This is a genomic window from Bacillus sp. FSL R5-0397 (genome assembly GCF_038593395.1).
Lineage (GTDB): Bacteria > Bacillota > Bacilli > Bacillales > Bacillaceae > Bacillus > Bacillus altitudinis.
Map to the genome: position 1 here is coordinate 911,717 of NZ_CP151992.1, position 57,671 is coordinate 969,387.

A 57,671-nucleotide genomic window follows, 5' to 3' on the forward strand; every position below is an offset into this window, starting at 1 on the left:
GCAAAGTGGATGAATTAATTGAAATTGTTCGGTTAAAAGGTTTTGAACACGCCTATCCACATGAGCTTTCAGGCGGGATGTCACAACGTGTTGCTATTGCAAGAGCACTCCTGCGTGATCCGGAGATTTTATTGCTTGATGAACCTTTTGGTGCGCTAGATGCATTTACACGGAAACACTTACAGGATGTACTGCTGGATATTTGGCAGGAGAAAAGAACAACGATGGTGCTTGTCACTCATGATATTGACGAATCCATTTATTTAGCCAATGAAATTGTGCTGTTACAAGCAAGACCCGGTCGAATTCATAAAATCCTTCCCGTGAACTTACCATTCCCGCGGAATAGAACGTCAACAGCTTTTCAGAGCTTAAGACAAAAGGTGCTTTCAGAATTTGAGAAAACAGATGAGCTGTTACTGACGAATGGCTCAGGAATTTAAGGAGGTCAAATTGAATGAAAAGGCAAAAAAGGATCGTTCTCTTTCTGGGTATCCTCCTTGTATTAGCTGGGTGTGGTCAAGCAGCGAATGGATCAGAAGACAAGCCGAAAGAGATTCGGATTGGGATTCAGCAAAGTCTAAGCCCACTTCTTTTAGCAAAGGAAAAAGGGTGGTTTGAGCAATCATTTGAAAAAGAAGGTGTGAAAGTCAAGTGGGTGGAGTTCCAAAGTGGTCCTCCCCAATTCGAAGGACTCGCCGCCAATCAATTAGATTTTTCACAGGTTGGTAATTCACCTGTTATAGCTGGTCAGGCAGCAGGTATTGATTTTAAGGAAATTGGTTTATCTCAGGATGGGTTAAAGGCGAATGGAATTTTAGTGAATAAGAACAGTGAGATTCAAAAAGTAGAAGATTTAAAAGGAAAAAAAATCGCCGTTGCCAAAGGAAGCAGTGGTTTTGACTTTTTATACAAAGTATTAGATCAGGCTGGTTTATCTGCAAAGGATGTTCAGATCATTCAGCTTCAGCCGGATGAGGCAATATCTGCGTTTGAAAATGGATCAGTTGATGCTTGGTCGATCTGGGAGCCGTTCTTATCACTTGAAACGATAGAAAAGGGAGCAAAGCTACTGGTTAATGGAGAAGCGACCGATTTATATTCACCTGGATTCACACTTGTCAGATCCAAGTTTGCCGATGAGTACCCTGAACTAGTGGTGCAATTTTTAAAAGTATATGACAAAGCGGTGAAATGGCAGAAAGACCATCAACAGGAAGCCATTACACTTTATGCTCGTTTGAAACAATTAGATCAGAAGGTGGTGACACAAGTATTAAACAATACAGAGCCGCTCAATGAGCCCATTTCTAAGAAGATCATAAACGCTCAGCAGCATACAGCTGATTTTCAATATCAAACAAAGGCGATTCAGCGGAAGATTGATGTCAATCAGGTGGTAGATAATTCGTTTATTGAAAAAATGCTGAAAGAGGAGAAGAGTTGATGAAAGCTGCATCTAACCCAGCCCTTGTGACTAAAACTGAGCGAATGAAGAAAAAAAGGAGAAAAGCTTCATCCTTCATCATGTTAAAAGGATTTGTATTACCTGCTTTACTCATTGCGATTTGGCAGGGAGCTGCTGCTTCCCAAATCGTTTCTTCTACTGTACTACCTGCACCCACTGTCATTGCGGAATCTTTTCGTGAGTTGATTCGTTCCGGTGAGCTGTTTGGCCATCTTTACATCAGTCTCTACAGAGCAATATGCGGGTTTTTACTTGGGGGAGGTTTAGGACTTGCGATGGGTCTGTGTGTCGGTTTTTCTAGGAAAACCGAGCAGTATGTAGATCCGACCTTGCAAATGCTGAGAACAGTTCCTCATTTAGCGGTGACTCCTTTATTTATTCTTTGGTTTGGTTTTGATGAATCAGCGAAAATTTTATTGATTGCACTTGGGGCTTTTTTTCCGATCTATATCAATACTTTTCTAGGAATTCGCAGTGTAGATAACAAGCTTTTCGATGTGGCTCGCGCTTTAGAGTTTAATCTGTATCAAAATATCACAAAGCTCATTTTACCTGCTGCCCTTCCTCATATTCTTCTGGGCGTGAGGCTTTCATTAGGCATTGCCTGGCTTGGTTTAGTGGTGGCTGAATTGATGGGGTCGAGTAGTGGAGTCGGCTACATGATTATGGATGCAAGACAATTCTCGCAAACGGATAAAGTGTTTGTAGGGATTATCATCTTTGCGGTAGTTGGTAAGATGACTGATTCATTTGTACGGCTGTTAGAAAAGCGATTGCTCAAATGGCGCATAAGTTATCAAGGTGAAAAATAATAGGAGGCGATATGATGAATATTCTATGGTTTATTCCAACGCATGGGGATGGGCGTTATTTAGGATCTTCGAAAGGGGCAAGACAGGCAGACTATCCGTATTTTAAACAAATTGCTCAAGCTGCCGATCAGCTTGGGTACACAGGGGTCTTGCTGCCTACTGGTAGATCTTGTGAAGATCCATGGCTGACAGCGGCCGCTTTAGCTGCAGAAACAACCCATTTAAAGTTTCTTGTGGCTCTTCGGCCAGGGTTGATGCAGCCATCTGTTGCTGCTAGAATGACCTCCACATTTGATCGGCTTTCAGGCGGGAGACTGCTGATCAATGTTGTAGCGGGAGGAAGTAAAGAAGAACTTGAAGGAGACGGGCTATTCATTTCTCATGATGAACGTTATGAGGCAGCAGAAGAATTTTTGACCATATGGAAGAGGTTATTGAAAGGAGAGAATGTTCAGTTTCAAGGGAAGCATCTGCAAACACAAAATGGACGGCTGTTATTTCCACCAGCTCAAACACCACATCCACCCGTTTTTTTTGGAGGATCATCAGAAGCAGGCATTCAAGCCGCTGCAAAACATACAGATGTTTATTTAACTTGGGGCGAGCCGCCTGCACAAGTAAAAGAGAAAATCGCACAAGTGAAAAAGCAGGCTGAAAAGGAGGGAAGAACGGTGAGGTTTGGTATTCGACTTCATGTGATCGTGAGGGAAACGGAAGATGAAGCTTGGCAGGCAGCGGAACATCTGATTCGTCATTTAGATCAAGAGACTATTGATGATGCGCAAAAGACTTTACAAGGGATGGACTCAGTAGGGCAAAAACGAATGGTTGAATTACATCAAGGGAATAAAGAGAAGCTTGAAATTAGCCCTAATCTTTGGGCGGGCATTGGCTTAGTTAGAGGCGGGGCAGGAACAGCGCTCGTCGGGGACCCGCATACAGTAGCAGAACGTATAATAGAATATCAGTCTCTAGGTATTGATACATTTATCTTTTCTGGTTATCCGCACTTAGAAGAATCTTATTATTTAGCAGAACTTGTTTTCCCGCTTCTCCCATTTAAAAGAAATGGTGATGCAGGACCACACGTTCCTGCTGGTGAAATTATTGGGAACAATTACTTTCCTGATACAGCCTCTGCTGCAAGTTCCTCATAAATGAAAGCAAAGCAGTCATACTTGTCGGGCTGCTTTGCTTTTTTTATAGAAAGAGAAGCAAGTAAAATGATATGTGCTGTGGAAGAAGGCAAGGGCTTTTTTCCCAACAGGTTTTCTTGTATATACATATTTTAAGAGACAAGAGAAGAAGGAAAATATGCTCACTCTTTTGTCGGAATTATCAGTTAATATGTCGTATTTGATGTGTTAACGACATATAATTAGGACTTTTATATCTGATATATCGGGGGAATTCTTTCTATCTCAAAAAAATGAAAGATTAAATAGAAGAGATGATGAAAATGAACTATTTGAAAAAAGGCAGAAAAAAGATGGATTTATTGACAATATATGGGTTTTGTGGTTCTTATGTTGTGGTGAAAAATAGTAAAAAAGGGAGAATTTATACAGTTGAACATGAATAATTGAATAAAAAGTCACATTTTACACGAAAATATGTTCGGTCAAAAATGGGATCTTCTGTTGATGTTTGGAGTGTGACGCCTATGATACGATCATCATAAGCTGGGAGGTGAAAAGTATGACTTATGCAGCGCCGCAAGTTGACTATTCCACTATGGAACCTGCTATTATGGACCAAGCTTGGTTCTTAGTATTTGTTGCTGTCCTTCTTGGATTGGGAGCAACAGTTGTTCTAGGAGCAGCAGTTTGGTGTTTAGCAAACGGCAAGGGTAGCTTTACAGGAGCCGTTCAGTGGGAAAGTGGCTTAAAAGTCCAAATTGAATGTAAGTAGCTATACTTAGGATTCATCTTTTTACTTCTTAGATAAGACACCAGGGCTAAACCGTCTGTGGCGGGCGGTTTAGCCTGATCTGTTTTTAAAGAATATGCAGACACTTGGAGGTTATATGTTTACGATCGAGAATTTAACCAAGACGTATAAAAATAACGTGACTGCTGTCAATGATTTTCATTTGAAAATTGCCCCTCATCAAATCGTTGCTGTGGCTGGACCAAATGGATCCGGTAAAACAACGATGATTAACTGTGTACTCGGCATCATTAAGCATACAGAAGGAACCATTCATATCAAGGATGTCACAAATGATGATCCATCCTTTAAAAAACAAGTCGCCTATGTTCCAGATGATCTGCTGCTCCCTGAAGCATTGACTGGTGCTGAATATTTAGATTTTGTTTCTTCTATGTATGAATGTAAAACAATTCAAAGAAGAAATCAACTAATTGAATTGTTTGATATGGAATCAGCTTTATCAAGACCGATTGAAACCTATTCCCATGGAATGAAAAAAAAGACACAGCTGATTGCTGCCTTTATGCTTGAGAGTCAATTAGTGATCATGGATGAGCCCTTTAGAGGACTTGATATTGAAGCGGTTATAAACACAAAGAAACTGATGAAACGTTATGCCGAGCACCATGGTGCAATCTTGCTTTCAACGCATGATATGCTTTCAGCGGAAGAGCTGTGCCACAAGATCGCCATTATTTCTAAAGGAAATAAAATGGATGAAGGGACGGTTTCAGCCTTAAAAGAAAAGTATCAATCAAGCACATTGGAACAGGTGTTTCTGAAAGCTTCAATGTTAAGTGATAGGGGTGCACATTTTGATGAAATCATTAATCATTTCTAAAATGATGCTTAAAATGTGGCAGCAGGAGATGTATAAGCTCTTTGATACTCAAACGAAGCGAATCATTGTGGTCTTATTCTTTTTGTTTGCAGTCACAATGGGAGCCATCATCGGATACAGTTTTACGGGTGTCTTTATGAAGGCTTTCTTAAATGGAGATGAACGTTCACTTGGGTTGTTGGCTGTGTCGATGGCAATCAATGCATCCATTTTTACAAGCTTGTTATTTGTGCTGATCAAAGTCAGAACACCTGAACAAGATCGTTTTTCTATGCAGCTCAGCTGGTTTCCGCTGTCTACCTTTCAAAAAAGTCTTGGTTACTTCATTCCGATGGTGACAGTCGTGACAGGGCTTGTTTTATTTTTCATCGGGATCTTGCTTTTACCTAATTTTATTGCACAAGGGATCGGTATTTTCTTTATTCTTACATTCTTTTTGATGGTGCTTTTGCAATCGCTCTTTGTCTTAACACTGCTTCAGCTCATTTACAACGTGACTTATTTACTCGTACTAAAATTAAAATTACCGTTGCAAAAATTTGCAGCGATATTTGTTTTATTAGCGCTAGTTGTAGCGTATGGAATGACACATTTCGACATCAATCAAATACAGCAATCATATGTACAGTTTGATTATCATTTGATGTATTTTACAGCGCCGTTTTTCTTAGCGGCACAAGGGATGTCTCCTGACGGGGTGAATTATGCGATTTTGATCCTCTTCATCTCATTATCTGCGGGAGGCGCATTTATTTCTCTTGCTTTAATGCCAATTATGGCTGAGAAAAAAGCGTTAACCTTTCTGCACAAACTACCATTTTCATCTTCGAAAAAGTGGTCACTCATTGTAAAGGAAATAAAGTCACAAGTGAGAAATGAAGAAAATATTTTAAACTTTCTCATCCTCCTTATTGTCATTTTATTTGTCCGTTATCAGTTTGCCTTCCGCTTTGAAGGAGAAGCTTTTTTTGTCTTATGTGCGCTAGCTGGGTTAACAGCTTTTAATTCATTTGGCAATGACAAACGTATGCTTGGGATGTATAAAACGTTTGGTCTAAGGCCATGGGAAGTGGCTCTTTATAAGTTTCTCGGACTTTTGCTCGTTGGTGTGATCCAAATTGTTTTATTTATGATCACAACACTGACGCTCCCGGATCAGATCTGGATCGTGTTGATTGGCGCTGCTGTCTTGTGTAATGCAACGGCTCTCTTTTATGTGGTAGGTATTTTATTACCCCTTGATCGAAATAATCCTTACACAGGTATTTTCTCGTTTGGAGCGCTTATTTTAATCATGATTCCGATTGTATTTATTGGAAACTATGTGATAGGGGAATCGAGTCAAATGCTTCAGTGGCTGCTTGTGGCAGGATTTGAATGTCTGCTCATCTTTGCCATATATAAAGGTTTTTCATGGAGGTATTCACATGATTCAACTTCTTAACAATAAGCTAAAGATTGAGCGGGTGCCGGCACTTGCGCCATATGTGACTTTACAAAAAAGGCATTTGACTGATACGCAGTACGGAAGCTCACTTCCAATTAACGAAAGTGCATATCATATGTTAACGAAAGTGGATGGTCAAAGGACAGAGGCGAGTATTACGGCAGAACTCGCCGATTTGTTTCAGGTCGATGAGTCTGTGATTGCCCGCGATTTTTATCAATTGATGATGGGGCTGAATCAGCATCACTTGCTGTCGATTCATTATCAATCGCCATATCGGACTGTCACAGCCTTCTGTCAATTTTTTAAGCAGTATCAAGTAAAGATGAAAGAGCGATTTGACTGCACGGGTCATTCATTTCTTCACATATTGGGTACGGCTCTGCTGATGGTGACGCGCAAAATCATCTTTTTCTGGGTGCTCTTTATGATCATGGCGGGAATCGCCTTTTTATTTATTCCTGATCCATCGATTGCAGCCATTGCGATTTATTTTACGATTATTTATTTCGGATTAATTACTGGAACCGCCTTGCATGAGGCGGCACATGGGTATGCACATCGGAAGTTCGCCGGCCGGGATGGTCCTCAAGGCTTTTTTGCGAGCGATATGATGTCTGTGAAATTTGTGAGGCCTGTTTTAGATCCGTTTCAGAAAAAACAGGTGTGGATTACACTGCTTGGTCCGCTTTTGCCGGGGCTCATTGGCGCAGCCGGAATCATTGTGACTGTTTTATTTCTAAAAGAAAATCCAATTTCGACAGGATTTTTCATTTTTTCAATCACGTATTTTATTCAATTGCTCTACCTTCTTCCGTTTATGGGGGATGGTAAGTCTATTATGAAGCAGTTATTGCTTGGTGGAATGGGAGGACAACGATCATGAACGTTCAGGCAATGAAACAAGGTGCAATTGTTGGTAGTTTCCTAGGTTTCTTAGGTTTTCCGATGCTGACCATTGGTGTTCTGTTCTATCACTTATTTCAATCAAAAACAAATAATGAATTATTATTTAACAGTCTTGCTTTTGAGATGGAAGGTTCGTCTGCATTTACGTTCCAAATCAAACCAAACTTTTTTATTTATATGGTTGTCATTTTTGCTGTCAGTTTTCTCATTGTGGCATTCCTATCAGCCATGAAACAGAAAAAAGCGAAAGATTAGGAGAATTTTCCTAATCTTTTTTTGTATAATCAACCAAATTTTAGTATAATAAAAAATAAAAGTATAAAAGGGGATATCAATGATTAAGAAATGGAGCATTCTTTTATTGACTGTTTTTCTATTAGCAGGATGCGGCGAGAAGGCTGCAGGAACAACAACGACAGAGAAAACGGTCTCTAAAATAGAAACAGAGTCTGACTCTAAAAACCAAGTAACGATTGAAAAAATGAAATTGACAAAGAAAGAAAAAAACTTACTAGAGGCATCAACGACGAATGAAATAGTAGCTCTTACACTTAAAGGATTAACGAAGAATGATAAGAGTATTACGTTTATCGGGAGCCACTACAAAAATGGCCGGCTAGTTGATAAGGAAGTATCTTCTTCGACTTTTACGTTACATCAGGATGGAACTGACCAAACGATGAATATACTTTTACAATTAAGAGATGAGAAAGATACATATGAATCACAATTTAGTATGTGGTCAGACAACAAGAATGAGGGAATGACAAAAGCAACAGCAAGTTTTCCGTTCAAAATAAGTGATTATGTTTTTTCTGCACAATCTGATACTGTCAAAGTCTCTTCTGGAGAAAAGGCACTGATTGCATATACAGCGGCAATGGGAAAAGACGGGAATTCACCGATGCTTGAAAGGATTGAGAAAAATCCTAAGCAAGCGCTGAAGAATAAGTCACATGCCTACTTATTTTATATCCAGCTCGATTAATAACTATCGTAATATATATGGAGAATATGAATTTTTTTGACGAAAAATCTTCATATTCTCTTGACGAATTGTTAAGAAAGTTGTAACATAATAAAAGTCAACGCAATGATGTTGTCTTTAAAAGATTGATGCGGGTGTAGTTTAGTGGTAAAACCTCAGCCTTCCAAGCTGATGTCGTGAGTTCGATTCTCATCACCCGCTCCAATACATAATTTTGTTTATAACGCAGTATTTCGTTTCATAGATAAACGAAGTGTTGCGTTTTTTATTATGTCAGTATAATGTAAAGAGCACTGTGACCTACAGTGCTTTTTCAATGAGTTCATATTTACTTTCTCCACCATGTATTTGTATAAACATCTTCGTCAAGGATTGTATAAGTGCCTCACTCTTTTCCCGGGAAATAGATGGTGGGAAGAGAATGATTTGAAGAATGCTTTTTGTGTCTTGAGAAATTTGAGCTTTACTTGGTTGAGAAAATAACCCTTTAAGCTCTGCGCCATCCTGCCATTCAATATGACCAGTTTCATTTTTGGATAATGAAAGAGGCCCTTTCAATTGATCGGCATCTAATGTAAGGATAGGCAAGAAATATTTTAATGAAAAAAATATCGACAAATCCTGTACGGAATTGGTCGAGTCAATAAATTGTTCTTTTTGAATATCAGCAAGAAGCGGAAGAAAGGGGACACCTTCTAGAAGATTCGTCCATTCTTTGATCGCTGGTACTTCTTCCAAAGTTTGATCTTCATATTCAAAAAACAAAGATTCTTGAAACAGGCGCAATCGGCCTTTTAACATTTGAGGGGATTTTCCTATCTCAATATGTGAATATTCAATCTGTCCAACATGGATAGACGGGTTTTGAGGTTGGGAGATTTCCATTTGTATCTTCACAGTGACTCACTCCAATCGGTCATGATACACTCGTATTATACTGAAAACAACTGAAGAAACAAAGAAAGGAGGTTTGCAAGGTGATTCATGTTGGACAATTAAAAGAAGAGTTAATTCAATATGCGAACGAAATTGGTGTCGATAAAATTCGATTTGCAAGTGCTGATACATTTGATTCATTAAAGGACCGCCTCATCTTACATGAATCGTTAGGGTATTTGTCCGGTTTTGAAGAGCCTGATATCGAAAAACGAACAAATCCTGCTTTGTTGCTTCCAAAAGCAAAATCAATTGTCGCCATTGCGCTCGCATACCCTTCCAAAATGAAAGATGCTCCCCGAAGTACAAAGGATGCAAGAAGAGGGATTTTTTGCAGGGCTTCATGGGGAACTGATTATCATGTTGTGCTGAAAAAAAAGCTCGACATGCTTGAAGAGTTTTTGCGCAGTAAACACGAAGATATACGGACAAAATCAATGGTGGACACAGGTGAATTGTCTGACCGTGCTGTAGCTGAACGTGCTGGCATTGGCTTTAGTGCAAAGAACTGTATGATTATCACACCAGAGTTCGGATCTTATGTCTATTTGGCTGAGATGATTACAAATGTTCCATTTGAACCGGATGAGAAAATAGAAGACCAGTGCGGAACTTGTAATAAATGTGTGGATTCATGCCCAACGGGTGCTCTTGTGAATCCAGGCCAGCTCAATTCTCAAAGGTGTATTTCGTTTTTAACACAGACAAAAGGGTTTTTACCTGACGAATTTCGCTCGAAAATAGGGAATCGGTTGTATGGATGTGATACGTGCCAAACGGTCTGCCCAATTAATAAAGGGAAAGACTTTCATCTACATCCTGAAATGGAGCCAGATCCTGAAATTGCAAAGCCGCTCTTAAAGCCACTGCTGACAATCAGCAATCGTGAGTTTAAAGAGAAGTATGGTCATGTTTCTGGATCATGGCGAGGGAAAAAGCCTATTCAGCGGAATGCCATTTTGGCACTTGCTCACTTTAAAGATGCATCTGCTTTGCCAGATTTGGTTGACCTGATGCATAAAGATCCAAGACCGGTCATTCGAGGCACGGCTGCTTGGGCAATCGGTAAAATTGGCGATGGTCAGCAGCTTTCAGAACTCGAAAAAGCCCTTGAGCGGGAAAGTGATGAAGAAGCAAAACAAGAGATCATCAAAGGGATTGAATTGTTACAAACACCTTTAAATACTAAATAACCTCCCATTGAACATAGAATGAACCAAACAGAGATGTTAAAAAAAGTTTGGTGGTGTCTGTGTGAAACAATTATTAGAACAAACGTTAGAAGACAGACTGGCATATTTATTAAATGGCAGTACGATCAAACAGCCCCAGCTGATGTCTGATGTGGACGCTGTGGAGCGAAAGAAAGAGCTGTTTGCAAGAAGACAAGTTGAGATTGTCAAGGCGAAAGCAAAAGCAAAACTTCTCGATTCAGCTATTCAAGATGATGGAGCTCAGCAAGTACAATATCTCGCGCACCTCACTTATGTCTGTAAGGATATAGACGATTCTTTTTATTTAGAGGAACAGGTTGAGAAAAGAGAAGCGTTTCTTTATAACGACATGCTTGTGAAAGATCGGATGATGTTAGAAGAACGACAAAAGGAAGGTCAGGTGGATGAGCGCTTCCAAAATGAAGACCAATTTGGAAGAGCTTTTCACTATGACCGGCGTGCAGCTGTTCAATATGCTGAGACGTATTGGAATAAACGGAATCCAGCCTATAAAAATTTTGAAGATAACTGTACGAATTTTATTTCACAGTGTCTAAAAGCAGGGAATGCACCAACGAGAGGATATCCGAACCGTGGATCTGGCTGGTGGGTTCGTCCACATACATGGAGCTACAGCTGGACGGTGGCACATTCGATGAAAAATTATTTAACGAATTCCAAAGCGGGGTTGAGAGCGAAGAAGCTCAAGGAGCCGCAGGAGCTTCAAATAGGTGATGTTATTTGCTACGATTTTGAGGGTGACGGTAGGTATAATCATACAACCATTGTCGTTGATCATGATAAAGGCGGAATGCCTCTTGTGAATGCACAAACGTATGACAGCCGTATGCGTTACTGGTCGTATGAAGATTCAACGGCTTATACACCTAGTATTCGTTATACGTTTTTTCACATTTTGGACGATGCTCCGAAGGATAGTTAATGGTATAATGTTGAGCGGAAAAGAAAATTAGAGGTGAACTTTTTTGGGACTTCATGTCGTTTTATATCAACCAGAAATTCCAGCTAATACTGGAAATATTGCGCGTACATGTGCAGCAACAAATACAACACTTCATCTGATTCGTCCGCTTGGTTTTTCGACAGATGATAAAATGCTGAAGCGTGCAGGACTCGATTATTGGAAATATGCCAATGTCGTCTATCATGATTCATTAGATGAATTGTTTGAGGCTCATCCGAAGGGGCAATTTTTCTATATCACAAAGTTTGGGCAAAAGCCGCATACAACGTTCGATTACTCGCAGCTAGATGAAGACTACTTCTTCGTATTTGGCAGAGAAACGAGTGGCTTGCCAAAAGATTTGATTGAACGGAATATGGATCGCTGTCTACGTTTACCAATGACAGAGCATGTTCGTTCACTGAATCTATCGAATACGGCAGCGATTCTTGTGTATGAGGCGCTTCGTCAGCAACAATACCGAGATTTAATATAAGAACATGATAAAAAGCCGAGATCCCATCTCGCTTTCAGTGAATATGTAAGTGCTGAAAATATGAACGAAATGAAAAAGGATGTTCCGCTGATGGAACATCCTTTTTTTCATTTACCAGGCTTGCCTTCGTAGCCAGCTGTGAAAATGGATACTAAAAACGTAATGATGACGCCCATCATAATGACCGTTCTCATATAAGCTCCCCCTTATCCCTTTGTTCCTTTGCTGCCGGTTTCATATGTTGTGAAGTTCGCCTTGAAAAGCAGGAGATGAAGATCATTTTTCTCCTGTTTTTCCTTTATTATGAAGGGTCTTGCGGATGGTTGTCAATTCAGTTTGCCAATTCGTCATTTTGAAGAACGAAAGCATGTAATAGGACGCCTCCGCATAGATTGTAAAACAGTATCTGATTTCTAGCTTCAATCTTGAAAGAGGAGGTTCATATGGATATTTTAAAGAAAATTGAACAGCACAGAGAAGAAGAGCAGCGACTGAAATGGGAAGGCACCTTCAGCGAATATTTAGATATTATTAAAGAAAATCCACTTGTCGCTCAATCTGCTCATTCTCGCGTTTATCATATGATTAAGGACAGCGGGATTGAAGAGGAGAATGGGGTCAGAACCTACAAATTTTTTGATCAGGAGCTTTTTGGTTTAGAGGAATCATTGGAAAGGCTAGTGGAAGAGTATTTTCACCCTGCGGCTAAACGTTTAGATGTCAGAAAGCGTATTTTATTGTTAATGGGGCCAGTCAGCGGCGGGAAATCGACGCTTGTCACAAGGCTGAAAAGAGGGCTGGAAGAGTATTCACTAACAGATCATGGCGCAGTCTATGCGATTAAAGGCTGCCCAATGCATGAAGATCCGCTTCATCTCATTCCGCAAAATCTGCGGGAGGATTTTTATAGAGAATATGGCATACGTGTGCAGGGGAATTTATCACCTTTGAACTTGATGAGGCTGGAAGAGGAATATGGTGGCCGCATTGAGGATGTGAGAGTGGAACGAATCTTTTTCTCAGAGGACAAACGGACCGGCATTGGTACTTTCAGTCCGTCGGATCCGAAATCTCAGGACATTGCTGACTTAACAGGAAGTATTGATTTTTCAACGATTGCTGAATTTGGTTCAGAGTCAGACCCGCGTGCGTACCGGTTTGATGGAGAGCTCAATAAAGCGAACCGTGGAATGATGGAATTTCAGGAGATGTTAAAGTGTGATGAGAAATTTCTATGGCATCTTCTTTCATTAACGCAGGAGGGAAATTTTAAGGCGGGGCGTTTTGCGTTGATTAGTGCGGATGAATTGATTGTTGCACATACGAATGAAACGGAGTATCGGTCATTTATTTCAAATAAAAAGAACGAGGCTTTACACTCAAGAATTATTGTGATGCCGATCCCTTATAATTTAAAGGTGACAGAGGAAGAACGCATTTATCATAAGATGATTTCAGAAAGTGATGTCTCAGATGTTCATATTGCACCGCACACGCTAAAGGTAGCTGCGATGTTCTCTATTTTGACAAGGCTGAAAGAGCCGAAGCGGTCTGATATCGATTTGGTGAAAAAAATGCGACTGTATGATGGGGAAAGTGTCGAAGGTTTCCAATCTGTTGATATTGATGAGATGAAAAAGGAATTTCATGACGAAGGAATGAGCGGAATTGACCCGAGATATGTCATTAACCGCATTTCATCCACTATTATTCGAAAGAACATGGAATCCATCAATGCACTGGATGTCCTCCGTTCCTTAAAAGAAGGACTCGATCAGCATCCATCGATCTCAAGTGAAGATCGGGAGCGTTATTTGAATTTTATTTCTGTCGCACGAAAAGAGTATGACGATATGGCGAAGAAGGAAGTTCAAAAGGCATTTGTGTATTCCTATGAGGAGTCTGCGAAAACTCTCATGGATAATTACTTAGATAATGTCGAGGCGTACTGCAATAAAAACAAACTGCGTGATCCGTTAACAGGTGAAGAAATGAATCCTGATGAAAAGCTCATGCGTTCAATTGAGGAACAGATCGGCATTTCTGAAAACGCCAAGAAGGCATTCAGAGAAGAAATCCTTATTCGGATTTCTGCTTATGCGAGAAAGGGCAAACGCTTTGATTATAATTCTCATGAGAGATTACGAGAAGCTATTCAGAAGAAGCTCTTTGCCGATTTGAAAGATGTCGTGAAAATTACGACATCGACAAAAACGCCGGATGAGCAACAGTTGAAAAAGGTCAATGAAGTAGTGGCGCGATTGATTGATGAGCATGGCTATAATTCCACAAGTGCAAACGAACTCTTAAAATATGTAGGTAGTCTTCTGAATCGTTAATAAATGAAGGAGGCATTATTGGCGCAAACCAGCACCGGTAATGTCTTTTTTAAAAATCGTCGTCATTTCGACGACGGCCAGCATACGATAATGGAATCGATGGGTACAAGAATTGTCCAAAAAGGTGAGGAGGGGGATGGATGTCCCGGCAAGAAAAAAGTCAGTTTATTGTGTCTCAGGAAGACTGGTCCCTCCATCGAAAAGGCTTTGATGACCAGCAGCGTCATCAGAAAAAAGTCAAAGAGGCGATTAAAAACAATTTGCCGGATCTTGTCACAGAGGAAAGCATCATTATGTCTAATGGCAAAGATGTGGTCAAAATTCCGATCCGTTCTTTAGATGAATATAAAATTCGGTACAACTATGATAAGAATAAGCATGTAGGTCAAGGGGATGGAGACAGCCAAGTTGGCGATGTGGTCGCTCGGGATGGATCTGACAGTAAGCAAGGGCAGGGAAAAGGTCAAGGTGCTGGAGATCAAGCCGGCGATGATTATTACGAAGCAGAAGTCTCATTAATGGATTTAGAGGAAGCGCTATTTCGTGAGCTGGAGCTACCAAATCTTAAACAAAAGGAACTTGATGATATCGTTGTCGAGGAAATTGAGTTTAATGATATTCGCAAAACGGGGTTAACCGGTAATATCCATAAAAAACGAACCATGCTGTCAGCATTTAAACGAAATGCCATGACAGGAAGCCCTTCCTTTTATCCCATTTATCCAGAGGATATTAAGTATAAGACGTGGAATGAAGTCACCAAACCAGAATCAAAAGCGGTTGTCCTAGCGATGATGGATACGAGCGGAAGTATGGGGCTTTGGGAAAAATATATGGCGAGAAGCTTTTTCTTTTGGATGACACGTTTCTTGCGGACAAAGTATGAGACAGTCGAGATCGAATTCATTGCCCACCATACAGAGGCGAAGGTCGTAGACGAGGAGCACTTCTTTTCTCGGGGAGAGAGCGGGGGAACCATTTGTTCTTCGGTCTATCGAAAGGCACTAGAGCTCATAGACGAACGATATCCTCCGTCACGATATAATATTTATCCTTTCCATTTTTCTGATGGTGACAATTTGACCTCAGATAATGCACGGTGCGTGAAGCTCGTTTCTGAAATTATGAAAAAAGCCAATTTATTTTGTTATGGTGAAGTGAATCAATATAATCGGCATTCTACGTTAATGTCAGCATATAAACATATTCAGGATGAGAAATTTAAGCATTATATTTTGAAGCAAAAATCAGACGTTTTTCTCGCATTAAAAAAATTTTTTCAGCAGGAAGAAGTTCTTTCTTAAAGAGAACATTCAAAAAAACCTTTCAGCATAAGGGCTGAAAGGTTTTTTGTGTGGAGAAGGAAGGGATCACCAGAAAAAAAGTAAAACTTTCTCTTTGACATTTCAATTTTCATTTATTAATATTTAATCTTGTTAAATATAAGTTTTTCAAAAAAGATGCCGATTGTCTTTTCTTCTTTTTCTGCTTTTTGCTCATAAGTGAACAATAAGTATAAATGGGCTGCACACCATTTTCAGCGGAGTAGAAAAAGGGGAAACAGGCAGCTCTATGAGCTTGTTTCATAATCTGTCAGATGATGGGCATTCTAAGTTTGCTAAAGCAGATGACACTATATTTTTATACATGAAAGGAGAAACAAAACATGAACAGAGGGCGTTTATTGCTAACAAATATTATTGGCCTTATTGTGATTCTTGCCATTATTGCCGGAGGTGCTTATTACTACTACGAAAGCACAAACTTCGTAAAAACAGATGAAGCAAAAGTGACAGGTGACATGTACCAAATTACAGCGCCAGCAGCTGGACAAATCAAAGGCTGGGACATCAATGAAGGTGACGAAGTGCAAAAAGACAGCACAGTTGCAAAAGTTGAAGGAGAAGCAAAAACAAACATTAAAGCAGTGGCTGATGGCACATTAGTCAAAAAAGAAGTACAAAACAACCAACAAGTGCAGCCTGGGACAGTTCTTGGTGAAACGATTGACCTAAGCAAGCTTTACATTACAGCGAATATTAAAGAAACAGACATTAAGAACATTGAAAAAGGTGACAAAGTGGACATCGTTGTAGACGGCGATCCTGATACAACATTTGAAGGAACAGTTGAACAAATTGGTTATGCAACAAACTCAACATTCAATATGCTGCCAGCAACAAACTCAAGTGGTAACTACACGAAAGTGACACAAAAAGTAGCAGTGAAAATTTCAATTAAAAATCCATCTGACAAAGTACTTCCAGGTATGAATGCTTCTGTCAAAATTTCTTCTTAATGATGACTGATATCAAAAAATGAAAGGAGGTTGTCTGAGATGGCAAATCAACCTGCAGCGACAAAACAGGGAGCAGGCTCCTTGTCTTTACTGATCATTTTAATGGCCGGTTTGTTCGTAGCGATTTTAAACCAAACGCTTTTGAACGTAGCCATGCCCCATTTAATGACTGAATTTAATGTGAGTGCGACGACAATTCAGTGGCTTACAACAGGTTACATGCTTGTCAACGGTGTGCTCATTCCGTTATCTGCGTTTTTAATCACACGTTTTGGCCAGCGCAGCTTATTCCTCGTGGCGATGATTTCATTTACACTAGGGACTTTTATTTGCGGTATTGCGCCAAACTTTTCTACGATGCTGATTGGTCGTTTGATTCAGGCAGTCGGTGGCGGTATCTTACAGCCGCTCGTCATGACAACAATCCTTTTTATTTTCCCTCCAGAAAACAGAGGGAAAGGAATGGGGATTTTTGGTCTTGCGATGATGTTTGCGCCAGCTGTCGGACCAACGTTATCTGGTTATATTATTGAACACTATTCATGGCGTATTATGTTTTATGGACTTGTACCAATCGGTGCGATTGTCATCATCGCGGCTTTCTTTATGTTTAAAAATATTGTAGAGCCTAAAAAAATCAAGCTGGACACTCTCGGTGCGATTCTGTCGATCGTTGGTTTTGCTTCGCTTCTATACGGAGTGAGTGAAGCGGGAAGTGATGGTTGGACAGATCCAATCGTTTTATCTACGATTATCATTGGTGCGATTGCGATCATTCTCTTTATTTTCCAACAGCTAAAAGCGGATAATCCGATGCTTGATTTCCGCGTGTTTAAATACAGCATTTTCTCATTATCAAGTGTTATCAACATTATTATTACCGTTGCCTTATACACTGGGATGTTCTTACTTCCGATCTACTTGCAGAACCTCGTTGGGTTTACTGCACTGCAATCGGGGTTATTAATGCTTCCAGGGGCACTTGCGATGCTCATTATGTCCCCAATTTCAGGGATCTTGTTTGATAAATTTGGACCTCGTCCGCTTGCCATTGTGGGGATGCTGATTACGGTTGTCACCACATACGAGTTTACACAGCTGACGATTGATACATCTTATAGTCACATTGTGCTCATGTATGCAGTACGTGCCTTTGGTATGTCACTCTTGATGATGCCAGTCATGACTGCTGGGATGAACCAATTACCGCAGCATTTAAACAGTCATGGTACAGCGATGTCAAACACACTGAGACAAATCAGTGGTTCGATCGGTACGAGTTTGATCACGACGATTTATACAAATCGCACGACATTCCATTATTCCAATATGGCAGATCAAACGAATACAGCTGATCCGTTCTTTATGAATTCATTCCAGGCGGCTGTCTCTAATGTGATGCACCATATGGGCATGACAGCAGAAGCTGCTCAAAAATATGTGTCGACCCAGCTCTTTACGAAAGCACAAGTCGATTCCAATGTGATGGGCATCAATGATGCTTACATGTGGGTGACATTATTCTGTGCAGCGGGTGTGATTCTCAGCTTGTTCCTGCGAGATGTACGTAAGGATAAAAAGCGAAAAGAAAAGCAGGATAAGAAACAAGAAATGACATTGCTTCCAGCACCTAAGGAAGCAAACTAAGATGCAAGATAAGTGTGGAGGGACCGTACATGAAAATTTATGTCGTATACGATAGTGAAGGTGACCATACAAAAGCACTTGCAGAAGCGATTGCAGCTGGCGCAGGTGAAACAGAGCAAGCTGAAGTGTTCATTGATCATGTGAAAGATGCGGATATCCGCAAGCTTGATCAAATGGATGCAATCATTTGGGGCTGCCCTGGTCACTTTGGTACCATTAGTTCTGGATTAAAGACATGGATTGACCGTCTTGGGTATTTATGGGCAGAAGGAAAACTCATCGATAAAGTCGGTGCCGTTTTCTGTACCACTGCCACAACACACGGCGGTTTAGAAATGACGATGCATAATTTGATTACGCCGATGTTCCATCAAGGGATGCTTGTGGTCGGCCTTCCTGGAAATGTTCCAGAAAATGCGTTATACGGCTCTTATTATGGAGCAGGTGTGACGTGCCCGATTGATTCTGATGAAGTGATTTCTACAGAAGGCATTGAGCTAGGGAAAGCATTAGGAAGACGTGTAGCATCAGTCACTGCGTCATTTAAGCGATAAGGAGAGGGTTCTTTTGGCGACGATTATTGTAGCGTTAGTAGCTGCTGTTCTAGTCATTATCGGATTAGTAGCGTTCAATGTCAGACACGCTTCGGCCGAGAAGGAAGAGATCAAAGAAGATGTATCGAACCATCCTGACGTGCCGCATAGCGAGCCAGAAGTTGCGGCGAGACCTGTAGAGCCTGAAGTGGAAGAAAAAGCGTCAGAGCCTTCTCAGACAGATGATGCTCCGTCAGGTGATGATTTCTATAGACAGGCGCTTCAAAAGTTTAAGCAGCCAGAACCACCTGTCAAAGAAGAAGAACCAGAGACGAAAATGAATGATGATATGTATCGTTCTGCTTTAAAGAAACTAAAGCAGAAGGACAAATAAAAAGAGAACCTCTCGTCAGGTTCTCTTTTTTTTTATTGCACAAAAAAACCGCCGGCATAAAAGCCAAGCGGTTTTCCTTCACTCTATAAAGTGCTAAAAGAGCAGATGCTCTTAAATTACGCTTTGTTAACGTTAGCAGCTTGTGGTCCACGGTTACCTTCAACGATTTCGAAAGAAACTGATTGACCTTCTTCTAAAGTTTTGAAGCCTTCGCCTTGGATAGCAGAGAAGTGAACGAATACATCGTCTTGACCTTCTACTTCGATGAATCCGAAACCTTTTTCAGAGTTGAACCATTTTACTTTACCTTCTAACATGAAATTTCCTCCTAAAGCGATCTTAACGCTTAAATTCACTATTCTTGCTCTTACACAAACTTCAAAGACGAAAACTCTTTCAAAACTTTCTTCTTAAAGATGATACGAACAAAAATAATTACCTTTACTTTACCAGTGTTTGCGGGAAAAAACAACTGTTATACGAAAACTTTTTTAAAAATAATTAGCGCTAACAAATTGAGGAAAAAGCCTATGTTAAGTGTTCTCTTTTTCGTCCAGAAAAGCTCACTTGGTTTCTGCCTGACTGCTTCGCTTTATAGAGCTCCTGGTCTGCAATAATCGGTAATTGTTTCATGTTTTCACTTGTTCCTGCATCACAAGCACATCCAATTGACACCGTAATGTGAATCGATGTTCCGTTTTGTAAATAAATTGGCTGATCCGCCATTTTTTTTCGTAAACGTTCCGCAATTTGCCATGTTTTTTCAACGGAACAATTCGGTAAAAGCACAGCAAATTCTTCACCGCCGATTCGCCCAATATAATCAGAGCTTCTTGTGTTCTTAATTAGCCTTGTTCCGATTTCTTTTAAAACGATATCTCCCTCATGATGTCCATACTGATCATTGATGGTTTTGAAATAATCGATGTCTAGATAAATCAAGGACATTTGATGGATAGGTTGCTTTAAGTTCAGAGAAAAAGCATCACTTAATATCTCATCGAATTTCCGTTTATTTAAAACACCAGTTAAAAAGTCATAATGAGCTTGGAATTTATACAAATTTAACATCTGATACGCTTTTGTTTGATGCTCAATGACATAAAAGTTAAATAAACCGGCAATATACGAGAACATCCAATAGGCAGCATGCAGTTCAAATGATCTTTCATTGACGATGATGATAAATAAAATCGTCGCTATGACGTTGCTCATGGTAATAGATAACAGCATTTTTACGACGTGATTGATATGACGCTCAGCAATTAAAAAAGAAGCTGTGGCGATAAATATCATGGAAAAAATATTAATGAAAGAAGCGACATTGGCTTCGATTAATAATCGGCCAATAATGATCACACAGGCTGCAATGAACGTTTGTGCAATGCCTCCATAAAATGCCGTTAAAATAAGGGGGATATGTCTTAAATCGATGATGGCTGGTCCTGCTTTAATAGAGAAAAACATTAAGAGGACACCGAGTAACCCAGAAATCATTCCTTTATAAATTTGTCTGAGCAGGGTGTCTTCCTTTTTTAAAAAATTCTCTTTAAACACAAGCATCAATAAATAATGGAAAGTGACAAGAATTGTTAAATTAATAAAGAGGTCTCTTAGCAAAATAAAATCACCTTTTTAAAATTACTAAAATTTGTTGCAAAAGAAAAGGGGAAACAAGATAATTAATAAAAATTTCACTTATGAGGGGTTTACAATGAGGAGAAAACAATTTCCAGATCGAACGGACTGGCTTTCTTTTTTTGAGACGTGGCCTGATGAAGGTTTTGAACGGGATATGCCCATTGAATATCAAGATCTAACGTTTCGGTTTGAGAATGAGGAAGAGCGATTTGTGGTGACGATGTCTCTTGGAGTACAAGAATTTTCTTTGAAGGCTGTTCGAAAAAAGGACGCATCCGTTTTAGGAGTATATGCCTTTAAAACTGTGCGACATGTAGAAATAAAAAAGGATCGGCAACATGAAAAAGAGCTGTTGATACTATTAGATGGTGTGGAACGGTTTGTTACCACGATCGAAATCACCTTCTTGCCTTCCTTCTGCATCATGGTGAAAGAGCATTTTTCAGGAGAATAAACAGGAGCCTTCTGAAAAAAGGCTCCTGTTTTAGTTATTTGTGCTCGATGTCATTGAGCACTTGCTGAATAGATTCATCATCCATTACATTCATGACACTTTCATCAATGTGAAGAGACTGGGCGTAAGACTCTCTCGGCGGCTGATGAGTTTGGTATGTTTTTGATGATGTCTGATGCTGGCTTGTTTCATTAGGCTGGACAGCGGTGAATGCTTGCTTGATCATTTGTCCTACTTCAGCTGTGCCTTTTGAGTCTTTACGTGAATGTGAATGGGACTCATGACGAGATGACTCATGCTGGTGTTGATCTTTGCCTTTCATCATTGAGGACAAATTCATTTGAGTCATGCTGCTTAGTCTTCTCCGTAATAGTGGTGAAAATAATGCAATGATGGCTGTTGATGCTGCGATCATTGCACCAGTACTCATACCTTTTCTCTTTTTAAACAAACGAATCCCTCCATTTGATCGTGATGATACTTCTTCATCATGTTTAGGATGACCAATCAAGGCTGATTTATGAATTCATTGCTGAAATAGAGGATGTGTGCATAAAAAGTCTGCTGGATGAAAAACCTATGAGCAAAAGGAGGGAATAAATTGATGAATAAGAAATGGATGCTATCTTTATTACTCGTTCCAACATTGATCACTGCTGGGTGTGGAATGAACAACCAAGGCGATGAACGAAGAGGAACAATGAAACGACAGTACGAAAATGTCACATATAAGAACGACAACATGAGACAGGATCAACCAAATGTACAAACACCTCAGAAGGTGAAAGTGGCAGATAAGGCATCAGAGCTTGTTGCCAACATGTCTGAAGTGAAAACAGCGAACGTACTTGTCACAGGGAAAAATGCATTTGTTGCTGTCGTGCTTGAAGGCAATAAAAGCGGAGATGTAACAGACGATTTGAAAAAGAAAATTTCTGACAAAGTCAAATCGACGGATCAACAAATTGATAATGTGTATGTATCTGCTAATCCAGACTTTGTCGATCGTATGGCAGGGTACGGAAAACGTATTAGAAGTGGAGAGCCAATTTCAGGATTCTTCGACGAGTTTACTGAAACGGTTCGACGTGTCTTCCCTGAATCAAAATAGCTACGACAAAAGCCGTATGTCATATGCGGCTTTTTTGTTTGGAACCGCACCTTGCGCACCTGACTGCATAAAGTAAAAAATATATCACCTTTTGTTGATCTTTGTTTTTTCATAGAAAGAGAAAGAGGTTGCAGGATGAATTCAGGTGGGGAGTAAATGAAAGCAAAACCGTCATTAATTCATAAAAAACTTGTAAGCGGAATGATTGCAGCAGGTTTGATTTTTTATGCGTTCACTGCGTACTTGATTTATGTTGCGTTCCAGCTGGCAGAGCAATATCTAGAGCAGCATTCTTCGCCTAAAACGGTCTTAACGGAAGGACTCAATAAGCAAGTCTATGAACATATTCGAATCTACTATGCAAAGGATGAGGGCGCCTTTGTCGATTTGACCATAGAAGCGCTGGAACAGGCAAAGAAGAGAACGATGTCAGTGTTTCAGTATGAAGCTGACAAACCGTTAGATATCATTTATTTTGATGATAAAGAGACGATTGAGCAATTTGCCGGTATCAAGCATATTACAGGTTTTTATTCTGATGTTGATCATATGATTGGATTATACCCAGATAAACGGGAAGAATTGTTGAAGAAAGAGACACTGCCTTTATACTTTTTCAACACGTTATTCATTCATGAGTATGCCCATTTTGTTTTCTATGAAAAGGTGCATGCATACAATGTATCTCCAGTCGTCTTTCCCCTTTGGTTCCATGAAGGAACAGCAGAATGGACGGCCTATGATGTGCTGAACGCCACGTCTGAACGGTTTGACGTCATTCCTTTTAAATCTCTTTATTCTGATCAAGACTGGCAAGAATCTCGCACGACGTATGAGACAGATGTTTATTTACAAAGCTACTATATGATCTATGAGCTTGTGCAGCTTTATGGACGAGATGTCATACATGAGATCATGGAGGAAACGGCGAAAACTAGTCGTTTTGATAGAGGATTTGAACAAGCGACAGGACAACGTCTCACAGATTTTGAAGAGCAATTTAAACTGAATTATCAAAGAAACAACGGCTGACCTGTAAATAGGTCGGCCGTTGTTTTTGGTTAATGAAGCGGTTTTTGCTGATTGGCTTTGCTTGGCGGCATCTGCACTTGTCCCTGCATAGGGGCAAATGTAGACGTCATCGCCTGCATATCTTGAGCTGTAAGCTGCGGAACTTGATAATAGCTATGTTTGTTTTGATATAAGAAAATTTCATACGCCATTTCAATAAAGTTCGGGATTTGCGCTGCAAGCACACGTCGCACCACAGGGTTTGTGACCTCTAATGCAGTCATTGAGAGTAATCCAGCATGAGATTTCATGAGACCAAGCATATGCCCTGTAATTCCCGCATCTTTTACATCCTGTATTGATTGATTAGGCTTCTTAGGCTGAGATGGTTTTATTCCGTATGTCACCTGTGTCTGTTCTTTCATCATATAAGTAGATGTTTCTTCACTAGGCTTTTGACCAGTAGAAAAGCAATCTACCGTGACGTTGTACTGGGACAATACAAATTGATATTGTCGATCTAACATGTCGGATAATGCGGGATCTTGGATAAATTGCCGAAAGATCATGTATTGATCCAAAATATTAATGGTCCCTGCTAATACCTCATGTAAATCAAATAACTCATGCCCGCCATGATTGAATTGGGGCTGCTGGACATGTCCTTGAACGTTTGGTTGCTGATCGTTTTGCATAAAGAATCCTCCTTCTGTTTATACAGTCTGTTTTAATGTGAGGAAGTTTTCCTCCTTTCATGCAAAAAACATTATTTACAATTAGAGGGTTTTCTTCCTTTTTGTCGAAAAAATGTATCAGACGAATGAACATGGGGGTACCAGATGCAGGACAAAATCATTAATCGTTTGATAGAAGACGAACATGTGCAGGCACCAGTGATTGGCATCGGTGTTTCGCCGTTTGAACAGCATCATCTTGAGGCTTTTTTTCAATCATTTCCGCATGAATTAAATGCCTCTTTTATTGTTGTGCAAAATCATGTGACAGGCGATTGTGTAACTGATTTGGAAGCACTTGTTTTACCGATTGGCTACCGGGCAAAGCCGATTAAGCATGGTGAGAAAGTCATGAAAAATACGATTTATGTTTGTCCGCAGCATGCAGCTGTGACATTGACAGAAGACAAACGGCTACACATAACAGAGCAGCATCCTACGAACAAGGCGTGTGCTGTAAATTCATTGTTTCAGTCACTTGCCAATGTGCAAAAGGAAGAGGCATATGCGATCTTTTTTCAAAAAGGCTATTGTGTAGGAAGTGGTTTGCTTCAAATCGTTGAGCAAGGCGGTACAGCCATATCGTGCAGTGAGACAAATAGTGGGTTTGATCGTATGTATCATCAAACATTTCAAGACCCTTCTGCACTTGCGTCATATATAGCCAACATCATCAACGTTCCGCATACAGATGTTGCAGACCCTGTTTTGATCAGAATCATTGAACGTCTTGAAATGCATAAAGGAATTGCATTTTCAACCTATGAGAAGCGCAGACTGCTCTCTGTCATTCAAAAAAGAATGAGGAGTGCGAACCAATCGATCTCCTTATTGTCCGAGTATGATCGTTTATTAGAGAGAGAACCAGATGAGCTTGATCGCCTGCATGTACAGCTTTTAAGCGGCACGACTTCCTTTTTTAGAGATATGGAAGCCTTTCGAGTATGTGAACATCACATCATTCCGTCGATCATTGATAATACATTGAAAAATGGGAAATCTCGATGCCGCATTTGGATTGCAGGATGTTCTACAGGTGAAGAAGCCTATTCTTTTGCGATGTTATTTTTAGAAGAAGTGAAACGAAGACAAGTGTCCATTGAACTTCAAGTGTTTGCAACAGACATCAACCGGAAAGCCATCCAAAGTGCAAGCAAAGGTGTTTATTCGCTTGAGTCTATGGCACGAATGCCAGAAAAATGGAGGGCACGATATTTCGAAAAAAAAGGTGACGCTTTTATTGTGAAGCAGTCGCTTAGAAAACATATAGTCTTTGCTCCTCACAATTTATTGATCGATTCACCTTTTATCCACCTCGATTTTATCAGTTGCCGAAATGTTCTGATGTACTTCCAGCCAGAAGTACAAAAACGAGTCTTATCTCGATTCCAATATGCACTAAAGGATCAAGGGATGTTGATATTAGGACCGAATGAAAAGGTACCCAATATCCCTCGTTTATTTCATTTGTTCAATGAAAAGTGGAACATTTACACCCACTCAAACGTTCCTAAATACAATGCAGGTCATACGGAGTTAAAAGAACGAGCTGTCCAATATATGAAAGAAGTAGAGCAGGAGTATGATGCATGTTTCATCATAGACGATTGCGAGAAAATCCTTGCGATATCAAACGGTGCCTATTCTTACTTAGCGCATGCAGAAGTCTCAGATGAATTATGTGAATATGTAACCCCTGATTATATGAAAGAGATACTAAGTCAAAGCTTTCAAAAGGTATGGACTGAAGAGACTGAGGTTGTTTTTCAACATGTTCTCATTTCGGAAAATGGAAGAAAGCAGTATGCAGATTTTACAGTGAAACATTTTGATCGCCGTTTTAAAGGAGTATACGTCATTCTCATTCGGAAGAGTGAGAGAGGAAAAAATCAAAAGAACGGCAGGGACAAAGGGATGTTAGATCAGAATTCGGTTTATCAACAGCGAATTGTCGATTTAGAAAACGAGCTCAATGAGGTCAAACAAAAGGAGCAAGAAGCAAGGGCTCAATTAAAAGAAAAAAACAAGCAAATAGAAGTGCGCGAGAAAACAAACGAGCATTTTATAAATATCATAAACAATTTAAAGGTGACAAGAGAAGAACTGTACCGGCCGTCTGTGAAGCCAGAACTTGCCACGTTGTTTGTGGACCGGAAAATGAATATTCGCTATCACACTCCTACAGCTACCTCTTTATTCACTTCAGCTCAAACCCGGCACCAGCAAACGTTTCAGTCGATGGTGAAAAAGTTATCGAAGGAAATGCTCTATCATGATATTCAATCTGTCATTTCAGATAGGCGCGTGATCGAACGTGAAATTGAAACGAACGAAGGAGAACAATTCACGGTTCATATGACGCCTTTCTATGATCAAGATCGCGAGGGAGCAGTGATGACCTGGATCAAAATGACCGAAATGACAAAATTGAAGCAGGCTCTTCATCTTGCGGTGACAGCACTTGATAACAGCCATATTCATATTGTGGTTGCAACAGGAGAAGGTGTCATTCAGTGTGTCAACCAGCGCTTTTGTCAGTTTGTACAGCAGCATGAATATGACTTGATCGGAAAAGATATTTTTTCTGTCTATTATGCGTTGTGTCAATGTGATGATCTAGCGAAACAATGGGACGTGTGTTTAAGAGAGGGCAGCTGGACAGGTGAGCTGTATTTTCAGGACTTATCAGGGCGTGAGCGATGGGAAAGAGTCTCTTTACACCGAATCGATGACCCTGACAAAATGCAGTCTACTGTCATGCGGATTTCAGAGGATATTACAAGTCAAAAACAGTCTGAGAAAATGCTGATGAAGTCTGAAATGCTGTCAGCAGTTGGACAGCTTGCAGCTGGTATTGCCCATGAGATACGGAACCCACTGACGTCGTTAAAAGGCTTTTTACAGCTAATGATTCAAAGTAAAAAGTATCAGAAGGATTATGCCGATGTGATGATGTCAGAGTTTAATCGGCTTGAGTCTATTATTAACGAATTTCTTGTGCTCTCTAGAAGTAAATCTGTTAAATTTGAACCGGTGAATGTGAATCTTCTGCTCGAAGAAGTCATTATGGTCGTTGAATCTCAGGCGGTCTTAAAAGGAGTGTCGATTCAAAAGAATCTGGCGCCCTCACTGCCACATATTCAAGGCATTCCAAATGAATTGAAACAAGTGTTCCTTAACATTCTTAAAAATGGAATTGAAGCGATGGATGGAGTAACAGGTGTGATCCAAGTGACTTCATTATTGAAAAACGACCAAATGATGCTGATATTTGAAGACCAAGGAAAGGGCATACCAGAAGAGGAGATTGGGAAATTAGGTGAACCTTTTTACACAACGAAAGAAAAAGGCACGGGTCTTGGATTAATGATGACCATTAAGATTATTGAAAGCCATGGCGGTACCATTCTTTTTAAGAGCAAAAGCTTTGAAGGGACACGTGTGATTATTACGTTTCCAAGTAATTGAGATCAGTTTTACATGAAATCCATCCAGTCTTAATAATTGCTTTGTACACTAGAAGAGATGAAGTTCAAAGGGGAGAAATCTAATGAAACGTATACAATCTATTCGAATGGTCTGTTGTTTGATTTTGGTGATATTTAGTCTGCAATCTTTACTGCCTAGTATCATGACAGCTGAGGCGTTTTCTTCTTCTGAGAAAAAGGAGACTTTATGGAAACAAACAAAGCCGATGAACATAAAAAAAGCCCGAAAACTGATAGGAGAAACGGTAACGGTGAGCGGAATCGTAACAGCAGATCAATCCGCTATAGGGAATGGGAAACTATCAACATATATTCAAGACAAAACAGCTGGTCTCAATATTTATTCTGCGCAGCCTAAGAATTTTCCAGAACTGAAAGCAGGCATGAAGGTCACGGTGACTGGCAAGGTGACGACTTATAAAGGGCTCGTTGAAATTGTGCCAGATCAAGATCGTCTGAAGATAGAGGCTGTGAATCAGCCATTGCCTTCGCCAAAGAAAGTTTCCATTAAACAATTGGAATCGGATCAGGCAAGCAAATATGAAGGAAGATTAGTGAAGGTAAAAGGCTATGTAGAACAAGTGCCAGATCAGCCAGCTGGCGGTGGATACAATGTGGTTATCATCGATAAAAAATATCATAGCACAGTCCTTAGAGTCATGGTTGATACGGGTGCCATTGATCAAGTGAAGACCGGAAAATGGTATGAGTTTACTGGCGTTTTAAGCAGATATGATACGCTGCAAGTACTTCCAAGACACAAAACCGATGTCAAATTGCTGAAGCACCAGCCAAAGCCGCCAAAAATCAAAAAAGAATATGAGGCAACGGTAGATCGTGTTGTGGATGGAGATACCATTCATTTGAAGAAGCCTGTGCTCGGCACAACAAAGGTACGCTTCGTGAATATGGACACACCAGAAACCTACCACAAGCCAAAGAATGAATTAGATCAAAACCAGCTGCGCTTTGGACAAAAAGCGACGGATTATTTAAAAACACTTCTTTCAAGTGGTGATCGAGTCACATTAAAGATTGGCCCGGAAGCAAAGGATGGATATGGACGTCTTTTAGCTCAAGTCAAAACCAAAAAAGGGCTGAATACGAACCTAGAGCTTGTGAAAAAAGGATATGCCCCTACTTATTTCATCTGGCCTGTTGGAGATGAAAAAGAGTATCAGATGTTCCAACAAGCAGTGAAAGATGCCAAGGAAAAAGGGCTTGGTATTTGGAATGAAGAAGATCCTCTGCTAGAACAGCCGTTTGAATTTAGAGCACGCGAGCAGAAAAAAGGGCTCACACGTTATGTTGGTGATTCATCTGCAAAAACCTACGTATCACCTGACAGCTGGAATGAGATCGATGTAGATAAACGTGTCTTTTTTGCTTCTAAAGAAGAAGCAGAGCAGGCTGGATATCAGGCGTCAGCATCATCCAGTGAAGTCCCATTAACCATTTTAAGCATGAATGATCTGCATGGGAAAATTGATCAGCAATATGAGCTGGATGTAAAAGGTGATGGCAGGAAAGGAACATATGGACGGATGGATTTTGTGGCGGCTTATATAAAACAAAAGCAAGCTGCGCAAAAAAATACACTGACAGTTCATGCAGGAGATATGATAGGCGGAAGCTCGCCGGTTTCTTCTCTTTTACAAGATGAACCAACCGTTGAACTAATGGAGAACATCGGCTTTGATGTTGGGACAGTTGGCAACCATGAGTTTGATGAAGGTGTAGACGAACTATTACGAATCTTAAAAGGTGGAGATCACCCGAAAGGCACAAAAGGATACGATGGGCAGAACTTCCCGCTTGTTTGTGCAAACTGTGAATACAAGGATACTGGCAAACCACTTTTACCGGCCTATGAAATTATGGATGTCGAAGGAATTCCTGTGGCTTTTATCGGAGTTGTGACAACATCAGCGGCAGGTATGGTCATGCCAGAAGGAATTAAAGACATTCAATTTACTGATGAAGTCCAAGCTGTCAATGAAGCAGCGAAGGGTTTAAAGCAAAAAGGGATTAAAGCGATCGCAGTTCTGGCTCATATGACCGCCTCTCAAAATGGCGATACCATTACTGGAGAAAGCGCAAGGCTTGCCAAAGAAGGCGATGACGAAATTGATGTCATTTTCGCTGGCCATAATCACGAAGTGGTCAATGGAGAAGTGAATGGAAAATTAATTGTCCAAGCCTTTGAATACGGAAAGGCAATTGGAGAAGTCAATGTCACACTTGACAGGAAAACAAAAGATATTGTCAAAAAGAGTGCAAAGATCCAGTATGTAGACCAGGCTGGTATTGAAAAGGATCAGGAGGCAGCGGACATTTTAGCTCGTTACGGAAAAGAAGTGGAGCCGATTATTAGTGAGGTGGTTGGAGAAGCAGGGGTCAAGATGGAGGGCGGCTATTCAAATGATGGTGATACACCACTTGGCAATCTCATTGCGGATGGCATGAGATATTCAATGAAAAGTGACTTTGCCATGATGAATGGTGGCGGCATCAGACAAAATCTCGAAAAAGGACCCATTACTTGGGGAGACCTCTTTAATATTCAGCCATTTGGAAATGTGTTAGTGAAGCTGGACATTAAGGGGAAAGATTTAGTTGATATCATTGAAGCTCAAATATCTCCTCAATTTGGACCGGATTATAGCATTTCAGGCTTTTCTTATTCGTACAATCCGTTAACATATAAAGTAGTCGACTTAAAACTGCCTGATGGTTCTTCCGTTGATTTCGATAAAACGTATACACTCACAGTGAACAACTTCATGGCGACTGCCACTGGAAGTAAGTATGCACCGATTGGGCGGCTAGGGAAAAATCCGGAAACAGGCCCAGAAGATTTAGAAGCAACGGTCGCTTTTGTAAAGAGCTTCGAGGGAGCTTCTATTGTGTATCAAAAAGAGGGCCGAATTCAACAAGCGAAACAAGAAGAAAAGGCAGCAGCAAGCTAAAGAATCATCAGCAAAGACAAAGGAGTTAACGCATGAAAAAATGGCTTGCAGTGATTGTCATGTCAGTGGGGATTGTGGTGCTTGGCTGGGGAATCTGGCAAATGGCTTCTACTCACTTACAAACAGCACATTCTTTAGAGGAAGCAAAGAAGGTCGTAGAAACTGATCAAGGGATGACAAAGGAAAAATTTTCACCTGAAATGGGGAAAGCCTCTGGCATCCTGACCATTCCGAAATTAAAAGCCGATTTGCCGATTGTTGAAGGGACAGATGCGGACGACCTTGCCAAAGGCGTCGGTCATTATAAAGGCAGTTATTACCCTGATCAAAATGGACAAATCGTTTTGTCGGGACACAGGGATACGGTCTTCCGCCGGACTGGTGAACTGGATATTGGGGATCAGCTGAAAATCACTGTACCGTATGGCGAGTTTGTTTATGAAATTACGCATACGAAAATTGTGGATCAGCACGATACATCCATTATTACCTTACAAAATAAAAAGGAAGAGCTTGTGTTAACCACATGCTATCCATTTCATTTTGTCGGCAACGCACCAGAGCGGTACATTATTTATGCGAAAAGAGCATCTGTCTAACGTCAAAAGAGCCTGTATGATCAGGCTCTTTTTTCTACATATTGTCCATTAATTCAGCCATATCAGGTGGAAGCGGTGCTTCTATCGTCAGCTTTTCACCTGTGAATGGATGGTTCATGTCTACTTGTTTGGCATGAAGGGCGCATCTGTTTATCAGGTCACGCTTCCCGCCATATAATGTATCGCCAGCTAAAGGATGCCCGAGACTGCTAAGATGGACCCGAATTTGATGCGTTCTGCCTGTTTCTAATCGCAGCTTAACGGCCGTCATCTGTAAACGTTTATTGAGATGGAAGACCTCATAATGAGTCTTGGCGCTTTGACCAGTAGGAGAAACCCTCCTTCTGACGGCATGGTGTTTATCACGTCCAATGGCTGCTTGGATCGTTCCTTTCTTTTTCTTAAACAGTCCTTGTGCGATGGCAAGATACGTTCTGTTAATCGCTTTTTTTGAAAGCATTTGATCGAGTACAGCATGTGCCAACCTGTGTTTGGCAAAAATGACGGTGCCGCTTGTATCTTGATCAAGCCTATGTATATGTCTGACCCGCTTTTCTTCTCCATTTGCTTGAAAATGGAAAGCGACTAGGTTCGCCAGCGTACCTGTTTGTCCTTTTTCATTTGGATGCGTCGGCCTTCCAGCAGGCTTTTGGACAACTAATAAATGCTCGTCTTCAAAGAGTACCTCTAATTCACCATATTCTGGCGTCACATCACTTTCTTCCGTCTCAAATAAATCAATGAGAATCTGATCACCTGTACTCACTTTTGCAGCATGGTGGGCAGGTTTTTGATTGAGACGGACTTTTTGGTGCTCCATCCAAAAATGGATAATCGGTTTAGAGGCAGACACTTCGTCTTTTAAAAATTGACTTAAGGAAATGCCATTTTGCTGCTCACCTACTTTTAGGGAGAGCGTGTGTCCTTTTATGATCATGATATTCGTCCTCTCTTTGGGTATATATAGGAAACACTTACCTTAGCGAATGACTTTTTTTCTGTGCTATTCTGAATGGAGTAATAACGACAGAGAGGTAGATGCCACGTGAGATTAATGAAAGCTGCGACAGACCTTCAAGAGCAGGCAATTGAAGAAGTATCAAAGGAAATTGAAGATCTCTTATCCCATTCTGGCAATGGAGAAGCGCAGGAAAAACAACCCCCGCTTACATTCATTGATGGTGTGTATAACGGGACAATGGATGATGCTTTTCGTATCTTATCAGGTCTTCAGCTATTACATACCATTATTTTAAAGCCGAAGCGACATATCACAAAACGAGATCGTGAGTTATTTGAACTCAACCGTGAACAAGTTAATGCGTGCGGCTTTTCTTTCCCGTTTGATTTAGATGATTTTGCAGGCCGTCACCTTCAAAATGCGTAAAAGTTGGTGTGAACTTCCTTGTTAACTTACAAGGTCGTCGCACATACTATTTTTAAGGGAACGGAGAAACCTTCAAGATCTGTAATACCAATTCCGCTCTTTTTCAACAATGTCTATTCTCCACGAATCGGAGCGCTTGGATCTCTTGCAGAAAGAATCGAACATGACAGGAGCCTGACAAAACGATGCAGGCTCCTTTTATACATAATCATTTTAGCAGACATTCATCTTTGAAAGTCAATTTTATTCACGATATGATAGCAGTATGGAAGATATTTCAGACTTTCGGAAAAAAGGAGTGGCCTCTTTGGTAAAGGCGATTATATTTGATTTTGATGGATTAATTTTAGATACAGAAACACATGAATATGAGGTTCTGCAGGAAATGTTTGCGGAGCATGAATCGGAGCTGCCTCTGTCTGTATGGGGAAATGTGATTGGAACGCAGGCAGGTTTTAAGCCTTTTGAATATTTGGAAGAGCAGTTAGGAAAGACATTAGATCATGAGGCACTCACAGAAGACCGGCGTTCACGTTTTCAAAAGAGAATGAAGGACGAAGCAGCAAGACCTGGTGTAGAAGCTTATTTAGAAGCGGCAAAGGAGCTTGGAATTAAGATTGGACTTGCTTCCAGCTCAGATTATAAATGGGTGTCTGATCACCTGAAACAAATTGGACTTTTCGATTACTTTGAATGTATCCGCACGTCAGACGATGTGGAAGAAGTGAAACCTCACCCAGAACTTTATTTGCAAACCGCACAATGCTTAGGCGTTGAGCCAAAAGATTGCGTGGCATTTGAGGACTCTGTGAATGGGTCAATCGCTGCCAAACGAGCGGGCATGAAATGTGTCATCGTGCCAAATAAAGTGACGAGCACACTGCAGTTTGAAGAATATGATGTTAGATTAGAATCCATGGCTGAAATCGAATTGCTCCAGCTATTCCATCAGCTTGAAAAAGAGGATCAGTAAGGGGGCAATACATCATGGCAGAAAAACTAGATTTAACGCGATTTGAAAAAAGAATGGTGATTCGAAATATTAGAGAAGAAGATATCGACCGAATCATTGCATTGCAAGAGGTATGCTTTCCAGGCATGGACCCTTGGAAAAAAGAGCACCTTGAAAGCCACCTTGAACATTTCCCAGAAGGCCAGTTCTGTGCGGAATTCGAGGGGGAAATCATTGGCTCATGTTCAAGTTTATTAATTAACTTTGATGAATACGATGATCGTCACACATGGCAGGACATCACAGATGATGGATATATCACAAACCATAATCCAGATGGGATGAATATGTACGGAATTGAAGTAATGGTCAGTCCTGAGTACCGCCGGATGAAAATCGGTCATCGTTTATACGAAGCAAGAAAAGATTTAGCGAGAAGATTAAATTTAAAAAGCATCATCATTGGCGGACGTATCCCGAATTATCATAAATATCAAGAAGAAATGACGCCTCGCCAATATGTAGAGCAAGTCATGCTGCACCAAATTTATGATCCTGTGCTATCTTTTCAGCTGTTAAATGAATTTAGCCTGATGCGTATCAATCCGAATTACTTGCCGGATGATAAAGCTTCCAGTACGTACGCAACGCTAATGGAATGGAACAATGTCGATTATCGTCCGCAATCGAAAAGATATTATAAATCGGCGTTCCCAGTACGAATTTGTGTCATTCAATATGCAATGAAGCAAATTCATTCCTTTGAGGAATTTATGAATCAAGTGGAGTATTACGTGGATGTGGCATCAGATGCGTCAGCTGACTTTGCCGTTTTCCCGGAAATCTTTACAACGCAGCTTATGTCATATTTAGAAGAGAGATCACCAAGTCTAGCAGTGCAGCGGATCACAGAATATACCGAGGACTACATCAATTTGTTTACAGATCTCTCGGTCAAGTACAACATTAATATCATCGGTGGTTCTCATTTCGTTGAAGAGGAAGGGAAAATCTATAATATCGCCTATTTATTTAGACGTGATGGAACAATTGAAAAGCAATATAAGTTGCATATCACGCCGAATGAAAGAAAATGGTGGGGGATTTCAGCTGGTGACCAAGTACGGGTATTTGATACGGACTGCGGGAAAATTGCGATCCAAATTTGCTACGATATTGAATTCCCTGAGCTTGCTCGAATTGCAGCTGACAAAGGAGCGAAAATTATTTTCACTCCATTCTGTACAGAAGACCGTCAAGGCTATTTACGAGTACGTTACTGTGCGCAGGCGAGAGCGGTTGAAAATCAGATATATACGGTCATTTCTGGAACGGTCGGAAACCTTCCGCAAACAGAAAACATGGATGTCCAATATGCACAATCAGCAATCTTTGCACCATCTGATTTTGAATTCGCAAGAGATGGCATTGTAGGGGAATGCAACCCGAATATTGAAATGGTGGTTGTCGGTGATGTCGACTTAGAAATATTAAGAAGACAGCGTCAAGATGGGACGGTTCGTCAGCTGAAAGACCGAAGAAGAGACGTGTACCATATTGAATATAAGAAATAAACAAAACAAGCGCCCCGCAATTATGCGAGGCGTTTTTCTTTATGTTTACATTTTCTTTAATGCGAGTGTAGCAAAGTGGGCAATGCTTTTGGCAGCTAAAAATGGAACGTCTGATTTGACAAGAGATTGATAAATCGTTTTTTCTACTTGTTTCCATGTAAGAGCAGGCTCTTCTAAAAGATTTTTTAAATCAGGTCCTACATGCTGGTTGAAAAACTGTTCAAATTGTTCACGTTTTTCTTGTCCGGCAATCACTTCTAACTTTTGTAGCCACTTTTCTTGTTTTTGGAAAGATTGTTCGATGTTTTGTTTAATGGTGTCTGTTGTTGAAGGAAGCTGAAAATCACTTTCTGCTGTCACCTGCTTCGTTTGAATAGATGCAGCATCAGCTGTTTGTGTAATAGGTGAAGCGAATAAAAGGACAGAGGTGGAGAGCATCAAAGATTTTGCGATTGTTTTCATTAAGAAAACCTCCTAGTTCATTTAGTATTGTGCATGAGATTTATTATACATTTTTGTTAAAATAAGGTAATGGGGCTTACCGCTTATTTTTTCATGCGACAAAGGGATGCCAAATGAAAAGACGAATATACTGAATGGAAATGATGTTTTACAAAGGGAGAGGGATATGGGGCGACAATCTAAACATCTGTATATCAATTTGCCGGTTAAGCATGTAAATGAGTCAAAGGATTTCTTTGAACAGCTAGGTTTTGACTTTCAACAAGAACTGACGAATGAACATGCTGCTTGTTTTGTGATGAATGAGACGATCACAGTCATGCTGTTATCACTTAAGCATTTCCAATCCATTTCAGAGAAGGAATTGGTAGATGCCAGAAATGGGGCAGAGGTCATTATTTCTTTACAGGTCGAGACGAGGGAAGAGGTTGATGAGCTTGTAGAGCGTGCGATCGCAGCTGGTGGTTCACCGTTTAAGGAAAAACAAGACCATGATTTCATGTATGGCTGGAGCTTTCAGGATCGTGATGGTCATTTATGGGAAGTGTTTTATATGGATGAGGAGAGAAGCGACCTTTCATAAGGGTGCTTCTTTTTTATTGATGATCAGTGGTATGATAAGAGGGTAAAAAATAAGGAATTCATCTAGAGAAAAGTAGGTGCTGCATGGAGTTTTTACTTGTCTTAATGCCAGTGTTCGGCATATTCCTTATAGGGTATATTGGGCAGAAGACAATTGGTTTTGATATACATACGCTCTCATCAATGTCTTTATATTTAATGTCACCATTTCTTGCGTTTGAAACCTTTTATCAAAATAAAGTATCGATGGACTATGTGTACTTATCTATATTTGTCGTAGGGCTTTGTCTTTCACTTGTTTTATGTGTCTTCATTTTATCTCGAATTTACGGGTATTCGAATGAAACGTATTGTGCCATGATTTTGTCATCAGCATTTATGAATAATGGAAATTACGGCACGCCTGTTGTCCTTCTTGTTTTTGGAGCAGCTGGTTTAGATATTGCGATTGTGCTAATGGTCCTTCAGCAGCTCGTCATGAGTACGATCGGCATGTATTATGCAGCAAAAGGTGGAGAGGACGCGGGAGACTTGAAGGTCGTCCTAAAAAAAGTGCTGCGTATGCCGGTTGCTTACGGGGCTCTTCTTGGTCTATTATTTCAGCTCATTGACCTTTCATTACCTAAAGAGCTTATGACAGGTGTTCAGCTGGTCGGGGATGCAGCGATACCAACGATTATGCTGATTTTAGGTATGCAGCTCGCAGTGATTTCTTTTAAACAAGTGGATTATCGCAATATTTCCTATGCGGTGCTGCTGAAGCTCTTTATCTCACCTCTCATCGCCTTTGGTTTTACACTTATTTTACCTGTTGATGATTTGGTGAAACAAATTATGATTTTAGTTGCAGCGATGCCGACAGCGGCGAATACAACGTTGATGGCTGTGCAATTTCGAACGAAGCCTGAGTTTGTCTCAAGCACGACGTTTCTCAGTACGATTTTAAGTATTGTGACTTTACCTGTTTTATTATGGATTTTATCCATGCACCCTCTGGGATAGGGGACGGCAAACAAAGGGGGACTTATGAATGAATGTAGATGTTCATTTTCAAGTAAGTGATGTGTTAAAAACGAAGCATTTTACGCATGCGAAAGTGTTAGCTGGGGAAAAGGGATTGTTTCGGCAGGTAAAATGGGTACATGTACTTGAAGTGCCTGCTGTAGAGGATTTGTTAAACGGAGGCGAGCTGATCTTAACGACGGCCGCAGGCTTCCATGATCAATTGGAAGTCTTTCAGGCGTTTTTAAGGCAGTTGATTGACTCAGGTGCGGCTGGACTATGTATTGAATTTGTACCGCTCCGGTTTGATGTACCGGAAGAACTGATTATTTATGCAGAAGAACGTGATTTTCCGCTTATTCTGTTTACAAAAGAAGTGAAGTTCGTCAATATTACACAGCATCTCCATACGATGATGATTGAGCGTCAGTATCAGATGATGGCGGATTTAGAAACACTGTCGTCCAAGTTGAATGAGCTTTTATTGACTCCTCATCCGCAGATGGATATTTTGGATCAAGTGTATCAGCACGTGAGAGGGATTCTTTTGTTGATCCCTGTTCAAGGTGAACCGATTATTTTATGTGATTCATCCAAACAAACAGAAGAGCTTGTGATGAATTATTTGCAATATGCTTCATTACCAAAAGGATATAAAGTGACGCAAAAACAAGTCCTTGCACTCAAACAAACCTTTGCAGACCTCGTCCTCATTCATCAATCGAACACGCTCTCGGAATTTGAACTGCTTGTGATGGATAAAGGAGCGAATGCCCTTGCCCAGCAAACTTTAAGAGAGCTGTATACAGAAGAGCTGAAGAAGACAAAAGAGAATGAATGGCTGCAAAAATGGTTTCATGAAGAGCATACAGAAAGAGAAATCATAGAACACCTTGAGGAAACAGAAGGACTGAAAAAACCGACCGGCTGTGTGGTGATGCTCTTTCAAAAAAACCACCAAATAGAAGAAATCGCAGGGAATCTTTATTTTCTTGTCTCTTGCCGTTCTATTTTTCAGCGTGCTGGTTTCTATTTGATTGTGTACGAGCATCAAGGACAAACCTTATTTATTTTATTGAATACAAGAAAAGTTGAGGACTGGAAAGAGCGCGCAGAAAAAGCGGCAAACGACATCACGCAATTATATGACCGTGAGAAGCCCGGCGAGGCAGTCATCAATTATGGAATCGGTTCATATTGTGAGCAATTTCAGTACATGAGAAAAAGTTTTCAAGCAGCGAAAGAAGTGCTGCATTTAAAGAAAGTGATGCCGCAACGGATAAAAAGCCCATTTTATCAAGATTTACATATGCTTCGGTTGATGCCTGTCATGAAAGAAAGCGGGTTATTAGAATGCATGGTGAAAGAGTATTTAGAGCCGGTGATTTTATATGATAAACAAAATAGCGGCAGGCTCTATCAGACGCTGAATATCTTTTTACAGACAAACGGTTCTAAAAAAGAAACCGCAAGCCAGCTCTATATTGTGAGGCAGACGCTTTATCACAGATTGGATAAGCTTCATGCTTTACTTGGTGAGGATATGATGCAAGCGCCAAAACGTCAAGCGCTTGAATTTGCGATCCTTGCTTATGAATTTTTACAGGGGAATCGCCATTAACGGTATATGTTAGATTTGCCAAGGGATCAAGTAGAGTGTCTCATGGTTCTTTTCAATCAGTTGACGATCTGTCTAATGTAATGTGTCTGGCCCCTTTTTTATAATGAGAGTAACGACACGGGCGGTCTTGTTTCAGTTTCATATGCCTCACTTTTATCCATATAATGAATGGAGAGGTCATATGCAGGACCGGTTTAAGTTTCTTTTATGATGAAAACGGATACATGGGGGCGTGGGAAGATGAAAACACATAACGCACAAGATCTTCAGGCGAAAGATGATCAGTTCATTTGGCATCATATGAAAGGGACAAACAAAGAAAATGAAAGTATGGTGATTCATGAGGCAGAAGGCGCATGGGTGACAGATATTCATGGAAATCGCTATTTAGACGGGATGTCAGGACTATGGTGTGTAAATGCCGGATATGGACGTAAAGAGCTTGCAGAAGCGGCGTATAAGCAATTAAATACGATGCCTTACTACCCACTGACACAAAGCCATGTGCCAGCGATTCAGCTGGCTGAGAAGCTCAATGAATGGCTAGACGGGGACTATGTGATCTTCTTTTCTAACAGTGGTTCTGAAGCGAATGAAGCGGCATTTAAGATTGCCAAACAATATCATGCGCAAAAGGGAGAGAGTACACGCACAAAATTTATTTCCCGATACCGATCGTATCATGGCAACACAGCAGCAGCTCTAGCCGCAACGGGTCAAGCGCAGCGTAAGTACAAATATGAACCGTTAGGGCAGGGATTTATCCATGTCGCACCGCCTGATATGTATCGTCATCCTGAGGATCAAGAGAATCTGGCGAGTGCTGCGGCAATAGATCAGGCCATGACGTGGGAACTAAGTGAGACGATAGCTGGGGTCATTATGGAGCCGATCATTACGGGCGGAGGTATCCTAATGCCGCCAAAAGGGTATTTGAAGAAGGTCAAAGATATCTGTGAAGCCCATGGAGCGCTTCTCATTGTAGATGAAGTCATCTGCGGATTTGGCCGGACAGGAAAGCGGTTTGGATTTATGCATGAGGAAGTGAAGCCAGATATCATCACCATGGCAAAAGGGATCACAAGTGGATATTTACCGCTATCTGCAACGTGCGTGAAACGAGACATTTATGAAGCGTATGCAGGAGAAGATACGTATGACAGGCTACGGCATGTGAATACATTTGGCGGTCACCCTGCTTCCTGTGCGGTGGCACTTGCTAACCTAGAGATCATGGAAAACGAGCAATTAGTGGAGCGGTCAGGCACGCTTGGCCAAGACATGCTCGAACGTTTGCAAGAGTTAAAAGAGCATCCATTTGTCGGTGATGTGAGAGGAAAAGGCCTGCTGTTTGGGATTGAGCTTGTGCAGGATCAGGCGTCAAAAAAGCCAGCTGATCCAAGTGTAGTCGGTCAATTGATTGCAGAATGTAAAAAACGAGGATTGATCATCGGGAAAAATGGCGATACAGTGGCTGGCTATAATAACGTGGCACAGCTCGCACCACCGCTAAATATCACTGATGAAGACGCCTCATTCATTATTCATACTTTAAAAGAAAGCATGGCGCAATTATAGCAGAGAGGTTTCTCTGCTTTTTTCTATGTCCAGAAAGGATCAGGTCTGAATCGATCTGCTAGGCTGAATGGTCAATGGGTACACTAGGTGTATTGAAAAAAACATGCGATTCTATTACTGTAAGGAGAAGATAGAACCAATACACACACGAGAAGGAGACGGCATATGAGTTTTCATGATCAACCCATTCTACCTGCTGTTCGCAATATGAAGCAATTTGAGGAATTTTTAAAAAGTCCATTTACATATGGGGTCTTACTAGATGTCCACTTAGGGCGGCTTAAGGGCATCATGAATGAGGCGAATGCGCATCATAAAAAAATGTTTGTCCATGTCGATCTCATTCACGGAATCAAACATGATGAGTACGGAACGGAATTTATTTGTCAGGAAATGAAACCAGCTGGCATTATTTCTACTAGGTCTTCTGTCATAGTAAAAGCCAAGCAGAAAAAGGTATATGCCATCCAGCGAATGTTTTTACTTGATACAAGTGCGATGGAAAAGAGCATGGAGTTTGTCGGGAAACATCGTCCAGATTTTATTGAAGTATTGCCGGGTGTCGTGCCAGATTTAATTACAGAAGTGCGCGAAAGAGCTGGAATACCAATATTTGCAGGAGGGTTTATCCGAACAAAAGAAGATGTAGAAAGGGCGCTTGCAGCAGGGGCGACAGCTGTCACCACATCGAATACAGAGCTTTGGAAAGCGTTCCAAAAGTGAAAAAGATAAAATGCGAAAATTGATTGACAACGTTTTCATCCTCTGTTACTATAGCACTAAGTTAATATCATGTGATGGAGAAACGGAGATCCACAACGACGCTTTACTAGGTGACAAATGACCCTGATGTAAAGTATGTTTGTTGTGGATCTTTTTTCTTTATCTTTTCTACACATTTATAGGGGATGGCAACTGAACCAGAGGAGGAATTTTTCATGACACCATTTTGGGGTGAAGTCGTTGGTACAATGCTTCTTATTATTTTCGGAGGCGGTGTGTGTGCGGCAGTCAGTTTAAAGAAATCGCTCGCTTATCAGTCCGGCTGGATTGTAATCGCTTTCGGATGGGGATTTGCAGTAGCGATTGCAGCTTATGCCACTGGAGGAATCAGCGGTGCACATTTAAACCCGGCGCTGACAATAGGTCTTGCATTAGAAGGAAGTTTTCCTTGGGCTGATGTTCCATTGTATATTGTCGGTCAAATGCTTGGCGCATTACTCGGAGCTATTATTGTCTTCTTACATTACTTACCACACTGGAAAGCGACAGACGATCCAGGTGCAAAACTAGGCGTATTCTCAACTGGTCCTGCGATTCCGCATACTTTTGCAAACGTGCTCAGTGAAGTCATTGGTACATTTGTATTGGTGGTAGGAATTTTAGCGATTGGTGCAAATAAATTTGCAGACGGAGTCAATCCGCTGATTGTTGGTTTCTTAATTGTCGCAATTGGTCTTTCATTAGGTGGTACAACTGGTTACGCAATTAACCCTGCACGTGATTTAGGTCCAAGAATCGCACATGCCATTCTGCCGATTCCAGGTAAAGGTCCATCAAATTGGAAATATGCTTGGGTTCCTGTTGTTGGTCCAATTTTGGGCGGTGCATTTGGCGGTGTTTTCTATAATGCAGCCTTTAAAGCGAACGTCACACCAGCCTTTTGGATTGTAAGCGTTATTTTAGTTGTGGTATTGTTAGGACTCTATGTTTCTACGAAAAACCAGACAAATGCTGTCAATGAAAGTATGTAAGGGGAGGAAAACATCATGGCAAAAGAAAAATATATTCTCGCATTAGATCAAGGGACAACAAGCTCAAGAGCGATCTTATTTGATCAAGAAGGTAAAATTGCCCATACAGCTCAGAAGGAATTCAATCAATATTTTCCGAACCCAGGCTGGGTAGAACACAATGCAAATGAAATTTGGAGCTCTGTTCTATCAGTTATTTCAACTGCTTTAATCGAATCAGGAATTGAAGCAGATCAAATCGCCGGTATCGGAATTACGAACCAGCGTGAGACAGCTGTTGTTTGGGATAAACATACAGGCGCACCTGTTTACAATGCAATTGTTTGGCAGTCACGACAAACATCTGGTATATGTGATGAGCTAAAAGCGCAAGGGCACGATGAAACGTTTAGAAATAAAACGGGTCTACTCATTGATGCTTATTTCTCAGGTACTAAAGTGAAATGGATTTTAGACAATGTCGAAGGTGCTCGTGAGAAAGCAGAAAATGGTGACTTACTGTTTGGCACAATCGATACATGGCTCATTTGGAAAATGACTGGCGGTCAATCACACGTGACAGATTATTCAAATGCATCAAGAACGTTAATGTTCAATATTTACGATCTGAAATGGGATGAAGAACTACTTGATATTTTAGGTGTTCCAGCTTCCATGCTGCCAGACGTCAAACCATCATCACACATTTATGGTGAAACAACAGACTATCACTTCTTCGGTAAAAATATTCCGATTGCAGGAGCGGCAGGAGATCAGCAGTCTGCGTTATTCGGTCAGGCTTGCTTTGAAGAAGGAATGGCGAAGAACACATATGGTACAGGATGTTTCATGTTGATGAATACAGGGGAAAAAGCAATTAAGTCGGATCATGGATTGTTAACGACGATTGCATGGGGCATTGACGGCAAAGTTGAATATGCTTTAGAAGGAAGTATTTTCGTTGCTGGCTCAGCGATCCAGTGGCTGCGTGATGGACTTAGAATGTTTAAAGACTCAAAAGACAGTGAAGCTTATGCTGAGCGCGTTGAGTCAACAGACGGCGTATATGTCGTACCAGCATTTGTTGGTTTAGGCACACCATATTGGGATAGTGATGTCCGAGGCGCTGTATTCGGTTTAACACGCGGTACTTCTAAAGAGCACTTTGTTCGTGCAACGTTAGAATCACTTGCTTATCAAACGAAAGATGTTTTAGATGCGATGGAAAAAGATTCAAACATCTCACTTAAAACATTACGTGTCGATGGCGGGGCTGTAAAGAATGATTTCTTAATGGGCTTCCAAAGTGATTTGCTCGATGTACCAGTAGAACGTCCAGAAATTAATGAAACGACGGCACTCGGTGCGGCCTATCTTGCGGGAATAGCAGTTGGCTTCTGGAACGACCGTTCAGACATTGCAAAACAATGGAACCTTGACAAGCGCTTTGAACCTAAAATGGAAGAAGACAGCCGTGACTCGTTATACAGCGGGTGGAAAAAGGCTGTAAAAGCAGCTCAAGCTTTCAAATAAACAAAAAGTATGGTATACTTCAAGTAAGTTAATAGAACGGTTGGAGAACTGGAGAGACCGCAAGCACCGAAGTGTAGAAATACGCTTTGGGTGTTTGCGGTCTCTTTTTCTTTACCGTACAACATGGGAGGAACAAGAGATGACTTTTTCTAGCTTAGAAAGAGAACAAATGCTTCAGGACATGACAAAAAAACCATATGATGTGTTTATCATTGGTGGGGGTATTACTGGCGCTGGTACAGCACTTGATGCGGCTTCACGCGGAATGCGTGTCGGTCTTGCGGAAATGCAGGATTTCGCAGCAGGTACGTCTAGCCGCTCAACGAAACTTGTACACGGCGGACTTCGTTATTTAAAACAATTTGAAGTGAAAATGGTCGCAGAGGTCGGTAAAGAGCGTGCCATCGTATACGAAAATGGTCCTCATGTGACAACGCCAGAATGGATGCTTCTTCCGATGCATAAAGGCGGGACATTCGGTAAGTTTTCAACTTCAATCGGACTTAGAGTATATGACTTTTTAGCTGGCGTTAAGCATAGTGAACGCAGAAGTATGCTAAGTGCAAAAGAGACACTTGCAAAAGAACCACTTGTGAAAAAGGATGGCTTAAAAGGTGGGGGCTACTATGTTGAATACCGTACAGATGATGCACGCCTGACAATTGAAGTCATGAAAGAGGCTGTGAAATTCGGGGCAGAAGCGGTCAACTATGCGAAAGTAAAAGAATTTATTTATGATAAAGGCAAAGTTGTCGGTGTTGTCATTGAAGATGTGATGACGCAAAAAACATACGACGTATATGCGAAGAAGATTGTCAATGCGACTGGTCCATGGGTCGATCAGCTAAGAGACAAGGACCACTCAAAAGAGGGGAAACATTTACAACATACAAAAGGAATTCACTTAGTATTTGACCAATCTGTTTTCCCATTAAAACAAGCAATCTACTTTGACACACCTGATAAACGGATGGTCTTTGCGATTCCAAGAGAAGGCAAAACGTACGTTGGTACAACAGATACAGTGTACAAAAAACAGCTGGAACATCCGCGTATGACAAAAGCAGATCGTGATTACGTGATCAAAGCCATTCAATATATGTTCCCAGATCTTAACATTACAGAGAAAGACGTTGAATCTAACTGGGCTGGTCTTCGTCCACTCATTCATGAAGAAGGCAAAGATCCTTCAGAAATTTCTCGTAAGGATGAGGTATGGACATCATCTTCAGGCTTAATCACGATTGCTGGCGGTAAATTAACAGGTTACCGTAAAATGGCTGAACACATTGTGAATCTTGTACGTGATGGACTTAAAGAGGAAACTGGAAAAGATTTTGGACCATGTAAAACGAAACATATGCCAATTTCAGGTGGGCATGTAGGCGGTTCGAAAAATATGGCATCCTTTGTTCAAGCGAAAACGGCAGAAGGAGCATCCGTTGGTTTGACAGAACCGATTGCACAAAAATTAGCTGAGAAATATGGCTCAAACGTCAGCAATGTCTTCAAGCGTGTAGAGCAGCTTCAAGGGGAAGCAGACAAACGAAACATTCCCGCATATGTGTTGGCTGAACTTGTCTATGCGATAGAAGAAGAATTGGCTGTAACACCTGTCGATTTCTTCTTGAGAAGAACAGGCAGCCTATTATTTAATATCAATTGGGCAAAAACGTATGCACAGCCTGTTGTTGACTATATGGCAGATCGTTTTGGCTGGGATGAAGTGACAAAACAGAAACATCAAACTGAATTAGACCGACTATTCCATGAAGCAGTCGTACCGCTTGATGCTGAATAAGTAAAAAGCCGATCGTGTATCGGCTTTTTTTATTTTGTTCATCGTTTTTTCATATGTTCATGATATAACATGACATGAAGGATAATTCCATATAAAATAACAGTAGATGTTATTTTATTGATGATAAGAGCTGGGAGGACGACCATGAGTTGGAATACGAATTATGAGCGTTGGATCAATGAGAAGCACCTGGATACTGAACTAAGGGAATGGCTGGAGGCACATCAAGATGATCATCAAGCGCTTGAAGACTGCTTCTACAAAAACCTTGAGTTTGGTACTGGAGGAATGCGCGGAGAAATTGGTGCTGGAACGAACCGAATGAATGTTTATACTGTTCGAAAAGCATCTGCTGGTCTTGCTGCGTATATTGCAGCACATGGAGAGGATGCAAAAAAAAGAGGCGTCGCCATTGCCTATGATTCACGCCATAAATCTCCTGAATTTGCGATGGAAGCGGCTAAAACACTTGCATCACATGGCATTCAAACATACGTATTTGACGAACTGCGTCCGACACCAGAACTCTCTTTTGCAGTTCGAGAACTGAATGCCTTTGCAGGGATTGTTGTGACAGCAAGTCACAATCCGCCAGAATATAATGGCTATAAAGTTTATGGAGAAGATGGAGGCCAAATGCCCCCATTTGAAGCAGATCAAGTCATTAAAGAAGTAGATGCCATCGAAAATGAATTAGCCATTTCAGTGGAATCAGAAGAAGTATTGAAGCAAAATGGTTTGATCCGCATGATTGGTGAAGAAATCGATCAAGCGTATATGGAAAAATTAAAAACCATTCGTGTGCACCCTGAGCTTGCAAAAGAAGTCGATGTCAAAGTGGTGTTTACCCCGCTTCATGGGACGGCGAATAAACCTGTCCGAAACGGACTTCAGGCCTTTGGTTATAAGCATGTGACGGTTGTACCTGAACAGGAAAAACCAGATCCGCAATTCTCGACGGTTACGTCTCCAAATCCAGAGGAGCATGCCGCTTTTGAATACGCCATCAAGCTTGGCGAAAAGCAAAATGCTGATATTTTGATTGCGACAGATCCAGATGCAGATCGATTAGGTATCGCTGTGAAAAATCATGATGGTGAATTTACCGTTTTGACCGGCAACCAAACAGGCGCCTTACTACTTCATTATTTATTATCTGAAAAACAAAAACTAGGTCAGCTGCCGCCTCGCCCCGTTGTGATGAAAACGATTGTGACAAGTGAGCTTGGGCGTGCTGTTGCCTCAGCATTTGGAGCTGACACGATTGATACGCTCACTGGCTTTAAATTTATCGGAGAAAAAATCAAGCAGTTTGAAGAAAGCGGAGAATACACGTTTCAATTCGGCTATGAAGAAAGCTACGGCTATTTGATCGGTGATTTTGCACGAGATAAAGATGCAGTTCAAGCTGCGTTATTAGCAGTTGAAGTCGCAGCCTTTTATAAAAAACAAGGGAAGTCATTATATGATGCGCTTGTTGATATTTTTAAGGAATTTGGATTTTACAGAGAAGGGTTAAAGTCATTAACCTTAAAGGGGAAAGTAGGAGCAGAGCAGATTTCTGCTATTCTTCATACCTTTAGATCAAACCCGCCAGCTTCTATCGCTGGTCAGCGCATTACGGTCATTGAGGATTATCAATCAAGTCAAAGGCACCTTGTGGCTGAAAAGAAAGAAGAAACGATTCATCTGCCGGCATCAAACGTCCTGAAATATTTCCTTGAAGATGGCTCATGGTTTTGTTTACGACCTTCTGGTACGGAGCCTAAAGTCAAATTTTATATTGCAGTCAAAGGCACATCGTTAACAGACAGCGAAGAAAAGCTGAAACACTTATCAGAAGAAGTCATGAAAGTCGTCTATGACATTGTGGAAGAAACAGCTAAATAAAATATCACAAAGCCATCATGTCATGCATGATGGCTTTTTCTCAGTCAAAAGGATGAGAAAAAATCATCCTTTTTGAGAAAGAGCCGTACAGATGCTCATGGTATAATCAACATATTGATAAGAGAGGCAGTAAAAGCCGGGGGTACACACGATGGGAGATTACCAAGAAAAAGTCAAAACATTAAAAACGTTAAAAGAAATTGCTGAAAAGCTAAATGAAGGGATGGAAATGAAGGAAACGCTTCATGAAGTGCTTCATATGCTTATGGAAGTGACAGGCTTTCAAACAGCATGGATTTATTTTATAGAAGAAGACGGATCGTATGAACTAATGGCAGAAGTATGCTTACCTGAAGCGCTGGCAAAGGATCGAAAGCAATTGATGTGTCAAAACGATTGCTATTGCATCAACCGCTACACGAAAGGCTCACTGCAATCAGCTACCAATATTATCAATTGTAAACGGATTGAAACGGCGATTGAGCAAAAGCTTGGAGATACAGAAGGAATTACCCATCATGCAACCGTTCCGCTCCAAGCATGTAAGCGTACGTTTGGCTTATTAAATGTGGCGGCAAAAGGGAAGGTCACATTTACACAGGATGAGCTGAATCTGCTTGAAAGTATTGCACTGCAAATTGGTACGGCTATTCAGCGCATGAAGCTTGTGCAAAATGAGCAGCAGCATGCACTTTTAGAAGAACGAAACCGGCTTGCGCAGGATTTACACGATTCTGTGAATCAAATGCTGTTTTCCGTGAGTTTGACTGCAAAGGCAGCGCGTCAAATGACAAGTGATCAAAAATTAGGTGAAATGATTGATTTTATTCAGCATTTATCACAAGATGCCCTCATTGAAATGCGATCACTCATCTGGCAGTTAAGACCAAAAGGGCTTGAAAAAGGATTTACAACAGCGATTGAAGAGTATGCACAGCTTTTAGGTCTAAATTGTTCATTGTCTTTATCAGGCTGTATGGAAATAGATCATTCAAAGCACGAAACCTTATTTCGCGTATGCCAAGAAGCTCTAAATAATTGCCAAAAGCATGCGGGCGTTGAGAAAGTAGAGGTCAAACTGGAGCAATCAGGAGATACGTTTGGTATGAAAATCATCGATCAGGGAAAGGGATTTCAGTATGATGAACAAATGAGTCTTCCTTCATTTGGGCTGAAAGGGATGGCTGACCGTATCCGAAGAGCAGGAGGTACATTTTGCATCAATTCTGAGCTAGGGAAGGGAACGACGATTGATGTGAAAGTACCATTTTCTCAAGAAAGGAAGGGATTGTCATGAGGGTAGTCATTGCAGATGATCATCACATTGTCCGAAAAGGACTGGTCTTTTTCTTGCAAACCCAGCCAGATGTGGACATCGTTGGTGAAGCATCCAATGGAGAAGAGGCACTACAGGTAGTGAGGCAGACAAAGCCTGACATTGTCTTGATGGATCTTTCTATGCCTGTAATGAATGGGATTGAGGCGACAAAGCAAATGATGCTGGATATGCCGGATGTCCGCATTGTCATTCTGACAAGCTATGCAGATAAGGACTATGTGATCCCTGCTATCCAAGCGGGAGCAAAGGCTTATCAGCTTAAAGATGTAGCACCTGAAAAGCTTCTCACGACAATGATTGAGGTGCAAAATGGTACGTATCAATTAGACGGTCATATTACGACGTTTCTCATCCAGCATCTAACTGAACCTAAAGAGCAGAAATGGGCATTGATGAACGAACTGACCAATAGAGAACGTGATGTCTTATTTGAAATCGCAAAAGGGAAAAGTAACAAAGAAATCGCCTCATCGCTTTTTATTTCTGAAAAGACTGTGAAAACTCACGTGTCTCATGTGTTATCAAAGTTAGAGCTGGCAGATCGAACTCAGGCCGCTCTCTATGCGGTAGATTATCAAAAAAATCAGCCGAAAGAGCTGTTGTAAACAGTCATGGTGGACATTTCAAAAGACTTCATGAGTATTTCTCATGAAGTCTTTTCTTCTTTATGAAAGGCGGTTAGTAAAAGGGTGAAAACAAAGAGCTAAAATAAAGTTCATTCTAGCCCTATGTCAACAATCTGAAAGAAAATCAACCTTTTCCTTTATGTGTACATTGGTTCAGCATATGCTTCAGCAACGGCAGCTTCTGAAGCATGGTCGATATACTGCAGGAGTCCATATAAACATTTTTCAACATCTGCATCGTTCCGGTTAAATTGATACGCATGTAAGAAATGCTCAATACGTTTCGAGAGCAAATCATCTTGCGTACGGACCATAAGAATAAGTAAATTATCCCATTGCGAGCGATGCGTATAATAAAGTGCTTTATCATAATCCGCCACATTCATTAAACCTTCTCCTTTCCCTTGAGAAGTCCTCATTAGTTTGCTCGGATCAGGTCGACTTTTTCAGGGGAAAAGTTGGTGTCTGCATAAACTGGGTACCGGGAATTATAGGCTGAATAAATGCTTGATGTATGAAAAAGAACCAACCAGCAAAACCTAAACAAAATAGATATGAAAGTGAGAATATTGATATCATGCACCCGAAATTATGGATGCTTTTTGCAGCAGGAATTGTTTTATTCGGCAGTCTCATGGTTCATCCATCTTCACAAGCAGCTGTGCAGCCAGCAGAGAATTGGGAAAGACTTGCGTATACTGCCTTGCAAGATGAATATGAAGGCGCCGCTTTAAACGATTATCATTACATTGGACGTACACAAGTGAATGAAGAACAAACAAAAGATGTGTTTCGTGTGACCGTGAAGGAAGGCTCCACACGATTTGCAGCACATGCAGAAATTTATTTTCATCCGGTGACGGGTCATTTGATTAGTATTAACGTATTTCGGCTATAAAAAAGCACCTCTTTTAAAAAGAGGTGCTCCAGCTGAAAAGAAGATTTATTTCATGCTTCCTTGAAGATATGAGCGAATATCCACACCGAGTGAATCCGCTAAACGCTGTCCATAATCTTCATCTGCACGATAGAAGTTGCAGATCGCAAGTAATTTCGTTTTTTCATTTACGTCTTTCAAGTCAGCTGTCAAGTTTTTGATCAATGCTTGTTTCTCTTCTTCAGAGTAGCTTCGATATTTTTCTCCAGCTTGTTTGAAATCATTTGGTTTTTCGATTTTTTGTCTCACCATACGGTCACCGTGAAGAACTGGTTCACTTTCTTTGTAGTGAGGGTTTTCTTTTGGCTGATCGTCATAACGGTTTGGTTCATAGTTAATATGACCACTTGGACGAGTTGTTGTCATAAAGCCATCCTGTTGGTTATTGTGTACAGGCGCATAAGGACAGTTCACTGGGATGCGCATGTAGTTTGCACCTAGGCGGTGACGCTGCGTGTCAGGATAAGAGAACAGACGACCTTGAAGCAGTTTGTCTTCAGATGCTTCAATTCCTGGAACTAGGGCACTTGGCGTGAAAGCAGATTGCTCTGTTTCAGCAAAGAAATTTTCTGGATTGCGGTTCAGTGTCATGCGGCCCACTTTTTGCAGCGGATAATCTTCCTCGCTCCACGTTTTCGTCGGATCACATGGATCATAATCTAGTTCATCATAATCACTGAGCGGCATAAGCTGAACGTAAAGATCCCATGCTGGATAATTTCCTTTTTCAATACGATCATACAAGTCTCTTGTCGCATGCTGGAAGTCGTTTGCTTGAATTTCTGCAGCTTCTTCCATCGATAAATTGCGAATACCTTCTGATGGTCTCCAGTGGTATTTCACATATTTTGTTTCTCCGTATTTGTTTACCCATCTAAACGTATGAACACCAGAACCGCGCATTTCAGCGTAGTTCGCAGGAATACCTTCGTCAGAGAAGAGCCATGTGAGCATGTGAGTGGATTCAGGTGTTAATGTCATAAAATCCCAATAACGGTCAGGATCTTGAATGTTTGTTACAGGATCTGGCTTGAGAGAGTGAACCATATCAGGGAATTTGAGTGCATCACGAATAAAGAAGATCGGCAAGTTGTTCCCAACTAGATCATAGTTGCCTTCTTCTGTATAAAATTTGACAGCGAAGCCGCGAGGGTCACGTAATGTTTCAGGCGAACCTTTAGGATGAATAACCGTTGAGAAACGGACAAAAACGTCTGTTTGTTTTCCTTTTTCACTTAAGAAGGCTGCTCTTGTATGTTTCTCCATGCTATTTTCTACTTCAAATACACCATAAGCGCCGGCGCCTCTTGCATGAACGACACGCTCTGGAATACGTTCACGGTCAAAGTGTGCAAGTTTTTCAATCAAATGGTAATCATCAAGAAATGAAGGCCCCCTGTGACCAGCAGTTCTTGAGTTTTGATTATCGCCAACTGGCACGCCTTGATTCGTTGTCAAATTTTTATGATTAGAATTTGTCATTCTTTTTCTCCTCCTGTAAACAAAAAATGGTTTCTAGCAATCTATATACCCTAATTATATTGAATCAAACATGATAGTCAATATTTATTTATAATAATTTTAAATAAATTATTATTACAAGGAGGTAAAGAAAAAGACGAAAGAAATAAATTCTTTCGCCTTAGAGCAGAAGCTCTCTTAGAGCATCTTTGTTTTGTGTTAAATCATTTAATGTGTATTGGTCAAGAACGCGTAAATAAGCAGTGAGTGCTTCATGAAGTACGTGCTTTAATGAACAAATCGGGGAGATAATACAGCTATTTTTCTTCGGATCAAAGCATTCAACCATGACTAAATCATCCTCTGTATAGCGGACAACCTCACCAATATTAATGCTTTCTGGGCTTTTCCCCAGCCTAATCCCACCATTTCTTCCGCGGATCGTTTCTACATAACCACGTTTTCCTAGATGGTAAATTACCTTTGTCAGGTGATTTTTCGAAATGCCATAAATATCGGCAATCTGCTGAATATTTGACAGTTCATTGTTTTCTCTCGAAGCTAAATAAATGAGTACCCTTAATGAGAAATCTGTATAATTCGTAAGTTTCATTTGGACGACCTCTAAACCTAATAGAGTTTTGTATCATCGTAACACATTTTAGACAAAAACTGTTCGAGAAAGTGCTAAATGTGACAACATTTAAAACATGTATTATAAATATTGCTTTTATACGTTGTCTTCCATTACGATAAAGATGTATTTAAAATACATCTTTTGAAAGAAGGAATAACGATGTTATCCACAGATCAAATGAATGCCATTAAACAATCAGCCCCTCTTCTAAAAGCTGAGGGAACAAAACTTGTGACAGTTTTTTATCAAAATATGATTAGACAGCATCCAGAGCTACTCAATCAGTTTAATAAAACAAATCTCATGAATGGAAGCCAGCCAGAGGCGCTTGCTGCAACACTCTATCAAGCTGCACTGCACATTGACCGCTTGGCAGACTTGCTTCCTGCTGTGAAACAAATTGCCCATAAGCATGTCAGTGTCATGGTGAAAAAAGAGCAGTACCCAATCGTCGGATATCACCTTCTTGAAGCAATGAAAGAGGTATTTGGGTTATCAGAGGAAGATGACACATTGTTGGCTTGGAAGGCTGCATATGACATCATTGCGAATATATTCATCACCATTGAGGCAGAAATGATGGCTGAAAATGTGAAACAAACTGGTGGATGGGCAGATGTCAAACCGTTTATTGTGAAGAAAAAGAAACAAGAATCTCCATCACTCATTTCCTTTTATTTAGTACCAGAGGATGAATCTGAGCTACCAATGTATGAAGCTGGTCAATACATTACGGTGCAGGTAGATATGCCGGGTGAAGCCTATGTATGCAGCAGACAATACAGTTTATCAGATCAATATCACCCATCTTACTATCGCATTACCGTGAAACGAGATGGGCATGTCTCCACATTCCTGCATGATGAAATGGAAGAAGGCGATGTTCTTCACGTCAGTATGCCGCAGGGAATGTTCTGCTTGAAAGATGACACAAAAGAACCCGTTTATTTGATTAGTGCTGGTTCTGGTGTCACACCAATGATTGGTTTAGTGAAAACAGCGTCGCATAACAATCAGCCATTCACGATGATTCATGCAGACAGACTAGAGGATGTAACCGCTTTTGAACAAGAGTATGAACACGTTCTCACTTCATCTCCAGAGGGGCGTATTATCCTTTGTAACGAACAATTTGAAAAGAGTGTAAAGAGTGAGCTGGTTGAGAAGGTGGCTACGCGGATTGACCGACCTTTCCTTCAATCAGTCATTGGTGAAGGAAAAGGCCAATTTTATGTTTGCGGTTCCCCAGTATTTACTCAAGAGATGATCCTTATTCTAAAAGCGTTGGACATTCCGGAAGAGAATATCCATTTTGAAGCGTTCGGCGGGCAGTCCATGAAAGAGATGGAAGTCGTCTAAACAACTGGCTGAACATCATGTTTTTTTAGGTACGCTCATATAGTAGGGATAAGTCCGATGAGGAGGGATGGTTTCCTTGAGCGTATCTGAAAAGCGTCTTTTACAACGAGCCATTGATGAAATTACAGAAATTGCAGAAGGATTTGGTCTGGATTTTTATCCGATGAGGTATGAAATCTGTCCCGCGGAGATTATTTATACATTTGGTGCATATGGCATGCCAACACGATTTAGCCACTGGAGCTTTGGAAAGCAATTTCACAAAATGAAGCTTCATTATGATTTAGGATTAAGCAAAATTTATGAGCTGGTGATTAATTCAAATCCTTGCTATGCCTTTCTCCTTGATAACAATTCGCTTGTTCAAAATAAACTAATTGTGGCTCATGTCCTGGCACACTGCGATTTCTTTAAAAACAACTGCCGTTTCCAAAACACAAAACGAGATATGGTGGAAAGTATGTCAGCGGCAGCAGAGCGAATTAAAGAATATGAACATATCCACGGTACAAAAGAAGTCGAGTCCTTTTTAGATGCTGTATTGGCATTGCAGGAGCATATTGATCCGTCGCTTGTTCGTTCAAAATTAAGCTGGAATCTCGACGATGAAGATGAATATGAAGAGGACAAACCAAAACGTCAAACGCCATATGATGATTTGTGGGGAATGGATGAACCGAAAACACGTGAGAAAAAGAAAACGATCAAGCAATTCCCCCCAAAGCCAGAAAAAGATATTTTGCTCTTTATCGAGGCACACTCCCGGGAGCTAGAGCCTTGGCAGCGGGATGTGCTGACGATGCTGAGAGAGGAAATGCTCTATTTTTGGCCACAACTAGAAACGAAAATCATGAATGAAGGCTGGGCATCGTATTGGCACCAGCGGATTATGCGTGAACTTGATTTAGATTCAAGTGAATCGATTGAATTTGCCAAATTAAATGCAGGTGTCGTGCAGCCATCTAAGACAGGAATCAATCCTTACTATTTAGGGCTGAAGATTTTTGAAGATATTGAAGAGCGCTACGATCATCCATGCGAGGAATTAAAAAAAGCAGGAGTGACGGAAGGGTCGGGTCGCAGCAAAATGTTTGAAGTGCGGGAAATTGAATCAGACATTTCTTTTATTCGAAATTACTTAACGAAAGACCTTGTGATGAGGGAAGATTTGTACTTGTTTCAAAAGCAGGGGAGAGACTATAAAGTCATTGATAAAGAATGGAAGGCAGTCCGTGATCAGCTAGTCAGTATGAGGGTCAATGGCGGCTTTCCGTATTTGACAGTCATCGATGGCGACTATTTAAAAAACAACGAACTCTATATTAAACATTGGTATGAAGGCATTGAGCTTGATCTCAAATACTTAGAAAAGGTGCTTCCATATTTGTATCAGCTATGGGGAAGAAGTGTGCACATCGAGTCAGTTCTTGAAGGAAAAGAAGTGATGTTTTCATACGATGGAAAAGGGGTTCATAGGAAGTATCTCACTTAATGATCAAAAAAGATGTCTACGACTAGACATCTTTTTTTGTGATTAGCACTTTATTGGTTTTTCAGCAGTTTGAAAATGTGTTTCGCTTGATCTGTATTTTCCATAAGCCCTTTTAGCTGTTCGCTTGTTGGTCCATAAGCATAAAATGGTACTTCATCCCCTGTATGACCCGATGTGGTCCAGCCTGTATGAGACCTCGTATTGATGACCTTTTCGATGGCATCATCAATTTGAACAGGATCTTTTGTTTCAGCTGCCTTTTGAATAGAGGCGATTTCCTCTTTTGTGAAATCAAGGTCGATGTATTGTTTGAGCGCAGTCTCGACCGTCATACCCCCAACAATTTTGTTTGCAATGAAATCAGGTGTCTTTTTTGCTGCTTTGACAGGCTGATAATCCCAGCTGCCCGAGCCGTCTGCCCCGAAGGAAAGGCCGCCAGTTGAATGATCTGCTGTCGTGATGACTAACGTGTTTTTATCCTTTTTTGCGAAACGAATGGCTTCTTCAAATGCTTTTTCAAAATCTTTCATCTCACTCATTGCACTGACAATATCGTGGTCATGTCCAGCCCAGTCAATTTGACTGCCTTCAACCATGAGGAAAAATCCTTTTTTGTTTTTAGACAGCTGTTTGATGGCTGAGGATGTCATGTCTTGCAATGAAGGGGTCGTTTTATCACGATCAATTGCTTTATCGAGACCACCGTCAGCAAAAATGCCTAACAATTTTTGCTGTTTGTTTTTTTGTAAGTCCGCTTTATTGGTTACGTAACGATAACCTGCTTTTTGAAATTCTTTCGTCAAATCACGATCTTTGCGGACAAAATCGATCAGTCCTCCGCCAAGCATGACATCGACTGTATGCTGTTTGCCAATTTTCTCATCGAAGAAATCATCAGCAATGGCTGCTGTGTTTTTTCTAGAAACATCGTGGGCGGCATACGCAGCAGGTGTCGCATTGGTTAATTCAGATGTGACGACGAGACCAGTAGACTTTCCTTTGCGTTTTGCTTCTTCTAATACTGTTTTTAGTTTTTTGCCATTTTTGTTTACACCAATGGCGTTGTTGTATGTCTTTTGACCAGTTGCCATGGCTGTCCCAGCTGCTGCTGAATCAGTAATGTTACTTTTAGAATCATCAGGGTATGTTTTATGCATGCCAGTGAGGTAAGGGTCAAACGCTGTTTGCTTGGAAAGATCACCGTTGTGTTTAAATGAGCGGTAAGTTGAAAGGTAAGGTGTTCCCATGCCATCTCCAATGAGCACGATCACATTTTGTACGTCATTTTTTGGTTTCTTTTTAGCCTCAGCTTTGTCAGCCTGTCCAAATTCAATTCCTGAAAAAATACCAATCGATAACACTGATGCGGCTGCGATTGCAGCTATTTTCGTTTTCGAGCTTTTCAACACACTCATTCATTTTGCCTCCTCATTGTTTATGTATCGCTCTCACGTTTACAATGGTAGAACAGAAGTGTGGATTCCAAATGACAGCACCGTAAAGTTCACTTTAAAATTGTAAAGGTCCACTTTACATAGAATGAACCAAAAAGAGAAATGAATGTATGATTTATCTATGACAAGATGCATTTGTTTTGTCATGATTGTGTAATAAAAATGAAATAAAAAGAACCCTAAAAAAAAATATTTTTTGCCGAATTAATAAGCATAATGTCGTAGGAAGTCAAGACTATTTCTTCTGGTATTCGATCCTTATAATAGAAAGTAGATAAAAATTCGGATCACGATAGATACATACAGGAGGAACAAATGAAAAAACAATTGATCACAGCTGCAAGTGCAGTTCTACTTGGGACGACATTATTTGCCGGAGCTGCCTCAGCACAATCAGTAAAGGTTCAAAAAGGTGACTCTCTTTCTGTTCTAGCGAAAAAATACAAAACAACCGTGAGTAAGATTAAATCAGACAATAAACTGAAATCTAACACGATTTATGTTGGACAAACCTTAAAAGTGAATGGTACTTCTTCAAAAAAGGTAACGAAAACATCAAAAACAACAACAAAAGTAAAAGCGTCTTCAACGACAGCCACTCATAAAGTTGTCAAAGGTGATACTTTATCTAAAATCGGCAAAAAATATGGAATGACAGTGAAAGAGCTGAAATCGTTAAATAAACTCAAAACAGATCTGATTAAAATTGGACAAAAGCTGAAAGTGAAAAAGACATCCAAAGTGAAACCAACACCTGTCAAAGAAAAAACAGTTGCTACTTCTTCTTTAAATACGTCTAAACTCGTAGCAGATGCGAAAGCACAAAACGGTACACCATATAAATGGGGTGGAACGACACCGAAAGGCTTTGATTGCAGCGGTTTTATGTGGTATATCATTAACAAACAAACAAAGATTTCAAGACAAACGACTGAAGGTTTTTGGGGATCAATGAAAAGCGTCTCAACACCTAAAGTTGGAGATTTTGTCTTCTTTACAACCTATAAATCTGGCCCATCTCACAT

54 protein-coding genes and 1 tRNA gene (2 of these 55 running past the window's edge) are annotated in these 57,671 nt (G+C 40.7%); 44 read left to right on the plus strand and 11 right to left on the minus strand.

Annotation, left to right across the window (positions count from 1 at the left end):
- The 11 genes from NSQ70_RS04545 to NSQ70_RS04595 all read left to right on the plus strand — a co-directional run.
- Window positions 1-443, plus strand: partial view of an ABC transporter ATP-binding protein gene (locus NSQ70_RS04545; RefSeq protein WP_041093312.1) — the 3' portion only. 325 nt of this gene lie to the left of the window's left edge; the window shows 443 of its 768 coding nt (coding positions 326-768); the start codon falls outside the window, past its left edge; the stop codon is at window positions 441-443.
- 14 nt (window positions 444-457) lie between these two features.
- The gene (locus tag NSQ70_RS04550; RefSeq protein ID WP_041093314.1) at window positions 458-1,447 is read left to right on the plus strand and encodes an aliphatic sulfonate ABC transporter substrate-binding protein; all 990 of its coding nucleotides are present in this window, start codon (window positions 458-460) and stop codon (window positions 1,445-1,447) included.
- 44 nt (window positions 1,448-1,491) lie between these two features.
- Entirely contained in the window at window positions 1,492-2,280 is a 789-nt protein-coding gene (locus NSQ70_RS04555; protein ID WP_256689341.1) for an ABC transporter permease, read from the plus strand.
- 14 nt (window positions 2,281-2,294) lie between these two features.
- Complete coding sequence (ssuD, locus tag NSQ70_RS04560) at window positions 2,295-3,437, plus strand: FMNH2-dependent alkanesulfonate monooxygenase (RefSeq protein ID WP_047947124.1); 1,143 nt, start codon at window positions 2,295-2,297, stop codon at window positions 3,435-3,437.
- Window positions 3,438-3,978: 541 nt separating this feature from the next.
- Window positions 3,979-4,191 (plus strand): hypothetical protein, encoded by a 213-nt coding sequence (locus NSQ70_RS04565; RefSeq protein ID WP_003211695.1) that lies wholly within the window; start codon window positions 3,979-3,981, stop codon window positions 4,189-4,191.
- A gap of 115 nt (window positions 4,192-4,306) precedes the next feature.
- Window positions 4,307-5,053 (plus strand): ABC transporter ATP-binding protein, encoded by a 747-nt coding sequence (locus NSQ70_RS04570; protein ID WP_008349096.1) that lies wholly within the window; start codon window positions 4,307-4,309, stop codon window positions 5,051-5,053.
- The gene (locus NSQ70_RS04575; protein ID WP_256689124.1) at window positions 5,031-6,497 is read left to right on the plus strand and encodes a hypothetical protein; all 1,467 of its coding nucleotides are present in this window, start codon (window positions 5,031-5,033) and stop codon (window positions 6,495-6,497) included. The genes NSQ70_RS04570 and NSQ70_RS04575 overlap by 23 nt, the downstream gene beginning before the upstream one ends.
- Entirely contained in the window at window positions 6,481-7,386 is a 906-nt protein-coding gene (locus NSQ70_RS04580) for a PqqD family protein (protein ID WP_008349091.1), read from the plus strand. The genes NSQ70_RS04575 and NSQ70_RS04580 overlap by 17 nt, the downstream gene beginning before the upstream one ends.
- Entirely contained in the window at window positions 7,383-7,664 is a 282-nt protein-coding gene (locus NSQ70_RS04585) for a hypothetical protein (RefSeq protein WP_008349089.1), read from the plus strand. Before NSQ70_RS04580 ends, NSQ70_RS04585 begins: the two co-directional genes overlap by 4 nt.
- 79 nt (window positions 7,665-7,743) lie before the next feature.
- Window positions 7,744-8,397 carry a hypothetical protein gene (locus NSQ70_RS04590; RefSeq protein ID WP_342502486.1) on the plus strand — a complete coding sequence of 218 codons (654 nt, stop codon included), beginning with the start codon at window positions 7,744-7,746 and terminating at the stop codon, window positions 8,395-8,397.
- A 130-nt stretch (window positions 8,398-8,527) separates the two neighbouring features.
- Window positions 8,528-8,601: transfer RNA gene (locus NSQ70_RS04595), tRNA-Gly, on the plus strand.
- A gap of 96 nt (window positions 8,602-8,697) precedes the next feature.
- Here the strand turns inward: NSQ70_RS04595 and NSQ70_RS04600 are convergent.
- A complete protein-coding gene (locus NSQ70_RS04600) occupies window positions 8,698-9,294 on the minus strand; it encodes a hypothetical protein (protein ID WP_178897227.1) in 597 nt (198 codons plus the stop codon).
- 83 nt (window positions 9,295-9,377) lie between these two features.
- On the opposite strand from NSQ70_RS04600, the gene queG reads away from it, so the two are divergent.
- The 9 genes from queG (at window position 9,378) to NSQ70_RS04645 (ending at window position 19,219) form a co-directional block, all read left to right on the plus strand.
- The gene (queG, locus tag NSQ70_RS04605) at window positions 9,378-10,526 is read left to right on the plus strand and encodes a tRNA epoxyqueuosine(34) reductase QueG (RefSeq protein ID WP_041093435.1); all 1,149 of its coding nucleotides are present in this window, start codon (window positions 9,378-9,380) and stop codon (window positions 10,524-10,526) included.
- A 61-nt stretch (window positions 10,527-10,587) separates the two neighbouring features.
- Window positions 10,588-11,490, plus strand: coding sequence for an amidase domain-containing protein (locus NSQ70_RS04610; RefSeq protein ID WP_056705061.1), 903 nt, complete (start codon window positions 10,588-10,590; stop codon window positions 11,488-11,490).
- 43 nt (window positions 11,491-11,533) lie between these two features.
- Entirely contained in the window at window positions 11,534-12,007 is a 474-nt protein-coding gene (gene trmL, locus NSQ70_RS04615) for a tRNA (uridine(34)/cytosine(34)/5-carboxymethylaminomethyluridine(34)-2'-O)-methyltransferase TrmL (protein ID WP_003211950.1), read from the plus strand.
- 443 nt (window positions 12,008-12,450) lie between these two features.
- A complete protein-coding gene (locus NSQ70_RS04620) occupies window positions 12,451-14,346 on the plus strand; it encodes a PrkA family serine protein kinase (RefSeq protein ID WP_017360374.1) in 1,896 nt (631 codons plus the stop codon).
- 140 nt (window positions 14,347-14,486) lie between these two features.
- The gene (gene yhbH / locus NSQ70_RS04625) at window positions 14,487-15,650 is read left to right on the plus strand and encodes a sporulation protein YhbH (RefSeq protein WP_007497035.1); all 1,164 of its coding nucleotides are present in this window, start codon (window positions 14,487-14,489) and stop codon (window positions 15,648-15,650) included.
- A 362-nt stretch (window positions 15,651-16,012) separates the two neighbouring features.
- The gene (locus NSQ70_RS04630; protein ID WP_007497037.1) at window positions 16,013-16,645 is read left to right on the plus strand and encodes an HlyD family efflux transporter periplasmic adaptor subunit; all 633 of its coding nucleotides are present in this window, start codon (window positions 16,013-16,015) and stop codon (window positions 16,643-16,645) included.
- A gap of 39 nt (window positions 16,646-16,684) precedes the next feature.
- Window positions 16,685-18,292: a DHA2 family efflux MFS transporter permease subunit gene (locus NSQ70_RS04635; protein ID WP_342502487.1), complete on the plus strand. Its 1,608-nt coding sequence runs from the start codon at window positions 16,685-16,687 to the stop codon at window positions 18,290-18,292.
- A gap of 29 nt (window positions 18,293-18,321) precedes the next feature.
- The gene (locus tag NSQ70_RS04640) at window positions 18,322-18,846 is read left to right on the plus strand and encodes a flavodoxin family protein (RefSeq protein WP_017366904.1); all 525 of its coding nucleotides are present in this window, start codon (window positions 18,322-18,324) and stop codon (window positions 18,844-18,846) included.
- Window positions 18,847-18,859: 13 nt separating this feature from the next.
- Window positions 18,860-19,219: a hypothetical protein gene (locus tag NSQ70_RS04645; protein ID WP_056705064.1), complete on the plus strand. Its 360-nt coding sequence runs from the start codon at window positions 18,860-18,862 to the stop codon at window positions 19,217-19,219.
- 116 nt (window positions 19,220-19,335) lie between these two features.
- On the opposite strand, the gene cspB is transcribed toward NSQ70_RS04645, so the two are convergent.
- Window positions 19,336-19,536, minus strand: coding sequence for a cold shock-like protein CspB (gene cspB, locus NSQ70_RS04650; protein WP_008349061.1), 201 nt, complete (start codon window positions 19,534-19,536; stop codon window positions 19,336-19,338).
- A gap of 211 nt (window positions 19,537-19,747) precedes the next feature.
- Complete coding sequence (locus NSQ70_RS04655; protein ID WP_056705065.1) at window positions 19,748-20,839, minus strand: diguanylate cyclase; 1,092 nt, start codon at window positions 20,837-20,839, stop codon at window positions 19,748-19,750.
- Between the two features lie 94 nt (window positions 20,840-20,933).
- On the opposite strand from NSQ70_RS04655, the gene NSQ70_RS04660 reads away from it, so the two are divergent.
- A complete protein-coding gene (locus tag NSQ70_RS04660) occupies window positions 20,934-21,314 on the plus strand; it encodes a hypothetical protein (protein ID WP_056705066.1) in 381 nt (126 codons plus the stop codon).
- Window positions 21,315-21,348: 34 nt separating this feature from the next.
- On the opposite strand, the gene NSQ70_RS04665 is transcribed toward NSQ70_RS04660, so the two are convergent.
- A complete protein-coding gene (locus tag NSQ70_RS04665; protein WP_041507545.1) occupies window positions 21,349-21,765 on the minus strand; it encodes a hypothetical protein in 417 nt (138 codons plus the stop codon).
- A gap of 153 nt (window positions 21,766-21,918) precedes the next feature.
- On the opposite strand from NSQ70_RS04665, the gene NSQ70_RS04670 reads away from it, so the two are divergent.
- Window positions 21,919-22,425 carry a YhcN/YlaJ family sporulation lipoprotein gene (locus NSQ70_RS04670; protein ID WP_008349054.1) on the plus strand — a complete coding sequence of 169 codons (507 nt, stop codon included), beginning with the start codon at window positions 21,919-21,921 and terminating at the stop codon, window positions 22,423-22,425.
- A gap of 156 nt (window positions 22,426-22,581) precedes the next feature.
- Window positions 22,582-23,457, plus strand: coding sequence for a hypothetical protein (locus NSQ70_RS04675; protein WP_056705068.1), 876 nt, complete (start codon window positions 22,582-22,584; stop codon window positions 23,455-23,457).
- Between the two features lie 29 nt (window positions 23,458-23,486).
- Here the strand turns inward: NSQ70_RS04675 and NSQ70_RS04680 are convergent, their stop codons facing one another.
- The gene (locus tag NSQ70_RS04680) at window positions 23,487-24,131 is read right to left on the minus strand and encodes a spore coat protein (RefSeq protein WP_017366909.1); all 645 of its coding nucleotides are present in this window, start codon (window positions 24,129-24,131) and stop codon (window positions 23,487-23,489) included.
- 144 nt (window positions 24,132-24,275) lie between these two features.
- On the opposite strand from NSQ70_RS04680, the gene NSQ70_RS04685 reads away from it, so the two are divergent.
- From NSQ70_RS04685 to NSQ70_RS04695, 3 genes are all read left to right on the plus strand, one after another.
- A complete protein-coding gene (locus NSQ70_RS04685) occupies window positions 24,276-27,638 on the plus strand; it encodes a CheR family methyltransferase (protein WP_056705070.1) in 3,363 nt (1,120 codons plus the stop codon).
- An 82-nt stretch (window positions 27,639-27,720) separates the two neighbouring features.
- Complete coding sequence (locus tag NSQ70_RS04690) at window positions 27,721-30,627, plus strand: 5'-nucleotidase C-terminal domain-containing protein (protein WP_256689130.1); 2,907 nt, start codon at window positions 27,721-27,723, stop codon at window positions 30,625-30,627.
- 32 nt (window positions 30,628-30,659) lie between these two features.
- Window positions 30,660-31,226 carry a class D sortase gene (locus NSQ70_RS04695; RefSeq protein WP_217967402.1) on the plus strand — a complete coding sequence of 189 codons (567 nt, stop codon included), beginning with the start codon at window positions 30,660-30,662 and terminating at the stop codon, window positions 31,224-31,226.
- Between the two features lie 34 nt (window positions 31,227-31,260).
- Here the strand turns inward: NSQ70_RS04695 and NSQ70_RS04700 are convergent, their stop codons facing one another.
- Complete coding sequence (locus NSQ70_RS04700) at window positions 31,261-32,163, minus strand: RluA family pseudouridine synthase (protein WP_025207003.1); 903 nt, start codon at window positions 32,161-32,163, stop codon at window positions 31,261-31,263.
- A gap of 108 nt (window positions 32,164-32,271) precedes the next feature.
- Between NSQ70_RS04700 and NSQ70_RS04705 the strand changes: the two genes are divergently transcribed.
- The 3 genes from NSQ70_RS04705 (at window position 32,272) to NSQ70_RS04715 (ending at window position 35,139) form a co-directional block, all read left to right on the plus strand.
- Complete coding sequence (locus NSQ70_RS04705; RefSeq protein ID WP_342502488.1) at window positions 32,272-32,613, plus strand: DUF5365 family protein; 342 nt, start codon at window positions 32,272-32,274, stop codon at window positions 32,611-32,613.
- Window positions 32,614-32,920: 307 nt separating this feature from the next.
- Window positions 32,921-33,586, plus strand: a complete 666-nt coding sequence (locus tag NSQ70_RS04710) for an HAD family hydrolase (protein ID WP_024719948.1) — start codon at window positions 32,921-32,923, stop codon at window positions 33,584-33,586.
- A 14-nt stretch (window positions 33,587-33,600) separates the two neighbouring features.
- Complete coding sequence (locus NSQ70_RS04715) at window positions 33,601-35,139, plus strand: bifunctional GNAT family N-acetyltransferase/carbon-nitrogen hydrolase family protein (protein WP_007497061.1); 1,539 nt, start codon at window positions 33,601-33,603, stop codon at window positions 35,137-35,139.
- Between the two features lie 45 nt (window positions 35,140-35,184).
- Here the strand turns inward: NSQ70_RS04715 and NSQ70_RS04720 are convergent, their stop codons facing one another.
- A complete protein-coding gene (locus tag NSQ70_RS04720) occupies window positions 35,185-35,601 on the minus strand; it encodes a hypothetical protein (RefSeq protein WP_024719949.1) in 417 nt (138 codons plus the stop codon).
- A gap of 166 nt (window positions 35,602-35,767) precedes the next feature.
- On the opposite strand from NSQ70_RS04720, the gene NSQ70_RS04725 reads away from it, so the two are divergent.
- The 11 genes from NSQ70_RS04725 to NSQ70_RS04775 all read left to right on the plus strand — a co-directional run bounded on the left by NSQ70_RS04725 (window position 35,768) and on the right by NSQ70_RS04775 (window position 49,285).
- Entirely contained in the window at window positions 35,768-36,184 is a 417-nt protein-coding gene (locus tag NSQ70_RS04725) for a VOC family protein (protein WP_039169250.1), read from the plus strand.
- Window positions 36,185-36,267: 83 nt separating this feature from the next.
- Complete coding sequence (locus NSQ70_RS04730) at window positions 36,268-37,185, plus strand: AEC family transporter (protein ID WP_007497064.1); 918 nt, start codon at window positions 36,268-36,270, stop codon at window positions 37,183-37,185.
- Window positions 37,186-37,213: 28 nt separating this feature from the next.
- Window positions 37,214-38,806, plus strand: a complete 1,593-nt coding sequence (locus tag NSQ70_RS04735; RefSeq protein WP_203144214.1) for a PucR family transcriptional regulator — start codon at window positions 37,214-37,216, stop codon at window positions 38,804-38,806.
- A 240-nt stretch (window positions 38,807-39,046) separates the two neighbouring features.
- A complete protein-coding gene (locus tag NSQ70_RS04740; protein ID WP_041507537.1) occupies window positions 39,047-40,384 on the plus strand; it encodes an aspartate aminotransferase family protein in 1,338 nt (445 codons plus the stop codon).
- 165 nt (window positions 40,385-40,549) lie between these two features.
- Window positions 40,550-41,107: a glycerol-3-phosphate responsive antiterminator gene (locus NSQ70_RS04745; RefSeq protein WP_017360356.1), complete on the plus strand. Its 558-nt coding sequence runs from the start codon at window positions 40,550-40,552 to the stop codon at window positions 41,105-41,107.
- A 215-nt stretch (window positions 41,108-41,322) separates the two neighbouring features.
- On the plus strand, window positions 41,323-42,138 hold the full coding sequence (locus tag NSQ70_RS04750; RefSeq protein WP_274661014.1) for an MIP/aquaporin family protein: 816 nt from the start codon (window positions 41,323-41,325) through the stop codon (window positions 42,136-42,138).
- 15 nt (window positions 42,139-42,153) lie between these two features.
- Complete coding sequence (glpK, locus tag NSQ70_RS04755) at window positions 42,154-43,650, plus strand: glycerol kinase GlpK (protein WP_007497075.1); 1,497 nt, start codon at window positions 42,154-42,156, stop codon at window positions 43,648-43,650.
- A 139-nt stretch (window positions 43,651-43,789) separates the two neighbouring features.
- Window positions 43,790-45,451, plus strand: coding sequence for a glycerol-3-phosphate dehydrogenase (gene glpD, locus NSQ70_RS04760; protein ID WP_342502489.1), 1,662 nt, complete (start codon window positions 43,790-43,792; stop codon window positions 45,449-45,451).
- 144 nt (window positions 45,452-45,595) lie between these two features.
- The gene (locus tag NSQ70_RS04765; protein ID WP_024719954.1) at window positions 45,596-47,341 is read left to right on the plus strand and encodes a phospho-sugar mutase; all 1,746 of its coding nucleotides are present in this window, start codon (window positions 45,596-45,598) and stop codon (window positions 47,339-47,341) included.
- 151 nt (window positions 47,342-47,492) lie between these two features.
- Entirely contained in the window at window positions 47,493-48,638 is a 1,146-nt protein-coding gene (locus tag NSQ70_RS04770; RefSeq protein WP_024719955.1) for a GAF domain-containing sensor histidine kinase, read from the plus strand.
- Entirely contained in the window at window positions 48,635-49,285 is a 651-nt protein-coding gene (locus tag NSQ70_RS04775; protein WP_342502490.1) for a response regulator transcription factor, read from the plus strand. The genes NSQ70_RS04770 and NSQ70_RS04775 overlap by 4 nt, the downstream gene beginning before the upstream one ends.
- A 158-nt stretch (window positions 49,286-49,443) precedes the next feature.
- On the opposite strand, the gene NSQ70_RS04780 is transcribed toward NSQ70_RS04775, so the two are convergent.
- Complete coding sequence (locus tag NSQ70_RS04780) at window positions 49,444-49,692, minus strand: YhdB family protein (RefSeq protein WP_008349000.1); 249 nt, start codon at window positions 49,690-49,692, stop codon at window positions 49,444-49,446.
- Between the two features lie 248 nt (window positions 49,693-49,940).
- Between NSQ70_RS04780 and NSQ70_RS04785 the strand changes: the two genes are divergently transcribed.
- Window positions 49,941-50,204, plus strand: coding sequence for a YqzG/YhdC family protein (locus tag NSQ70_RS04785; RefSeq protein ID WP_235673318.1), 264 nt, complete (start codon window positions 49,941-49,943; stop codon window positions 50,202-50,204).
- Window positions 50,205-50,249: 45 nt separating this feature from the next.
- Here NSQ70_RS04785 and NSQ70_RS04790 read toward each other — a convergent pair whose 3' ends face one another.
- Both NSQ70_RS04790 and NSQ70_RS04795 read right to left on the minus strand, forming a co-directional pair.
- Entirely contained in the window at window positions 50,250-51,725 is a 1,476-nt protein-coding gene (locus NSQ70_RS04790) for a catalase (RefSeq protein WP_045034838.1), read from the minus strand.
- 160 nt (window positions 51,726-51,885) lie between these two features.
- A complete protein-coding gene (locus NSQ70_RS04795) occupies window positions 51,886-52,317 on the minus strand; it encodes an Rrf2 family transcriptional regulator (protein WP_041507532.1) in 432 nt (143 codons plus the stop codon).
- Between the two features lie 183 nt (window positions 52,318-52,500).
- Here NSQ70_RS04795 and NSQ70_RS04800 point away from each other — a divergent pair, with 183 nt between their 5' ends.
- The gene (locus NSQ70_RS04800; RefSeq protein ID WP_327861847.1) at window positions 52,501-53,700 is read left to right on the plus strand and encodes a globin domain-containing protein; all 1,200 of its coding nucleotides are present in this window, start codon (window positions 52,501-52,503) and stop codon (window positions 53,698-53,700) included.
- Between the two features lie 76 nt (window positions 53,701-53,776).
- Window positions 53,777-55,192 carry a SpoVR family protein gene (locus tag NSQ70_RS04805; protein WP_024719961.1) on the plus strand — a complete coding sequence of 472 codons (1,416 nt, stop codon included), beginning with the start codon at window positions 53,777-53,779 and terminating at the stop codon, window positions 55,190-55,192.
- A 50-nt stretch (window positions 55,193-55,242) separates the two neighbouring features.
- Here NSQ70_RS04805 and NSQ70_RS04810 read toward each other — a convergent pair whose 3' ends face one another.
- Entirely contained in the window at window positions 55,243-56,607 is a 1,365-nt protein-coding gene (locus tag NSQ70_RS04810) for an alkaline phosphatase (protein WP_041507529.1), read from the minus strand.
- 354 nt (window positions 56,608-56,961) lie between these two features.
- Between NSQ70_RS04810 and NSQ70_RS04815 the strand changes: the two genes are divergently transcribed.
- Window positions 56,962-57,671, plus strand: partial view of a C40 family peptidase gene (locus NSQ70_RS04815; RefSeq protein WP_007497097.1) — the 5' portion only. It continues 121 nt past the right edge of the window; 710 of the gene's 831 nt are visible here — the first part of the coding sequence; the start codon lies at window positions 56,962-56,964; its stop codon lies off the right edge, out of view.

What these genes read in the sequence shown, in the direction of transcription:
- NSQ70_RS04570 (WP_008349096.1), top strand. Translation starts at nt 4,307, where the DNA reads ATGTTTACGATCGAGAATTTAACCAAGACGTATAAAAATAACGTGACT.
- glpK (WP_007497075.1), top strand. Translation starts at nt 42,154, where the DNA reads ATGGCAAAAGAAAAATATATTCTCGCATTAGATCAAGGGACAACAAGC.
- NSQ70_RS04730 (WP_007497064.1), top strand. Translation starts at nt 36,268, where the DNA reads ATGGAGTTTTTACTTGTCTTAATGCCAGTGTTCGGCATATTCCTTATA.
- NSQ70_RS04620 (WP_017360374.1), top strand. Translation starts at nt 12,451, where the DNA reads ATGGATATTTTAAAGAAAATTGAACAGCACAGAGAAGAAGAGCAGCGA.
- glpD (WP_342502489.1), top strand. Translation starts at nt 43,790, where the DNA reads ATGACTTTTTCTAGCTTAGAAAGAGAACAAATGCTTCAGGACATGACA.
- NSQ70_RS04575 (WP_256689124.1), top strand. Translation starts at nt 5,031, where the DNA reads ATGAAATCATTAATCATTTCTAAAATGATGCTTAAAATGTGGCAGCAG.
- NSQ70_RS04670 (WP_008349054.1), top strand. Translation starts at nt 21,919, where the DNA reads ATGAATAAGAAATGGATGCTATCTTTATTACTCGTTCCAACATTGATC.
- NSQ70_RS04680 (WP_017366909.1), bottom strand. Translation starts at nt 24,131, where the DNA reads ATGCAAAACGATCAGCAACCAAACGTTCAAGGACATGTCCAGCAGCCC.
- NSQ70_RS04780 (WP_008349000.1), bottom strand. Translation starts at nt 49,692, where the DNA reads ATGAATGTGGCGGATTATGATAAAGCACTTTATTATACGCATCGCTCG.
- NSQ70_RS04690 (WP_256689130.1), top strand. Translation starts at nt 27,721, where the DNA reads ATGAAACGTATACAATCTATTCGAATGGTCTGTTGTTTGATTTTGGTG.
- NSQ70_RS04700 (WP_025207003.1), bottom strand. Translation starts at nt 32,163, where the DNA reads ATGATCATAAAAGGACACACGCTCTCCCTAAAAGTAGGTGAGCAGCAA.
- yhbH (WP_007497035.1), top strand. Translation starts at nt 14,487, where the DNA reads ATGTCCCGGCAAGAAAAAAGTCAGTTTATTGTGTCTCAGGAAGACTGG.
- NSQ70_RS04640 (WP_017366904.1), top strand. Translation starts at nt 18,322, where the DNA reads ATGAAAATTTATGTCGTATACGATAGTGAAGGTGACCATACAAAAGCA.
- NSQ70_RS04740 (WP_041507537.1), top strand. Translation starts at nt 39,047, where the DNA reads ATGAAAACACATAACGCACAAGATCTTCAGGCGAAAGATGATCAGTTC.
- NSQ70_RS04750 (WP_274661014.1), top strand. Translation starts at nt 41,323, where the DNA reads ATGACACCATTTTGGGGTGAAGTCGTTGGTACAATGCTTCTTATTATT.
- NSQ70_RS04770 (WP_024719955.1), top strand. Translation starts at nt 47,493, where the DNA reads ATGGGAGATTACCAAGAAAAAGTCAAAACATTAAAAACGTTAAAAGAA.
- NSQ70_RS04550 (WP_041093314.1), top strand. Translation starts at nt 458, where the DNA reads ATGAAAAGGCAAAAAAGGATCGTTCTCTTTCTGGGTATCCTCCTTGTA.
- NSQ70_RS04715 (WP_007497061.1), top strand. Translation starts at nt 33,601, where the DNA reads ATGGCAGAAAAACTAGATTTAACGCGATTTGAAAAAAGAATGGTGATT.
- NSQ70_RS04580 (WP_008349091.1), top strand. Translation starts at nt 6,481, where the DNA reads ATGATTCAACTTCTTAACAATAAGCTAAAGATTGAGCGGGTGCCGGCA.
- NSQ70_RS04555 (WP_256689341.1), top strand. Translation starts at nt 1,492, where the DNA reads ATGAAGAAAAAAAGGAGAAAAGCTTCATCCTTCATCATGTTAAAAGGA.
- NSQ70_RS04795 (WP_041507532.1), bottom strand. Translation starts at nt 52,317, where the DNA reads ATGAAACTTACGAATTATACAGATTTCTCATTAAGGGTACTCATTTAT.
- NSQ70_RS04775 (WP_342502490.1), top strand. Translation starts at nt 48,635, where the DNA reads ATGAGGGTAGTCATTGCAGATGATCATCACATTGTCCGAAAAGGACTG.
- NSQ70_RS04695 (WP_217967402.1), top strand. Translation starts at nt 30,660, where the DNA reads ATGAAAAAATGGCTTGCAGTGATTGTCATGTCAGTGGGGATTGTGGTG.
- NSQ70_RS04810 (WP_041507529.1), bottom strand. Translation starts at nt 56,607, where the DNA reads ATGAGTGTGTTGAAAAGCTCGAAAACGAAAATAGCTGCAATCGCAGCC.
- NSQ70_RS04630 (WP_007497037.1), top strand. Translation starts at nt 16,013, where the DNA reads ATGAACAGAGGGCGTTTATTGCTAACAAATATTATTGGCCTTATTGTG.
- NSQ70_RS04765 (WP_024719954.1), top strand. Translation starts at nt 45,596, where the DNA reads ATGAGTTGGAATACGAATTATGAGCGTTGGATCAATGAGAAGCACCTG.
- NSQ70_RS04585 (WP_008349089.1), top strand. Translation starts at nt 7,383, where the DNA reads ATGAACGTTCAGGCAATGAAACAAGGTGCAATTGTTGGTAGTTTCCTA.
- NSQ70_RS04800 (WP_327861847.1), top strand. Translation starts at nt 52,501, where the DNA reads ATGTTATCCACAGATCAAATGAATGCCATTAAACAATCAGCCCCTCTT.
- NSQ70_RS04785 (WP_235673318.1), top strand. Translation starts at nt 49,941, where the DNA reads ATGGTTCATCCATCTTCACAAGCAGCTGTGCAGCCAGCAGAGAATTGG.
- NSQ70_RS04725 (WP_039169250.1), top strand. Translation starts at nt 35,768, where the DNA reads ATGGGGCGACAATCTAAACATCTGTATATCAATTTGCCGGTTAAGCAT.
- NSQ70_RS04675 (WP_056705068.1), top strand. Translation starts at nt 22,582, where the DNA reads ATGAAAGCAAAACCGTCATTAATTCATAAAAAACTTGTAAGCGGAATG.
- NSQ70_RS04660 (WP_056705066.1), top strand. Translation starts at nt 20,934, where the DNA reads ATGAGGAGAAAACAATTTCCAGATCGAACGGACTGGCTTTCTTTTTTT.
- NSQ70_RS04720 (WP_024719949.1), bottom strand. Translation starts at nt 35,601, where the DNA reads ATGAAAACAATCGCAAAATCTTTGATGCTCTCCACCTCTGTCCTTTTA.
- cspB (WP_008349061.1), bottom strand. Translation starts at nt 19,536, where the DNA reads ATGTTAGAAGGTAAAGTAAAATGGTTCAACTCTGAAAAAGGTTTCGGA.
- NSQ70_RS04590 (WP_342502486.1), top strand. Translation starts at nt 7,744, where the DNA reads ATGATTAAGAAATGGAGCATTCTTTTATTGACTGTTTTTCTATTAGCA.
- NSQ70_RS04790 (WP_045034838.1), bottom strand. Translation starts at nt 51,725, where the DNA reads ATGACAAATTCTAATCATAAAAATTTGACAACGAATCAAGGCGTGCCA.
- NSQ70_RS04735 (WP_203144214.1), top strand. Translation starts at nt 37,214, where the DNA reads ATGAATGTAGATGTTCATTTTCAAGTAAGTGATGTGTTAAAAACGAAG.
- NSQ70_RS04745 (WP_017360356.1), top strand. Translation starts at nt 40,550, where the DNA reads ATGAGTTTTCATGATCAACCCATTCTACCTGCTGTTCGCAATATGAAG.
- ssuD (WP_047947124.1), top strand. Translation starts at nt 2,295, where the DNA reads ATGAATATTCTATGGTTTATTCCAACGCATGGGGATGGGCGTTATTTA.
- NSQ70_RS04565 (WP_003211695.1), top strand. Translation starts at nt 3,979, where the DNA reads ATGACTTATGCAGCGCCGCAAGTTGACTATTCCACTATGGAACCTGCT.
- NSQ70_RS04685 (WP_056705070.1), top strand. Translation starts at nt 24,276, where the DNA reads ATGCAGGACAAAATCATTAATCGTTTGATAGAAGACGAACATGTGCAG.
- NSQ70_RS04635 (WP_342502487.1), top strand. Translation starts at nt 16,685, where the DNA reads ATGGCAAATCAACCTGCAGCGACAAAACAGGGAGCAGGCTCCTTGTCT.